Source organism: Sporosarcina sp. SG10008 (assembly GCF_044569405.1).
GTDB classification, from domain to species: domain Bacteria; phylum Bacillota; class Bacilli; order Bacillales_A; family Planococcaceae; genus Sporosarcina; species Sporosarcina psychrophila.
Genome location: NZ_CP172607.1, coordinates 1,831,615 through 1,888,668, shown reverse-complemented (window position 1 = coordinate 1,888,668; position 57,054 = coordinate 1,831,615). Strand labels below are relative to the sequence as shown.

Annotated in this window: 65 protein-coding genes, 3 pseudogenes and 1 riboswitch (1 of these 69 only partly in view); of the genes and pseudogenes, 48 read left to right on the top strand and 20 right to left on the bottom strand. The window is 38.1% G+C overall.

Annotation, left to right across the window (positions count from 1 at the left end; translation table 11 throughout):
• On the bottom strand, positions 1–1,315 hold the 5' portion of the coding sequence (locus ACGLYD_RS09125; RefSeq protein WP_067209744.1) for an MATE family efflux transporter. 32 nt of this gene lie to the left of the window's left edge; the window shows 1,315 of its 1,347 coding nt (coding positions 1–1,315); its start codon is at positions 1,313–1,315; its stop codon lies beyond the left edge, outside the window.
• Between the two features lie 118 nt (positions 1,316–1,433).
• Between ACGLYD_RS09125 and ACGLYD_RS09120 the strand changes: the two genes are divergently transcribed.
• From ACGLYD_RS09120 to ACGLYD_RS09095, 6 genes are all read left to right on the top strand, one after another.
• Positions 1,434–2,510: an undecaprenyldiphospho-muramoylpentapeptide beta-N-acetylglucosaminyltransferase gene (locus ACGLYD_RS09120; protein ID WP_187044959.1), complete on the top strand. Its 1,077-nt coding sequence runs from the start codon at positions 1,434–1,436 to the stop codon at positions 2,508–2,510.
• 201 nt (positions 2,511–2,711) lie between these two features.
• A complete protein-coding gene (locus ACGLYD_RS09115; RefSeq protein WP_399632537.1) occupies positions 2,712–5,522 on the top strand; it encodes a 2-oxoglutarate dehydrogenase E1 component in 2,811 nt (936 codons plus the stop codon).
• 83 nt (positions 5,523–5,605) lie between these two features.
• On the top strand, positions 5,606–6,826 hold the full coding sequence (gene odhB, locus ACGLYD_RS09110; RefSeq protein WP_067209736.1) for a 2-oxoglutarate dehydrogenase complex dihydrolipoyllysine-residue succinyltransferase: 1,221 nt from the start codon (positions 5,606–5,608) through the stop codon (positions 6,824–6,826).
• A gap of 107 nt (positions 6,827–6,933) precedes the next feature.
• On the top strand, positions 6,934–7,131 hold the full coding sequence (locus ACGLYD_RS09105; RefSeq protein ID WP_186670502.1) for a DUF6501 family protein: 198 nt from the start codon (positions 6,934–6,936) through the stop codon (positions 7,129–7,131).
• A gap of 325 nt (positions 7,132–7,456) precedes the next feature.
• The gene (locus ACGLYD_RS09100; protein ID WP_342538392.1) at positions 7,457–8,320 is read left to right on the top strand and encodes an AAA family ATPase; all 864 of its coding nucleotides are present in this window, start codon (positions 7,457–7,459) and stop codon (positions 8,318–8,320) included.
• A gap of 10 nt (positions 8,321–8,330) precedes the next feature.
• Positions 8,331–10,238 carry a hypothetical protein gene (locus tag ACGLYD_RS09095; protein WP_399632532.1) on the top strand — a complete coding sequence of 636 codons (1,908 nt, stop codon included), beginning with the start codon at positions 8,331–8,333 and terminating at the stop codon, positions 10,236–10,238.
• Between the two features lie 51 nt (positions 10,239–10,289).
• Here ACGLYD_RS09095 and ACGLYD_RS09090 read toward each other — a convergent pair whose 3' ends face one another.
• Both ACGLYD_RS09090 and ACGLYD_RS09085 read right to left on the bottom strand, forming a co-directional pair.
• On the bottom strand, positions 10,290–11,474 hold the full coding sequence (locus tag ACGLYD_RS09090) for a toxic anion resistance protein (RefSeq protein WP_067209725.1): 1,185 nt from the start codon (positions 11,472–11,474) through the stop codon (positions 10,290–10,292).
• Positions 11,461–12,123: a 5-bromo-4-chloroindolyl phosphate hydrolysis family protein gene (locus ACGLYD_RS09085; protein ID WP_067209722.1), complete on the bottom strand. Its 663-nt coding sequence runs from the start codon at positions 12,121–12,123 to the stop codon at positions 11,461–11,463. Before ACGLYD_RS09085 ends, ACGLYD_RS09090 begins: the two co-directional genes overlap by 14 nt.
• A 201-nt stretch (positions 12,124–12,324) precedes the next feature.
• Between ACGLYD_RS09085 and ACGLYD_RS09080 the strand changes: the two genes are divergently transcribed.
• Positions 12,325–12,621, top strand: a complete 297-nt coding sequence (locus ACGLYD_RS09080) for a DUF1033 family protein (RefSeq protein WP_067209719.1) — start codon at positions 12,325–12,327, stop codon at positions 12,619–12,621.
• A gap of 130 nt (positions 12,622–12,751) precedes the next feature.
• Here the strand turns inward: ACGLYD_RS09080 and ACGLYD_RS09075 are convergent, their stop codons facing one another.
• From ACGLYD_RS09075 to ACGLYD_RS09065, 3 genes are all read right to left on the bottom strand, one after another.
• Positions 12,752–13,420: a hypothetical protein gene (locus ACGLYD_RS09075; protein WP_338656517.1), complete on the bottom strand. Its 669-nt coding sequence runs from the start codon at positions 13,418–13,420 to the stop codon at positions 12,752–12,754.
• A 132-nt stretch (positions 13,421–13,552) separates the two neighbouring features.
• On the bottom strand, positions 13,553–15,169 hold the full coding sequence (locus ACGLYD_RS09070; protein ID WP_187044951.1) for an ABC-F family ATP-binding cassette domain-containing protein: 1,617 nt from the start codon (positions 15,167–15,169) through the stop codon (positions 13,553–13,555).
• A gap of 1,316 nt (positions 15,170–16,485) precedes the next feature.
• A complete protein-coding gene (locus tag ACGLYD_RS09065) occupies positions 16,486–16,656 on the bottom strand; it encodes a hypothetical protein (protein ID WP_338656519.1) in 171 nt (56 codons plus the stop codon).
• 553 nt (positions 16,657–17,209) lie between these two features.
• Here ACGLYD_RS09065 and ACGLYD_RS09060 point away from each other — a divergent pair.
• From ACGLYD_RS09060 to ACGLYD_RS09025, 8 genes and pseudogenes are all read left to right on the top strand, one after another.
• Positions 17,210–17,692 (top strand): annotated as a pseudogene (locus ACGLYD_RS09060) (DinB family protein).
• 218 nt (positions 17,693–17,910) lie between these two features.
• The gene (locus tag ACGLYD_RS09055) at positions 17,911–18,351 is read left to right on the top strand and encodes an NUDIX hydrolase (protein ID WP_187044901.1); all 441 of its coding nucleotides are present in this window, start codon (positions 17,911–17,913) and stop codon (positions 18,349–18,351) included.
• Positions 18,352–18,554: 203 nt separating this feature from the next.
• The gene (locus ACGLYD_RS09050) at positions 18,555–18,776 is read left to right on the top strand and encodes a transcriptional regulator (protein ID WP_399632526.1); all 222 of its coding nucleotides are present in this window, start codon (positions 18,555–18,557) and stop codon (positions 18,774–18,776) included.
• Positions 18,776–19,150, top strand: a complete 375-nt coding sequence (locus tag ACGLYD_RS09045) for a hypothetical protein (RefSeq protein ID WP_067209682.1) — start codon at positions 18,776–18,778, stop codon at positions 19,148–19,150. Before ACGLYD_RS09050 ends, ACGLYD_RS09045 begins: the two co-directional genes overlap by 1 nt.
• A gap of 5 nt (positions 19,151–19,155) precedes the next feature.
• Positions 19,156–19,419 (top strand): YolD-like family protein, encoded by a 264-nt coding sequence (locus ACGLYD_RS09040; protein ID WP_067209680.1) that lies wholly within the window; start codon positions 19,156–19,158, stop codon positions 19,417–19,419.
• Position 19,420: 1 nt separating this feature from the next.
• A complete protein-coding gene (locus ACGLYD_RS09035; protein WP_342538297.1) occupies positions 19,421–19,600 on the top strand; it encodes a YolD-like family protein in 180 nt (59 codons plus the stop codon).
• 274 nt (positions 19,601–19,874) lie between these two features.
• The gene (locus ACGLYD_RS09030) at positions 19,875–20,231 is read left to right on the top strand and encodes a hypothetical protein (RefSeq protein ID WP_338656527.1); all 357 of its coding nucleotides are present in this window, start codon (positions 19,875–19,877) and stop codon (positions 20,229–20,231) included.
• An 814-nt stretch (positions 20,232–21,045) separates the two neighbouring features.
• Positions 21,046–21,204: pseudogene (locus ACGLYD_RS09025) on the top strand (RusA family crossover junction endodeoxyribonuclease); the annotation flags it as partial.
• 292 nt (positions 21,205–21,496) lie between these two features.
• On the opposite strand, the gene ACGLYD_RS09020 reads toward ACGLYD_RS09025, so the two are convergent.
• Positions 21,497–21,985 carry a GNAT family N-acetyltransferase gene (locus ACGLYD_RS09020; RefSeq protein ID WP_338656530.1) on the bottom strand — a complete coding sequence of 163 codons (489 nt, stop codon included), beginning with the start codon at positions 21,983–21,985 and terminating at the stop codon, positions 21,497–21,499.
• Positions 21,986–22,085: 100 nt separating this feature from the next.
• Here ACGLYD_RS09020 and ACGLYD_RS09015 point away from each other — a divergent pair, with 100 nt between their 5' ends.
• From ACGLYD_RS09015 to ACGLYD_RS09005, 3 genes are all read left to right on the top strand, one after another.
• Positions 22,086–22,445, top strand: a complete 360-nt coding sequence (locus ACGLYD_RS09015) for a hypothetical protein (RefSeq protein ID WP_338656532.1) — start codon at positions 22,086–22,088, stop codon at positions 22,443–22,445.
• A 640-nt stretch (positions 22,446–23,085) separates the two neighbouring features.
• Positions 23,086–23,217 (top strand): DUF6877 family protein, encoded by a 132-nt coding sequence (locus tag ACGLYD_RS09010; protein ID WP_338656534.1) that lies wholly within the window; start codon positions 23,086–23,088, stop codon positions 23,215–23,217.
• Positions 23,218–23,254: 37 nt separating this feature from the next.
• Positions 23,255–23,404, top strand: a complete 150-nt coding sequence (locus ACGLYD_RS09005; RefSeq protein ID WP_342538295.1) for a hypothetical protein — start codon at positions 23,255–23,257, stop codon at positions 23,402–23,404.
• Positions 23,405–23,552: 148 nt separating this feature from the next.
• On the opposite strand, the gene ACGLYD_RS09000 is transcribed toward ACGLYD_RS09005, so the two are convergent.
• Positions 23,553–23,729, bottom strand: a complete 177-nt coding sequence (locus tag ACGLYD_RS09000) for a hypothetical protein (protein ID WP_156476032.1) — start codon at positions 23,727–23,729, stop codon at positions 23,553–23,555.
• Between the two features lie 163 nt (positions 23,730–23,892).
• Between ACGLYD_RS09000 and ACGLYD_RS08995 the strand changes: the two genes are divergently transcribed.
• From ACGLYD_RS08995 to ACGLYD_RS08945, 11 genes are all read left to right on the top strand, one after another.
• Complete coding sequence (locus ACGLYD_RS08995; RefSeq protein ID WP_399632520.1) at positions 23,893–24,108, top strand: IDEAL domain-containing protein; 216 nt, start codon at positions 23,893–23,895, stop codon at positions 24,106–24,108.
• A gap of 42 nt (positions 24,109–24,150) precedes the next feature.
• Entirely contained in the window at positions 24,151–24,456 is a 306-nt protein-coding gene (locus tag ACGLYD_RS08990; protein WP_342538293.1) for a hypothetical protein, read from the top strand.
• Positions 24,453–24,746, top strand: coding sequence for a hypothetical protein (locus ACGLYD_RS08985; RefSeq protein ID WP_354313149.1), 294 nt, complete (start codon positions 24,453–24,455; stop codon positions 24,744–24,746). Before ACGLYD_RS08990 ends, ACGLYD_RS08985 begins: the two co-directional genes overlap by 4 nt.
• Before the next feature lie 67 nt (positions 24,747–24,813).
• Entirely contained in the window at positions 24,814–24,978 is a 165-nt protein-coding gene (locus ACGLYD_RS08980; protein WP_342538291.1) for a DUF3954 domain-containing protein, read from the top strand.
• An 11-nt stretch (positions 24,979–24,989) separates the two neighbouring features.
• Positions 24,990–25,220, top strand: coding sequence for a hypothetical protein (locus ACGLYD_RS08975; protein ID WP_399632518.1), 231 nt, complete (start codon positions 24,990–24,992; stop codon positions 25,218–25,220).
• Positions 25,221–25,720: 500 nt separating this feature from the next.
• Entirely contained in the window at positions 25,721–26,656 is a 936-nt protein-coding gene (locus ACGLYD_RS08970) for an alpha/beta hydrolase (protein WP_342538289.1), read from the top strand.
• Between the two features lie 219 nt (positions 26,657–26,875).
• Entirely contained in the window at positions 26,876–27,199 is a 324-nt protein-coding gene (locus ACGLYD_RS08965) for a hypothetical protein (protein ID WP_354313147.1), read from the top strand.
• Between the two features lie 553 nt (positions 27,200–27,752).
• A complete protein-coding gene (locus ACGLYD_RS08960; RefSeq protein WP_399632516.1) occupies positions 27,753–28,577 on the top strand; it encodes a hypothetical protein in 825 nt (274 codons plus the stop codon).
• A gap of 11 nt (positions 28,578–28,588) precedes the next feature.
• Positions 28,589–29,065, top strand: coding sequence for a hypothetical protein (locus ACGLYD_RS08955; protein ID WP_342538286.1), 477 nt, complete (start codon positions 28,589–28,591; stop codon positions 29,063–29,065).
• A gap of 468 nt (positions 29,066–29,533) precedes the next feature.
• The gene (locus ACGLYD_RS08950) at positions 29,534–29,779 is read left to right on the top strand and encodes a hypothetical protein (RefSeq protein ID WP_342538285.1); all 246 of its coding nucleotides are present in this window, start codon (positions 29,534–29,536) and stop codon (positions 29,777–29,779) included.
• 361 nt (positions 29,780–30,140) lie between these two features.
• Positions 30,141–30,263, top strand: coding sequence for a hypothetical protein (locus tag ACGLYD_RS08945; protein ID WP_342538284.1), 123 nt, complete (start codon positions 30,141–30,143; stop codon positions 30,261–30,263).
• Positions 30,264–30,516: 253 nt separating this feature from the next.
• Here the strand turns inward: ACGLYD_RS08945 and ACGLYD_RS08940 are convergent.
• A pseudogene (locus ACGLYD_RS08940) lies at positions 30,517–31,449 on the bottom strand (beta-propeller fold lactonase family protein); the annotation flags it as partial.
• A gap of 1,090 nt (positions 31,450–32,539) precedes the next feature.
• On the opposite strand from ACGLYD_RS08940, the gene ACGLYD_RS08935 reads away from it, so the two are divergent.
• The 8 genes from ACGLYD_RS08935 to ACGLYD_RS08900 all read left to right on the top strand — a co-directional run bounded on the left by ACGLYD_RS08935 (position 32,540) and on the right by ACGLYD_RS08900 (position 38,976).
• On the top strand, positions 32,540–33,214 hold the full coding sequence (locus ACGLYD_RS08935) for a response regulator transcription factor (RefSeq protein ID WP_342538283.1): 675 nt from the start codon (positions 32,540–32,542) through the stop codon (positions 33,212–33,214).
• Positions 33,211–34,581 carry a sensor histidine kinase gene (locus ACGLYD_RS08930; protein ID WP_399632513.1) on the top strand — a complete coding sequence of 457 codons (1,371 nt, stop codon included), beginning with the start codon at positions 33,211–33,213 and terminating at the stop codon, positions 34,579–34,581. Before ACGLYD_RS08935 ends, ACGLYD_RS08930 begins: the two co-directional genes overlap by 4 nt.
• Positions 34,582–34,790: 209 nt before the next feature.
• The gene (locus ACGLYD_RS08925) at positions 34,791–35,804 is read left to right on the top strand and encodes an alpha/beta fold hydrolase (RefSeq protein ID WP_399632510.1); all 1,014 of its coding nucleotides are present in this window, start codon (positions 34,791–34,793) and stop codon (positions 35,802–35,804) included.
• A gap of 309 nt (positions 35,805–36,113) precedes the next feature.
• Positions 36,114–36,980, top strand: a complete 867-nt coding sequence (locus ACGLYD_RS08920) for a GNAT family N-acetyltransferase (protein ID WP_399632507.1) — start codon at positions 36,114–36,116, stop codon at positions 36,978–36,980.
• A 449-nt stretch (positions 36,981–37,429) separates the two neighbouring features.
• Entirely contained in the window at positions 37,430–37,696 is a 267-nt protein-coding gene (locus ACGLYD_RS08915; RefSeq protein ID WP_399633168.1) for a holin, read from the top strand.
• An 89-nt stretch (positions 37,697–37,785) separates the two neighbouring features.
• Positions 37,786–38,274, top strand: a complete 489-nt coding sequence (locus tag ACGLYD_RS08910; RefSeq protein ID WP_338656543.1) for a glucosaminidase domain-containing protein — start codon at positions 37,786–37,788, stop codon at positions 38,272–38,274.
• Positions 38,275–38,386: 112 nt separating this feature from the next.
• Positions 38,387–38,722 (top strand): N-acetylmuramoyl-L-alanine amidase, encoded by a 336-nt coding sequence (locus tag ACGLYD_RS08905; protein ID WP_067209666.1) that lies wholly within the window; start codon positions 38,387–38,389, stop codon positions 38,720–38,722.
• Positions 38,723–38,778: 56 nt separating this feature from the next.
• A complete protein-coding gene (locus ACGLYD_RS08900; RefSeq protein WP_399632504.1) occupies positions 38,779–38,976 on the top strand; it encodes a hypothetical protein in 198 nt (65 codons plus the stop codon).
• 223 nt (positions 38,977–39,199) lie between these two features.
• On the opposite strand, the gene ACGLYD_RS08895 is transcribed toward ACGLYD_RS08900, so the two are convergent.
• Entirely contained in the window at positions 39,200–39,958 is a 759-nt protein-coding gene (locus tag ACGLYD_RS08895) for an NAD-dependent epimerase/dehydratase family protein (RefSeq protein ID WP_399633165.1), read from the bottom strand.
• 145 nt (positions 39,959–40,103) lie between these two features.
• Here ACGLYD_RS08895 and ACGLYD_RS08890 point away from each other — a divergent pair, with 145 nt between their 5' ends.
• Complete coding sequence (locus tag ACGLYD_RS08890) at positions 40,104–40,979, top strand: LysR family transcriptional regulator (protein ID WP_338656547.1); 876 nt, start codon at positions 40,104–40,106, stop codon at positions 40,977–40,979.
• 564 nt (positions 40,980–41,543) lie between these two features.
• On the opposite strand, the gene ACGLYD_RS08885 is transcribed toward ACGLYD_RS08890, so the two are convergent.
• Positions 41,544–42,161, bottom strand: coding sequence for a YitT family protein (locus ACGLYD_RS08885; protein WP_399633163.1), 618 nt, complete (start codon positions 42,159–42,161; stop codon positions 41,544–41,546).
• A gap of 118 nt (positions 42,162–42,279) precedes the next feature.
• On the opposite strand from ACGLYD_RS08885, the gene ACGLYD_RS08880 reads away from it, so the two are divergent.
• From ACGLYD_RS08880 to ACGLYD_RS08870, 3 genes are read left to right on the top strand one after another with little or no spacing between them, the layout of a single operon-like run.
• On the top strand, positions 42,280–42,732 hold the full coding sequence (locus tag ACGLYD_RS08880; RefSeq protein WP_399632500.1) for a MarR family winged helix-turn-helix transcriptional regulator: 453 nt from the start codon (positions 42,280–42,282) through the stop codon (positions 42,730–42,732).
• 25 nt (positions 42,733–42,757) lie between these two features.
• On the top strand, positions 42,758–43,276 hold the full coding sequence (locus tag ACGLYD_RS08875; RefSeq protein ID WP_399632497.1) for a GNAT family N-acetyltransferase: 519 nt from the start codon (positions 42,758–42,760) through the stop codon (positions 43,274–43,276).
• 22 nt (positions 43,277–43,298) lie between these two features.
• Positions 43,299–43,910, top strand: coding sequence for an FMN-binding negative transcriptional regulator (locus tag ACGLYD_RS08870; protein ID WP_399632496.1), 612 nt, complete (start codon positions 43,299–43,301; stop codon positions 43,908–43,910).
• Between the two features lie 302 nt (positions 43,911–44,212).
• On the opposite strand, the gene ACGLYD_RS08865 is transcribed toward ACGLYD_RS08870, so the two are convergent.
• Both ACGLYD_RS08865 and ACGLYD_RS08860 read right to left on the bottom strand, forming a co-directional pair.
• Complete coding sequence (locus tag ACGLYD_RS08865; protein ID WP_399632493.1) at positions 44,213–44,797, bottom strand: hypothetical protein; 585 nt, start codon at positions 44,795–44,797, stop codon at positions 44,213–44,215.
• Positions 44,766–45,434 (bottom strand): toxin C-terminal domain-containing protein, encoded by a 669-nt coding sequence (locus ACGLYD_RS08860; protein ID WP_399632492.1) that lies wholly within the window; start codon positions 45,432–45,434, stop codon positions 44,766–44,768. Before ACGLYD_RS08860 ends, ACGLYD_RS08865 begins: the two co-directional genes overlap by 32 nt.
• 871 nt (positions 45,435–46,305) lie before the next feature.
• Here ACGLYD_RS08860 and ACGLYD_RS08855 point away from each other — a divergent pair.
• Complete coding sequence (locus ACGLYD_RS08855; RefSeq protein ID WP_399632489.1) at positions 46,306–47,190, top strand: GNAT family N-acetyltransferase; 885 nt, start codon at positions 46,306–46,308, stop codon at positions 47,188–47,190.
• 731 nt (positions 47,191–47,921) lie between these two features.
• On the top strand, positions 47,922–48,311 hold the full coding sequence (locus ACGLYD_RS08850) for a DUF4440 domain-containing protein (protein WP_067209643.1): 390 nt from the start codon (positions 47,922–47,924) through the stop codon (positions 48,309–48,311).
• 609 nt (positions 48,312–48,920) lie between these two features.
• Here the strand turns inward: ACGLYD_RS08850 and ACGLYD_RS08845 are convergent.
• On the bottom strand, positions 48,921–49,556 hold the full coding sequence (locus tag ACGLYD_RS08845; protein ID WP_338656558.1) for an FMN-dependent NADH-azoreductase: 636 nt from the start codon (positions 49,554–49,556) through the stop codon (positions 48,921–48,923).
• Positions 49,557–49,720: 164 nt separating this feature from the next.
• Positions 49,721–50,164 (bottom strand): carboxymuconolactone decarboxylase family protein, encoded by a 444-nt coding sequence (locus ACGLYD_RS08840; protein ID WP_067209638.1) that lies wholly within the window; start codon positions 50,162–50,164, stop codon positions 49,721–49,723.
• Between the two features lie 211 nt (positions 50,165–50,375).
• On the opposite strand from ACGLYD_RS08840, the gene ACGLYD_RS08835 reads away from it, so the two are divergent.
• From ACGLYD_RS08835 to ACGLYD_RS08825, 3 genes are all read left to right on the top strand, one after another.
• A complete protein-coding gene (locus ACGLYD_RS08835) occupies positions 50,376–50,879 on the top strand; it encodes an Rrf2 family transcriptional regulator (protein WP_067209635.1) in 504 nt (167 codons plus the stop codon).
• 661 nt (positions 50,880–51,540) lie between these two features.
• Positions 51,541–51,699, top strand: a complete 159-nt coding sequence (locus ACGLYD_RS08830; protein ID WP_156476034.1) for a hypothetical protein — start codon at positions 51,541–51,543, stop codon at positions 51,697–51,699.
• Positions 51,692–51,898 (top strand): hypothetical protein, encoded by a 207-nt coding sequence (locus ACGLYD_RS08825; RefSeq protein ID WP_067209632.1) that lies wholly within the window; start codon positions 51,692–51,694, stop codon positions 51,896–51,898. Before ACGLYD_RS08830 ends, ACGLYD_RS08825 begins: the two co-directional genes overlap by 8 nt.
• Before the next feature lie 169 nt (positions 51,899–52,067).
• Here the strand turns inward: ACGLYD_RS08825 and ACGLYD_RS08820 are convergent, their stop codons facing one another.
• From ACGLYD_RS08820 to ACGLYD_RS08810, 3 genes are all read right to left on the bottom strand, one after another.
• Positions 52,068–52,547: a BclA C-terminal domain-containing protein gene (locus ACGLYD_RS08820; protein ID WP_338656566.1), complete on the bottom strand. Its 480-nt coding sequence runs from the start codon at positions 52,545–52,547 to the stop codon at positions 52,068–52,070.
• 913 nt (positions 52,548–53,460) lie between these two features.
• On the bottom strand, positions 53,461–53,829 hold the full coding sequence (locus ACGLYD_RS08815; RefSeq protein WP_354313137.1) for a response regulator: 369 nt from the start codon (positions 53,827–53,829) through the stop codon (positions 53,461–53,463).
• Between the two features lie 30 nt (positions 53,830–53,859).
• Positions 53,860–53,945, bottom strand: a riboswitch (cyclic di-GMP riboswitch).
• Positions 53,946–54,158: 213 nt separating this feature from the next.
• Entirely contained in the window at positions 54,159–54,557 is a 399-nt protein-coding gene (locus tag ACGLYD_RS08810; protein WP_340742155.1) for a hypothetical protein, read from the bottom strand.
• Positions 54,558–54,853: 296 nt separating this feature from the next.
• Here ACGLYD_RS08810 and ACGLYD_RS08805 point away from each other — a divergent pair, with 296 nt between their 5' ends.
• Together ACGLYD_RS08805 and ACGLYD_RS08800 are read left to right on the top strand one after the other, a co-directional pair.
• The gene (locus ACGLYD_RS08805) at positions 54,854–55,084 is read left to right on the top strand and encodes a hypothetical protein (RefSeq protein ID WP_342538271.1); all 231 of its coding nucleotides are present in this window, start codon (positions 54,854–54,856) and stop codon (positions 55,082–55,084) included.
• A 376-nt stretch (positions 55,085–55,460) separates the two neighbouring features.
• Positions 55,461–55,616 carry a DUF6877 family protein gene (locus ACGLYD_RS08800; RefSeq protein WP_399632481.1) on the top strand — a complete coding sequence of 52 codons (156 nt, stop codon included), beginning with the start codon at positions 55,461–55,463 and terminating at the stop codon, positions 55,614–55,616.
• A 130-nt stretch (positions 55,617–55,746) separates the two neighbouring features.
• On the opposite strand, the gene ytzI is transcribed toward ACGLYD_RS08800, so the two are convergent.
• Together ytzI and ACGLYD_RS08790 are read right to left on the bottom strand one after the other, a co-directional pair.
• On the bottom strand, positions 55,747–55,899 hold the full coding sequence (gene ytzI / locus ACGLYD_RS08795; protein WP_338656573.1) for a YtzI protein: 153 nt from the start codon (positions 55,897–55,899) through the stop codon (positions 55,747–55,749).
• 192 nt (positions 55,900–56,091) lie between these two features.
• On the bottom strand, positions 56,092–56,952 hold the full coding sequence (locus ACGLYD_RS08790; RefSeq protein WP_399632479.1) for a manganese catalase family protein: 861 nt from the start codon (positions 56,950–56,952) through the stop codon (positions 56,092–56,094).
• Positions 56,953–57,054: the final 102 nt, after the last annotated feature.

The window sequence follows — 57,054 nt, the reverse complement described above, 5'->3', positions numbered from 1 at the left end:
ACCGTACAGTCAGTGTAATCGCGCCAACTGTCAATCCGGCAATAAGGCCAACCCAGTAGCCATATGGTCCGAGTTCAGTAAACGTTGCCATCATATAACCAATGGGTAAACCAAGGACCCAATAGGAGACAATCGCCATGACGAATGTCATATTGACGTCCTTATAGCCTCGTAAGGCGCCTTGGACCGGAGCCTGAATTGCATCAGATAATTGGAACAGTGCAGCGTAGATGAAGAACTGAGTTGCCAATCCGATAATCTGTCCGTCTGTTGTATAAAGCGAAGCAATTGGCGCCCTGAAAACGAGAAGAATAGCAATTGACACAAAGCTAAACGCAACGGCAAGCCCGACACCAAGATAACTGTACTGTTTAGCATCGCGCATCTGTCCTGCACCGACGGCCTGACCGACAAGTATTGTCGCCCCCATCGAAATGCTTAGCGGCAACATATACAACAACGAAGTGAAGTTAAGCGCAATCTGGTGTGCGGAAATTACAGCCGTTGAATAGTTACTCATCATCAGTGTGACGGCGGAAAAGATACTTGTCTCTACAAAAATTGAAATCCCGATTGGCACACCAATGAATAAAATCACTTTCCATTTTTTAAATGAAATCTTTTCCCATCCTTTGAAAAGTGCGTATTCCTTAAAGGGCTTATGCTTCCACGCGACAGAACAAGCAATGAAGAATACGAGCCAATACGTTATACCGGATGCATATCCGGCCCCAGCTCCGCCAAGTTCAGGAAAGCCCCAATTCCCGTAAATAAGCAAATAGTTTATGAAGATGTTAATAGGGGCAGATAATAAAATGATGAACATCGAAACGCGTGTCGCTCCAAGCGCATCAAAAAATGAGCGTAGCACTGTGTAGGCAAAGAGGGGAAATAGGCCGAAACTCATTCCTGTCAAATAGTCCGCTGCTACAATGCGTACTTCAGCCTCGAGCGGCATTGCTTCTAGTATAGGTGCAACTGCGAATAGAATAATGGCAAAGACGATTGCAGCCAGTGCGACCGATACGTAAAGGCCTTGTTGAACGGAAGGTCGGACTTCCGCGTGGAGGCGTGCTCCGATGTATTGAGCGATGATCGGTGTAAGCCCCATTAAAATTCCAGCAAGCCCAGTATAAACTGGTACCCAGAAAGAAGATCCAATAGTAACTCCGGCAAGATGGTATGTATCATATCGCCCTGTCATAAGAATATCGAAGAACGTCATCATATACAGAGCGACTTGTGTAACGAGGATTGGCAAGACGATTGTTGCCAATCTGAACGGCTTTTTCTTCAGTGGAACTGCAGTTTCCAAATAAATCACCCTTTATTCTTCAATTAAACATCATTATATCATGACTCCTTTGCTATAATGGCAATGAGGTAAAGTTAAGTTACAATATATTTCTTAATATAGAAGAGGTGAATGGCCCATGAAACGGCCGGTTATATTATTGACAGGGGGCGGCACGGCGGGACACGTGTCCGTGAATGAAGCGCTTATCCCTGTGTTTAGCGAAAAAGGGTATGAAATTCATTACATTGGGTCGCATCGAGGGATTGAAAAAGAACTGATTGGCGATGGTTATCCTGAAGTTGTCTATCATCCCATTCAAAGTGGTAAACTGCGGCGCTATTTCTCTATGAAAAACTTTACAGATCCGTTCCGTGTTGGTGCGGGGGTTCTACAAGCGTTAGCGGTTATTAGGAAAGTTAAACCAGAAATAATTTTCTCCAAAGGCGGTTTTGTATCAGTGCCTGTCGTCTTGGCGGCGAAAATGGCGAAAGTACCTGTTGTCATTCACGAATCTGACGTAACGCCAGGACTTGCGAACAAAATGGCTTTACCTTTTTCAAATCATATTTTTACAGTGTTCGAACAAACACTAAATTATGTACCCGCTGGCAAAGCGACTTGCTCCGGTGCAATCATCAGACCCGAGTTGTTCAATGGCACCCGGGAAGAAGGCTTGCGCATTGCCGGCCTGTCAGGTGAGAAACCAGTCCAAATTATAATGGGCGGAAGTCAGGGTTCTTCAATACTCAACGATGCTGTTCGAAAAGATTTACCTGCCATTTTGCATGATTTCGATATTATTCATCTTTGCGGGAAAGGAAATCTAGATGAAACGCTTGAAGGTACACCCGGCTATACACAATTTGAATACGTAACAGAGGGGTTACCACATTTACTAGCGGCGTCTGATTTTGCGGTTTCTAGAGCAGGGTCAAATGCAATCTTTGAATTACTGGCATTACGTAAACCGATGCTGCTTATTCCACTTTCTGCTGCAAAAAGCAGAGGGGATCAGATTTTGAATGCCAATCATTTTAAATCGCTCGGACTCGCACATGTATTGAAAGAGGAAGATGTGGAGCTACGCCCACTATCCGAAGAATTCGCATCTTTTGTAGATGAGAAAGACAGTTTGATCGGGAATATGAAGAAAGTAGCAACACCCAAAATACCGGAAGAAATGGTTGAAATGATCCTGTCACACCGAAAATAGCTGGAAGAGACTATTCTCAGTTTTTCGGTGGGTTAATGAATGGTTGCAAGTAATGAGAATCCAGTGTATTCTTGTTGACGGTAATAAAGTTAAAGAGTTAACGCTAAACCCTTTAAGTTAAAGTGTTTGCGTGTTAAAATTAACGAGGATAAAAAAATATAAACACAATATGCCTTTTGGCAAATGTGGAGGTCATTTTACATGTCGAACAATGCTGACGCTCATCGTTCCCCCTATGCTGCTTTTTCGGGTCCGAACCTTGGGTATATAATGGAAATGTACGAACTGTTCAAAACGTCACCTGAATCTATAGATGCTGAACTTGCCGAGATGTTCAGCCGTTTTGGTGCGCCTACAATGAGCAACACAGAGCAAGACAAAGCGGTCGGGGCAGTAGCTCCTGGCGATTTCGGTAAAGTATTCTCCGCCTATCAGTTGCAAACAGCCATCCGTACATACGGACATCTTGCAGCAGATATCTATCCGCTTAGCGATCGTCCAAAAGATTCAACACGTCTTGAACTTTCCACTTATGGACTTACAGAAAGTGATTTACAAGCAATGCCAGCATCTCTTTTCTTTAAAAATGTTCCTGCAAGTGTAGAAGATGGGCTTGAAGCAGTGAATTATTTGAAGTCATTATATACAGGTAAAATCGCCTATGAGTTCGATCATGTTATTGACGAAGAAGAAAGAAACTGGATTCAATCTAAAATCGAAAACGGGAATGTTTCCGCTACACTATCTGTAGATGAGAAAAAAGCACTTCTCGAACGATTGACGAAAATTGAAGGGTTTGAAAAATTCATCCACCGGACTTTCGTCGGAGCGAAACGGTTCTCTATTGAAGGTCTTGATACATTAGTTGTCTTCCTTGACGAACTTGTTCGTCTTTCTGAAGAACAAAAAATGAAAAAAGTATTGATTGGGATGGCCCACCGTGGTCGCCTAAACGTACTTACACATATTTTAAATAAACCTTACGAAACAATGTTTGCACAATTTGCGGGTGTTCCTGAAGAACCATTCCTTCCAACAGATGGTTCACTTGAAACTACACGCGGTTGGTTCGGCGATGTGAAATACCATATGGGTGCCTTATACAAGGGGCAATCGGGCATGCAGCGTTTCCTTGCGTATAACCCATCCCATTTGGAAGTCGTCAATCCTGTTGTTACAGGACAAACAAGGGCTGCACAGGAAAATACGGATAACCCGGGTATTCCTGTACTAGAAACAGATGCTGCTTACGCAGTACTTATCCACGGGGATGCAGCATTCCCAGGACAAGGAATTGTGCCAGAATCATTCAACTATAGCCGTGTTCGTGGATTCAAAACAGGCGGTTCTATTCATGTCATCGCGAATAACATGATTGGATTCACAACTGAATATTACGATTCTAGATCAACACATTATTCTTCAGACCCTGCAAAAGGCTATGAAGTTCCAGTATTACACGTCAATGCGGATAGCCCTGAATCAGTTATCGCAGCTGCATCATTCGCATTCGAATACCGTCAAAAGTTCAGCAAGGATATTCTGATTGATCTTCTTGGCTATCGTCGTTATGGACACAATGAAATGGATGAACCTCTTGTGACGAATCCGGTTATGTACCATTCAATCCATGAACATCCAACAGTTCGTGCACTGTACGGATCTGAACTTGCATCTGAGAACATCTTGACAGAAGAAGATGTAACGAAACTGGACGCTTCAGTTTTTGCAACGATGCAAGCAGCATACGACAAAGTAAAAGAACATACTTCAGAAAAAACATTGATTTCAAACGCTACGCCTGAAGAAGTACTTGCAGGGTATCCAAGAGACCTTGAAACTGGCACGGACGAAGCTAATCTTCGCCGCATCAATGAAGAGTTACTCATATATCCTGAAAACTTCAATGTATTTGGGAAGCTTGGAAAAATCCTGAAACGTCGTGAAGATCCGTTCAACGGAAAAGGGAAAATCGATTGGGCACATGCCGAAACACTAGCATTCGGTGCAATCCTTCAAGACGGTAATCCAATCCGTATGACAGGTCAGGACGTCCAACGTGGTACATTTGCGCACCGCCACGTAGTCCTTCACGATGAAAAAACAGGTGACGAACTTGTACCACTTCACCATATTAGCGGTTCAAAAGCATCATTCGTCGCATATAACAGCCCATTGACAGAAGCTGCAATTGTCGGTTATGAATTTGGCTATAACTTAGAAGACCAAAAAGTATTATCAATTTGGGAAGCGCAATATGGAGACTTTTCGAATATGGCACAAGTAATGTTCGATCAGTTCGTCTCTTCAAGTTATTCTAAATGGGGTCAGCAATCCGGACTCGTCTTGCTATTACCGCATGCGTATGAAGGGCAAGGACCTGAACACTCAAGCGCAAGACTTGAACGTTATCTGCAACTTTGTGCGGAAAATAACTGGACGGTCGCTAACCTTTCTAGCGCGGCGAACTATTTCCATATACTTCGCAGACAAGCAAAAATGCTTGGTGATAAATCGATGCGTCCACTTGTTATTGTGTCACCCAAATCGCTTCTTCGTCACCCGCTTGTCGGTGCTGATGTCAACGATTTGACAGAAGGCCACTTCCAAACGGTGCTTGAACAACCTGGAACAGGCAAGAATACTGATAAAGTTGAGAAAATCCTATTTGCAAGTGGTAAAGTGGCGATTGATCTTGCTGAACGTGTGAAAGATGGCAAAGGCTTCGATCATCTGCATATCGTCCGTGTGGAACAGCTCTACCCGTTCCCAGCTGATAAAATTAGTGATATCATTTCTCGTTATCCAAACGCCGAAGAACTTGTTTGGGTACAAGAAGAACCGAAAAATATGGGGTCATGGCATTTTGCAAATTCTTATATCCGCGAAGTTGCGGATGGTAAGAAAGTATCCTATGTTGGACGAATTCATCGTTCAAGCCCATCAGAAGGTGACGGCGAATCTCACAAGATCGAACAAAACCGCATCCTAGATGAGGCATTGAAGAAGTAAGCCTTATTTAGTTTAATTTAATCAACATATGAAATATTGATTGTTAACACCGTACTAACGGTAGACTCGAGGAGGAATTTATTGTGGCAGAGATCATAGTACCAGAACTTGCAGAATCGATTACAGAAGGAACGGTTGCACAGTGGTTGAAACAACCAGGTGAAAGCGTTGAGAAAGGTGAATTCATCGTTGAACTTGAAACAGACAAAGTAAACGTTGAAATCATTTCAGAAGAAGCAGGAATTGTTCAAGAACATCTGGCAGCAGAAGGCGATACAGTCCAAGTCGGCCAAGTTATCGCAATCGTTGGTTCTGGTTCAGGCGCGCCTGCTGCAGCTCCATCTGCACCAGCAGTGGAAGCAGTTCAAAAAGTGGAAGCAGCACCAGTTGCTCCAGCAGTTACTGAAGATGCAAGCGGATCAGACCGTACAATCGCAAGCCCAGCAGCACGTAAACTAGCTCGTGAAAAAGGCATCGACCTTGCAGCGGTATCACCAGTTGACCCAATGGGACGCGTTCGTGTTCAAGATGTTGAAGCACACGGTACTGCACCTAAAGCACAACCAGCAGCTGCCGCACCAAAAGCAGCAGCAGTAGTAGAGGACGGACGTGTAACTCGCGAGAAAATGACACGTCGTCGCCAAACAATTGCAAAACGACTTCTTGAAGTTAAACAATCAACAGCAATGCTTACAACATTCAATGAAATCGACATGACAAACGTTATGGCACTACGTTCACGTAAGAAAGACCAATTCTTCGAGCAAAACGATGTTCGTCTAGGATTTATGTCATTCTTCACGAAAGCAGTTGTTGCTGCACTTAAGAAATATCCTTATGTTAACGCAGAAATCGATGGCGATGAAATCATTCTTAAAAACTTCTACGATATTGGGGTCGCTATATCAACAGATGGCGGACTAGTTGTACCAAACGTAGTTGATGCTGATCGTAAAAACTTCGCAGAAATCGAAGGAACTATCGTAGAACTTGCGAAAAAAGCACGCGACAACAAATTGACAATCGCAGATATGACAGGCGGTTCATTCACAATTACAAACGGTGGTGTTTTCGGATCACTTATGTCAACACCAATTATGAATGGTGCTCAAGTAGGAATCCTTGGCATGCATACAATCCAAAAGCGTCCAGTAGCTATTGGTGACAATGTTGAAATCCGTCCAATGATGTATGTTGCTCTTTCTTATGACCACCGTGTTATCGATGGTAAAGATTCAGTTGGCTTCTTGAAAATGGTAAAAGAATTGATTGAAAATCCGGAAGATCTACTTCTAGGTTCTTAATAAGAAAAGCGCTCGAAATCTAGACAAAAAATAGTTAGGTAATCGGCCCGTTATTGTTAGCGGGTCGATTTTTCCTTATACACTCCATAGAAAAGGCGTGATTAACAATGACATTCAAAGATTGGATGACTGCACCTGCAATCCGTACTGTCGTCTGTAAGCATGCAGACGCTGAAAAGTATGTAGTGAACAATGTTCTGACACCAGGTAAAGAGTATGAAGTGAAAAACGAAACAGATGAATTCATTTTCATTCTCGATAATTCCGGTAAAGTCGGAGGCTATTATAAAACGTATTTTGAATAAACAAAGGCACAGTGCGCCGTTATAAAGGTACGCAGCCATTGCCACGTCCTGTGGCAATAGGCTGCGTGACCTTACATCCTGTAGGGGGCCCGCGACAGACATGACGGGGACCGGCCGACGCGGCGTTTTTTGCCCGGGAAGGATGCAGTTCAATCCTTCCCAGCTGGGCTGAATTATGATCCGGCATTTTGCGCCCGGAGTCTAGACGTGAAATCTCCATGTTAGAATTTATTCACAATACAAGATTTTACTGTTTTCTAGACGTGAACTTAAAGCCCGCTACCCACTTGTTGGTGTGCGGGCTTTTTTATAAGGAGGTAAGGTTATGAACTCGCTAGTAGAAAAAGAACAGCAGCTTCGTTCAACGAAAACGCATGATACCGCAGCAGTACGATTAATACAAGAAGGTGGTTACGTTTCCCCAAGTCCCTATTTATTGGATGACGTCCTTATCAGTATTGTATTGAAAAAACCAGTGTTATTGAAAGGGCCTTCTGGTTCTGGAAAAACGAAGTTAGCCCAAACAATTTCACATTATTTCAATCAGCCAATGCAAAGCATAAACTGTTCGGTTGATTTGGATGCTGAAGCATTGCTTGGTTTCAAAACGATAATTAGCAAAGACGGAGAGACTATTATTGAATTTGTAGAAGGTCCCGTAGTACAAGCTATGAAAAAAGGACATATTTTATATATTGATGAAATCAACATGGCCAGACCTGAAACGTTACCCATCCTTCATAGTGTTTTGGACCATCGTCGTATGCTGACAAATCCGTTTACAGGTGAAGTCATTTATGCGCATGAAGACTTTACGGTCATTTCAGCCATAAACGAAGGATACGTTGGAACATCTCCAATGAATGAAGCATTGAAAAACCGTTTTGTATCGTTCACAGTCCCGTACCTGACTGGAGAACAATTAGAATTAGTTATGAAGGATACGTATCCATTTGCCTCAAAACAGCTTGTTGAGACATTCCTTCATATCAGTATCGATTTGAAGAAACAGGTAATGAACGGATTATTATCCGATGAGGCAGCATCCGTGAGAAGTCTGCTAGACGCTATGGCACTTGCAGAACATATCCCTGTGAAACGTGCAGTCCAGTATGCCATCGCTGAAAAGCTAGATGATACAATTGAACGTAGACTTGTCATGGAATTAGTCGATACTTGGGTGAAATGAGGCGATTGCTATGGTGAAGATGAATCGATTCATTCAATTTAATGATGAAACGGTCGATGCCAAGACGCTTTTATTGTATGAACGATTAGGGCGCGCATTAGCAGATGCACCATTCATTGAATTAACGGAACGAAAGCTTCTTGAATTCCGACCTCAAGAAGGTATTATCTCGATGAGTGTTTTTTGGCGTCACCGAACAGACGAAGTGATCCACGCTGGCCGTCTGTCTGATATCTATTTGTTAACATCAGGTTATTGGAAGCATTTTAGTGTTAAGTCATGGATTAAATTTAGCCGGTCAATTAGCTTATATCCACTCCGGAAATTCACATCTGAATTATTATTGATGCTGGAAGAGTTTCGTTTAATTGATGTAATTACGAAGGAAAGACCTGGAACCGCAAGTGCATTCGAAGTTAGAAGGGAAGCCTACGTTTACCTCCACCGCAATGCACAGTCTTCGAATATGCAGAAAAATCAACTTGCGGATGCGATGATGAATCAGTTATTCATATCTCTCCATGAAGGCTTATTTGCAGAAACGTCCATCGACTGGGATGCTCATTCCATCGACTATGATCTCATTCAATCCGTTCTGCAACACGCATACGATTCAAAAAGTACAGAGGACAATACATTTATTGCGGATAGAATTACAGGGATTGTAGAAAGGTCAATTGACAAGGATCTTGTCAAACAGTATTATTCAGCGGGGGATTCCATTACAGAAGAAAATACTGTATTTCATTATCATAAAGGGATGTCTGACGCCGAAGAAGGCGAGGAAGGTCCAAAAGAGACAATCGAAGAAGTTTTTAGATCCTGGCATCGTGAAAGCGAGAGTGAATCAGGCGTCCACCTTGAATTTGAACTTGAACACGGACGCTCTGGGAAGAGTGATGCCAACGATGCAACGCCAGGCCATGAAGATGCTGAGGTCGAAGAGACGGGCTCAGGTGATTCAGAGGGGAATGACAGCGATCGTTGGACGGATGACACCAGTGATAAGACAGACAAACGCGATCGAAAGATGAAAGCGGGTAAGATGTTTGGAAAAGAGCATGTGAACGTCGTGTATGAGGAACAACGGATAGAAGTCATAGACGAGGTTGAAAATCGTCAACTATTGACCGTTTGGCGAGAAGAGCAAAAGCCGTATGTTCGTTCCTTCGTCGAGGAGATGAAGAAACGAATCGATTTGAAACAGGATTCAAAACGTGAGCGCCTTATGAAGGGACGACTGTCTACGAAATTAACGACGATGGTTGTGGATGAACGACCGAAACCATTTTATAGGAAGAGTGCACCATCTGTTAATCTAGATGCGGTATTCGGTCTACTAGTTGATGGTTCAGCTTCGATGCTCGACAAATTAGACGAAACAAAACAGGCTGTACTATTGTTTCATGATGTACTCCGTCAACTTGGTGTATTTCATGAAATTTCGTCCTATTATGAGGATGCAAATAACGCTACAAAAGAAGTGCAACCGAATGTATTTGAGCTTATGCATACGTTTACAGATCGCAATAAGGATAACGGTTTATCGATATTGTCGTTTGATGCTAATGAAGACAACCGTGACGGATTCGCGATTAGATGGATGGCCGATCAGCTTGCGATGAGGCAGGAGAAGCACAAGTTTTTGCTAGTCTTCTCAGACGGGGAGCCATCGGCATTTGGTTATGATCGGAACGGTATCCTAGATACAGCAGAAGCGGTAATGGAAACTGAAAAAAAAGGTATTTCCATCATTCATCTATTCCTTTCAACTGAAGAACCGACTGTTGACCAAAAAGCACTTTTTTCAATGATGTTTGGCAATAAAACCGCATCATCCAACTCGGTCGATAGTTTCACAGATCAGACATTGCGGATACTTAGAAAATTACTCGCGATTGTAATAAGAAATACGTGAACCGCGAGTAAACTCCTAGATAATATACAAGGTGAAAACACAAAACCGCCCTTAGAGAGGACGGTTTTGTGTTTTTTCATGAACAGCAAGAAGGCGCTGTTTCAGCTCATCTTCCATTCGTCCGATTTCTATTTCAGCAGCTTTACGTTTTGCACGACCATCTGCTTGGATAATAAGTGTCTCTTCAATAGTTTGAATCAAGTTTTCTTGCGTCTTTTTCAGCGTATCAATTTCGATGATGCCGCGTTCATTCTCTTTAGCTGTTTCAATTGAATTGATTTTCAGCATTTCCGAGTTTTTCAACAGCAAGTCATTTGTCGTTTTCGTAACAAGTTTTTGAGACTCTACAGCTTTCATTTGTCGGTTTAACGTTAAGGCAATTGCTATCTGATTTTTCCATAGGGGAATGGATGTCATAATGGATGACTGGATTTTTTCTGCAAGTGTTTGGTTTGTCTGTTGAATCATCCTGATTTGAGGTGCACTCTGAATGGTGATTTGTCGTGATAACTGCAAATCGTAAAGGCGTTTTTCCAACCTGTCAAGGAATTGTGCCATGTCATTCACTTCCTGGAATGCCATTTGATCATTCGATAGCTCAGCTTTTTTGCGCATTTCAGGGATGATTTCATTGGCGAGTTCATCCTGTTTTAATTCAGCCGCGGCTATGTAGATATTTAACGCTTGGAAATAGGTTTTATTTTGATCATACAAATTATCAAGCATTCTAACATCCTCTAAAAGGCCACGTTTCGAATGCTCAAGTTGAACACCAATCCTGTCGATTTGAGTACTAAGTTTCTGATATTTCGTCATCATTTCTTGAACAGATCGCGTTGCTTTATTAAACAATCTGCTTAGACCTGACTTCTTCTTGTCTGATAAATCGTCAGGGTCTATTTCAGAAAGTTTACCCATCAAATCTTTCAATACATCTCCAACAGGTCCAATATCTTTGCCTTGAACATGATCGAGCATTTGAGTGGAGAACCTTGAAAGCTCGCTTTGAGCATTTGCGCCGTACGTAATAATTGCTTCATAGTTACCGACAGGAATTTGTTGTGCAAGGACTTTTGCCTTCTCCCTCTCTTCAGGAGATAGACGGTCAATCAGTTTAACGCTTGTTTCAGCCTCTTTCTTTTCTGTTTGCATTTCCTTAGGAAGAAGGGGTTCTTGAAAATCAAAAGGACTATCAAGTAAATCATCAATTGTTTTTATAGGATTATTTTCGGTCATTATGTGGATCTCCTTTCATTTCAAGAAGCGGCTTTTTATTATTCATGGATACATCAACAAAGTCAATTTCCATTTGGAGCTGGTCGATATCAGACGCTAAAACGCTTCGTAGGTCTTGCTCCAATTGCTTGTTAACATCCCCAAGCGTTTCACGCGTATTTTGTAATGCGATGCGAAGTTCTTTATCTTTCAATGGTTGGTTGACAAGCAACGCATATTTCGAAGTCAATTCGACTGCGGAATCAAGATGGGCATAGAAAAATTTCTCTACGTCGTAAAACTTTTTAGGGTTTGATCGGACGAGGCCAAGAATCCTTCTAGATAGGCTATTCATTTCATGAAGTTGCCTAAATGCCTGGATTGACCTAACTTGTCCATAAAGACCATTCAGTCGTTTGATTTTCATTTTCGCACCAGTAATCTGACCTTTTATATGACTGTATTCAGAACGGGACATCCCGAGTTTTTTTAAGTTGGATGAAAGTTGAATCTGCTTCAGGGTAAACGTTCCGCCAAAGTAGATCGCTACCAAAAGGCCAGTAGCCGCAAAAATATTCATACCTGCACCCATAACAAAGAAGAGCCAGGATCCAAAACTGATTGGTGCTGTTATAAAATGTCTTATAAAAAATTGTTTAACTTCTTTCATGATATATTCATACCTCCTTTGACCCTATACTGTATACGTTTCAAAACGAATAAAGTTTCATGTCAGTAGTTCAATTATACCCGATAAATGCAATCTACACCTACCATTTGAATTCAAAAGGGAAGCAATTAATTGGACATCAGGAGGGAGTTTGTTAAAATGAAGGACATTCAACTAAGAGTTACATAGGAGGTTTAGGAAATGTATGAAGTGATTTATATGAAAGCAGATTATGAGCCATGGTGGATGTTTGAGGAGTGGGAAGAAACAATCCGTTCACGCCATTCATTCGATGATAGAGTACTTGCTGAGGTACACTTTAAAAAATTGACTAGTGAATTACGAGAAAAGCATAAACGTGAGGCTATGAAAAAAGACTGTTTTTTTGCCTTTTGGTCTGAAGACGAAATAAATTTCTGTGAAGGCTGTGATGAAGATCTCCAACTGTATCATGGTGTTATCTTAATGAAGGACGGGATGCCCAATGCTTTCTGCTAAAAAAACATTGGAAATAAATACGGATTCGCATCTTCCAAAAGGTAATCGTTAGTTTCGGTACCTTTTGGAAGATGTGAATTTATTCTGCGATGTAAAGAAGCGTCCTAACGAGGGACGCTTCTTTACATCGCTATTTGTCGACTGTCTTCAACGTGGAGGTAACAACGAATTCACCGTCATCCGTCTGCATGATAGATTCCCGTTTGACTTCACCAAACCCTTCAACGAAATACTTACGGTTGACGAAGTCATCCGTCTTCATTTCGATGACGAAAGCATGATCAAACTTCTTATACGGTGTATCGACAGTTGTATCTATTTCAACAATCGTCCACGTATCAAATGTTGTTCCTTTTTTTATGGGTTTTTTAAGATAAACACCAGTTGGATCCATTGCATCCAGTTCTGCCAGGGTGGGGAAGTCTTTGACTAATTCGACAGTCTGTTCGTCTAAGATGCTTATTTTGTCAGGTTCGATTTTATAAATATGGCGAACCAGGGAGCCGCCATTATTCTCATGGACGACAACATAATTTTCAAATGGTCGTGCGACTTCAACATCAAGTTCTGCAAATTCATTTCCTTCACCTAGATAATGCGCCTTTGAACCATCCGGTAGAAAAAGATCAGTTAAAGAAATTTCACCATCGCTCTCACTTTCGCTTTCTTTGACGATACCTTCACCAATTGTGCCATTGGTTGACCCCGAATTATCAAGGGCAGTCGGTTGTTTTTTCGAACACCCTGAAAAGACAAGGACCGCTACTAACAGAAAAATGAAAAGATTTATTTTCCTCATGAAAACACTCCTTTCTATTGGTTATACCCATTTCGACGGATATCATACGCAAGTGTAGGAATTGCAATCGGAAATCCAACATCATTTAGCAATAAAAAGAGCCGTTTCCCAATCAAGGGAAACGGCTTAAAATTATTTCTTTTTATTTTGTTTTTCTTGTTGTTCTTTCCACTCTAGGTACTCATCATAGTTCATCAATTTATCGAAGATTGTACCATCATCATGGATTTCAATGATTCTGTTCGCAACCGTCTGGATGAATTGTTGGTCATGTGATGTGAAGATCATTGCACCTTTGAATGCAATCAGTCCGTTGTTAAGCGCTTGAATTGATTCAAGATCCAAGTGGTTCATCGGTTCATCCAGAAGAAGAACGTTCGAACTTGTCAGCATCATTTTTGAAAGCATACAGCGAACTTTTTCCCCACCGGATAAAACGGATGGTTTCTTGTTCACTTCATCACCTGAAAACAGCATACGGCCAAGGAATCCGCGTAGGAATGTCTCGGTTTGGTCGTCAGGTGAATATTGACGTAACCATTCAACAAGTGAACTTTCCGAACCTTGGAAGTATTTACTGTTATCGATAGGAAGGTATGCATGTGTTGTCGTAACTCCCCATTTGATAGCTCCTGAATCAGGCTCAGACTCTCCGGCAAGCAGTTGAAGGAGCGCTGTTTTTGCAAGAGGATCTCCAAGAAGAATGACTTTGTCTTCTTTGTCAATTGTAAATGAAGCATCTTTAAGCATTACTCTGCCATCCTGTGTTTTGTTAACTTCTTGGATACTTAGAACATCATTTCCAATTTCACGGCCCATTTGGAAGTTGACGAAAGGATAACGTCTTGAAGATGGTTTAATATCATCCAATTCGATTTTTTCCAACGTTTTCTTACGTGAAGTAGCTTGTTTAGATTTCGAAGCATTGGCACTAAAGCGGGCAACGAATGCTTGAAGCTCTTTAATTTTTTCTTCTTTTTTCTTGTTTTGGTCTTGTGACATTCTTAGTGCAAGTTGGCTTGACTCGTACCAGAAATCATAGTTACCCGGATAAATCTGGATTTTAGAAAAGTCGACATCCGCAATTTGCGTACAAACTTTGTTTAAGAAGTGACGGTCATGGGAAACAACAATAAGCGTGTTTTCGAAGTTCATAAGGAATTCTTCGAGCCATTGGATTGCTTTCAGATCAAGTGAGTTTGTAGGCTCATCCAGAAGAAGAACGTCAGGCTTACCAAACAAAGCTTGTGCAAGAAGCACTTTCACTTTATCAGAACCGTTTAGTTCAGACATCTTCAATTGGTGATATTCATCTGCGAGACCAAGTCCTTGTAAAAGGATTGCTGCTTCAGATTCAGCTTCCCAACCGTTCAAGTCGCCAAATTCACCTTCAAGTTCAGCTGCGCGCATGCCGTCCTCATCTGAGAATTCCTCTTTTGCATAGATGGCGTTTTTCTCCATCATAATGTCATATAAACGTTTGTGGCCCATAATGACTGTATCAAGTACGACACTTTCCTCGTATTCGAAATGGTTCTGTTTCAAAATAGCAAGACGTTCGTCTTTGTTCATAATTACATTTCCAGATTGTGGTTCTAGTTCACCTGACAAAATTTTAAGGAATGTCGATTTTCCCGCACCGTTTGCACCAATTAGACCATAACAATGGCCCGGATTAAACTGTATATTCACATCTTCAAATAGCTTGCGGTCGCCGAATTGAAGACTTACATTACTGACTGCTATCATTCAAAATCCTCCTAAATTCACAATGCTCCCATTATAGCACGAAATAATTCATAGTAGCAACAATGCTTATGCCTCAAGGCTTATGAGGGGTTAAAATAAAAACAACCTCCAAATATTCCACCAATTTAAAAAGTGAATGCATCACTGGAGGATTTCGCTAATTTGACTTCGAGGTTTTTTGATGAGTGGGTATATAAACTTAAAATCATCAAAGAAGTATTTCTTAGTCGTTCTGTAATAGTTTGTAGTGGAATGCCTTTACTCAACATAATTTTTTCTTGGGGATGTCTTAAACTGTGTGAGAAATAGATTTCATTCTTGATTCTTAAGGTTGAGTTTAATTGGATTTGAAACAGATCTTTCGCTGATGGGAGTTTTGAGTCTTTCTGAGGTAAGTACATAATCAGTTTCCAAACTTCTTTCCAAAAAAATGCGCAAAGTCTTATTCCGCCAAAATCTGTATATCTTCAATTGATTTAGCAGAAGATCGTCGACAAAGTTTGTTAATTTGCTATTTGGTTTATGAACTCCATGGTAGTACGGGTTCGCTTGATTGTGATGGTCTTTTTTTCGAAATCTATTTTATTCCATTGAAATCCAGCACAACAGGTCTTTATCAGCTTTAGTAGGTTAAAGTGAATATGGAGTTTACACCAAATCAACTGTAGGGCGTTTAGAATCGACGGGAAATGACGTTGTACTACATCTTAGCAGTCTAGTGAAACTTTGAAAGTGAGTGGTCATAGTGGATAACGACTGATAATGGAAACAGGAAATTATTAAATTACAGAATGAAATTAAAAAATTACGCAATGAGTTCGCGACTTACAAAGTGGATCAAATTAGAGAACTTTTCTCTGGAAAAGGACTAACTTATGAAAATATTACAGAAGGCGATATTTGTGTGTTGGTTATCCTTACTCAACAAACACGTTAAGCAAGCTAATAAAGCTGGCACAATGTCTATAAACACCATGAGAGTGAGCCAAAAGATTAACAGTAAATACAACGGTAACGGAATGCTGCTTATTTTTGAATAGTGATTACTTCACTCAATGAGAAGCGATCAGCTTGAATCCAGATGGCTTTATAGGTTTTGCAGGTTGGGCAGATGATGGTGCCATTAACAAATGCATTTGCGGAATGGGTAGAATCAATAGCTAGTTAATTCGTACTCCTAACAAAAAGACCACTGATTAAAAATAATCAGCAGTCTTTATCACAGTCACCTTGTGATATAGCGACAGTATTGGCGAATCACCCGGTCAATAAACATCCAAGATTAACGCTAAGTAACTAAGCACTTTTTAAGCTACTTATTGTAACTTTTCAGAAACAGTCCAATGTTTGGAAGGAATTACGTTTTGATTCAGTTGCTGCATTAACAAATCTGCTGTGTAAAAATCAGCAAAGGTTTTGTCTGACTGGGTACTGGAGTCCTTTAAGAACTCTGTTTCACCATCATTGTTTCGTATGATTACAAACATGAGTCACCTCCAATTTATGGCATGAACAATGACTTGTTCTAAAAGAATTGTCTCATCAAATAATATTTTAGTATACATTATCGGAGAATTGTTACCATTTTGTTACCGAATTGTAATCAATTATCCATTTATTTGCAGGTGAGTAATACCGTAAAGAGAGAAGGAGAATTACTGATACTCACCTCGAACATAAAAACGAAGGAAATTTCCGAATCACAGTATAAATGGAGATATCCGCTTTATATATCGACGGCAATAGAGAAGAACTAAAAGAAACTTTACCAGATGCTTAATATTAAACTCAAAGATGCGGATGTATTGGGGTTAGCGGTTAAATATACTGTGACTGTAAATAAGTAAGAGTGTGATATAATTAAAGTATGAAGGACATCTAATACGCCTAGAAAAAGCGGCCTATCCATTATGGACGGGTCGCCTTTTATTTGACCAAAAGAGGGTTTCCTATTAATAGAATAGAATAATAAAATTAAAGAATTAAGGAACAGGATTTTGTTCTTAATGATAAATCATTTTATAGCAGGAGGGTGGAAATATGTTTCATTCCAAAGATGTTTTGTTTGACCAATTGTTAGCAAATGCTAATGATCCTAGCTGGTATGTGCCATTTTCGGATTCTGTGGAAAACTTGTCCGAGGTACAAGCATTCTGAAAGCCAAATGAAGATAGTAATAGCATTGCTGAAATTGTTTGGCATCTTTTATATTGGAATCAAACATGGCAAACGAGGTACCAAAAGTCTAATGTCAATGCTGTTCCAGCCATAGAAAATAATAATGAAATCTTTGTAATTCCTGAGGGTTACGCATTTATCGAATTGAAAAAACAACTTTTAGAGGTACTGTTGCATTGGCAAGAATTATTAACTGAAGATAAAGGTGAAAGTAAAGTTAATGGTTTTTCTGAACCTGTGAAGTGGTGGGGGATACTCGCAAATATTACAACCCATAACGCATATCATATTGGTCAAATCATTTATATTCGTAAGTTGCAAAAAAGCTGGGGAATAGATGAATAATTAAGTAAGTCCAAAATAGCGGTCCTCCACAGATTAGATTGTGGATGGGCCGCTTTTTTTATTTGTCGAAGTAAAGAGGTATTCATATGAATATAGACGAATAAAGAAACAGAACATTGTGCTTATTCAACTAACGAAACAGGTTAGTTGAACAAGCACCTAAGCAATGTCTTGAATTATAGAAATACACTTAAGGGTTATTTTAAAGGGGAGATATTGTGTTTATAGTTAATGTAGAGGGTGCAATTTACAAAAATAAAAAATGGTTGTTAATAAGACGAAGCGAGAAAGAAGAACACGCTGGAGGTTCATTGTCTCTTGTTGGGGGAAAGGTAGAAAAAGAAGGTACCTCATCAGACATTTTAGAAAAGACACTAATAAGAGAAATTGCTGAAGAAGTGGGTATAGAGGTTTCGAATCTTCGATATGTAAATAGCTCATCATTCGTTACTGATTCAGGAATAAATGTGGTTGACATTGTTTTTCTTTGTGACCACGAATCAGGCGAAGCATTTGCTAAGAGTCCTGATGAAGTTGACGACGTTATTTGGATGACTACCCAGCAAATTCTGAATAACTCTAATTTACCTATTTATTTAAAGGGAAATATTAAACTTGCTGAAAAACTGGTAAACAATAATACAGTAGTTATTTCGTAGTAAGTAAATTTTGAGAGACTCACTTGTTCAACTAACAGATGTTTAGTTGAACAAGCGGAGATCGTCTATTGACGGTCTTTTTTATTTGCCCAAATATCTAAGATGTATCGTATCAAAGGTTAATTGGTAATATTTATAATTTCCGTTATCCAGTTGCAATAAGAACTATTGTTCTATATACTAACGGAAAAGGGGGAACGAGTGTGCGTAACCAATTAGTGAGGTCGATGGAATACAGTGAACACCTAGATATGATGTACTTGGCTGCGGACGGTTCAATTAGCAAAAGAAGAATCAACGTACTGCAGTTTGGTGAGGTATCATTCCGTGCATACTGTTTTCTGCGTAAATTCAAACGTATTTTTACAATTGATAACGTTTTAGCACTTGTTCCCATCGCACATAAAGAAAGAATGGTGATCTAATGCCGTTAATCCCAACCGAAGCATTACCGTATTTCGAGAACATGATTTATTTGCCAATGATAATAAGTATCTTGGAAAGAGACCGAGAAGTGATTGAAATAAGCTCATTCAAATTGAAAGGGCCTTATATCAATATCATTGAAAATACATTAAAGAATGTACGAGCAGAATTGAAAGAAACAAATAATTATGCACGAAGCAAAAATATGAAGTTGATTAAAAAGGGGAAAGATGGTTCGTTCACTGAGTATGCATTTATCCATAACGGCTATGAAGACAAAAGACGCTACATGAACATACGACTGCGTAACAGGACGGAAGAATTGATAAATGTGTACTTCGCTAAGTCAGAAAGCCCAAATCTGAAAGGATGATGAAATTGACAGCAATTCCAAAACCACCAAAATCAAAGGTTGTGGCAAGTCCAAAACTAACAGAGACTGATTTTCTTGAGATAGGCGAGAGAATCGGGGAATCAAAAGAATTCGACGTAGAGGTTGAAATCACAATTTATGCCCAAAAGCGGTTCGAGTCAGTTACAGGGATGGTTACAGAAATCGATGGCCAACAAGGCAAATTGTCGCTACAAGTGGGCTACGAAAACATAAAAATCAACATGAATAATATAGTGAGCGTGAAATGAGATGCTAGAAAACATTCGGGATAGAGGAAACGTTAAATGGACTGCGATGATGCTATCAGAGCACGTCGCAGAGTTGCATAGATGGCAAAATGAAGATAACTACGAAGGTCGTCCTGAGCTTGATGATTATGATTTACAAGCTATCCAGTACGAAATAGAAGTTGCTCAAAAAAGGGAATGACAAGTACACATAAGGTTGTGGGATAAAGGGAAAGTCGTGTTTTACATGGGGACCATTAGAGAAGTAAATGTCGAGTCGATGTGGATTACGGTTGATAGTCCTTTTGGGAGGGACCGTATGCCGGTGGAGGATATTATATGTGTCCAATGCGCAGAGTAATGCATAAAATCCCTAACCTGTCTTGGATGGGGACTTTTACTTGTTGTTAATTGTCTAAATATTATAAAAGTACTTAATTCCCATCTGTCGAATAGTGACAATAGGAGGGGTGTATATGATAAAAGATAATGAAATTGTAATCCCGGAAGAACTGAAAGCGAATATGATAATCCTTAGTACCGTAATGAGTCCGACGAAAGAAGATATCGGCATTTTGATTATGGGCGAAAATATGGAACCTAAACAATATACGAATGGGCTATCAGTAATAAGGCTATATCTATTGAACAAAAGAAACTTCAAATACTATATAGAAATGGAGCTAGAGGCATTTGCTTTTAATGACCTTGAATCCGCATACGAATTTTTAACGAATCTACCGAATATGTCTGCATTAGAATTAATACTCATGATGAATAATCCGGATTTCAATTTTGATGACGGTGTAAATAGTAATCGCGTTTTGCATTAAAACTGAGGAATAGAAGAGAACATAAAACAGCCACCAACTCTATTGAGAAGGTGGCTGTTGTCATGTTATGAGTTGTGTGCCTGTCCGCTTTTAATGTGTCCCCTAAATGTCCCCCAACCACACGAATTCAAAAGATTTCCTACGACTTGCCTTTAATGGCGTGATATAGCCGATTAGTTAACTGGATACTGATACTATCATGTTTGTATGTTTGTAGAACGTATGTACGAAACGACTGATTAGTCTAGCACGAAATAATTCATAGTAGCAACAATGCTTATGCCTCAAGGCTTATGAGGTGGTTAAATAAAAACGACCTCAAAATATTCCACCAATTTAAAAAGTGAATGCATTACTGTAGGATTTCGCTAATTTGACTTCGAGGTTTTATTTATGAGTGGTTATATATACTTAAAATCATCAAAGAAGTATTTCTTAGTCGTTCTGCCATAGTCTGTAGTGGAATACCTTTCCTCAACCCAATTATTGCATTGGGATGTCTAAAACTGTGTGAGAAATAGATTTCATTCCTGATTCTTGGGGTTGCGTTTAATTGGATTTGAAATAGCTTTTTCACTAACGGGAGTTCCGAATCTTTCTGATGTCAGTACGTAATCTGTTTTCATCCATCGTTTCCCATAAGTGAGCATGATCTTTTTACACCATAATCTATACATCTTCAATAGATTTAAAAGGGAATCGTCGACAAAAATTGTTCGATTGCTATTTTTCGTTTTGCTTTACGTACTCCGTGGTAATCACGGCCTAAGGCGCTTCAAACGAAGCCGAAGCAGGTTCTTATCAAGTCGGGTGATTGCGACCGACGACGAAACCGGATGTCGACAATTATGTGAAGGCAATCAAGGACGGCCTTACAAAAGTCATTTGGCAGGATGACAGTCAAGTGGTGAATCTGACGGTTCAGAATTATTACAGTTTGTCACCAAAAGTTGTTGTTTGTATCAAATACTGACTTGAAATGAGGGAGGGCAATGAACGGTGTTTGGCGATTGTTGTTTCGGTGTGAGGACGGTTATAAGGTTTGGACATATGAGCCTCTGCTGCAGCGGGAATTGTACGACAAGAGGCAAGAAGGTTGGAAGTTGTGGAAGGGAAATGGGGGGGATGACAGTTATTCCATTTTGGGAAGGAGTCGTACTCGTAGTTATGGGTGTGGGCGGTTGAGTAAGTGAAAGTAGACACACTATGTGAAGCAAAAGAAATAAAAAAAGAACGGTTTATTAGTTACCGTTCTTTAATAAAGCTTAGACTTTGAATGTTTGGATTATACAAGGTTCATCATCAATTAATTGATTTTTTTCTTCATAATCAATTTTAAAATCTTTATATACTTTTCTCCAAAAGGATACAGCGGGAAGGTTATTAACAAGTTCAATAACAAAGTATTTTCCTTTTTTATTTTCAAATAACTCTTCTACTGCCTGTATTCCAAAACCCTTACCTTTGTACTTATTTAGAATAAAGATGTCATTAATGCCGAAATCATTTTCTTTTTTTAAAAATGGCCTTTCCAAAAGAAGAATAAATCCTATAATGTTGCCATCAAATTTGATGAAGTAAGGAGAAATGCCATCATTTGTCCAAAATGAGTTTAGATCCTCGTAATTAAAAAATCCATTTTCATCAATAGTAATGTTAGCTGTGAACTTGGACAGATCATGAAGATAAAAGGAATATAAGTTGCGTAAAATTATTTTTTCATTTTCAAAAATTTCCTGAAGAGAAACAGACATATAAAAACCTCCTTAGCATTTCTTTCAACTATATCTTAAATGTAATTAATTTAGAAATATTCTACTATAAAGCACAATACAACCAAAAGGAGCTGAGAAAATGACTTCAGAACAAGCTAGAGAACTTTTCTCCGAAAAAGGACTAACTTATGAAAATATTACAGAAAGCGATATTGGTGTTTTGTTCACCTTCCTTAACAAGCACGTTAAGGAAGCCAATAAGGCAGGCATAATGTCCACAAACACTATGAGAATGAGTCGAAAAATAAAAAGCAAGTACAATACAACCGGAAATGTAAAGGAATGTTATTTATTCTTGAATAGTCATTACTTCACTCAACGAGAAGCAATCAGCTTTAATTCAGACGGCTTTATAGGATTTGCAGGTTGGGCGGACAGTGGTAACAAACCACCTTTAATGAGTGCGTTTGTGAAATGGGTAGATACGATAGCAAGTTAGTACACAGCGTGTCACAGAATGCGCAAATAAAAAAGTCGATTAAATTTAATCAGCTTTCTGTTTCTTGATTTTTATTATTTGATATAAATCATGTAAAATCGTTGCCGACAATACTAGGATTACAAATACTCTAGAAAATGTGGTATTTAAGTCGTTGGATAATAATACTGCCATTAATACAAGCAAGAAGATAATATTTAGAACTTTGTTAGTTATTTCTGATTTAAACATGGTAGAACACCAACTTTCAATAATTAAGCATATCCAGAATACGCATTTAAAATCAATAAGTTTCAAATATTTTAATAATAAATGAGTCATAATTCGACAATGACAAGCAACAATAGTGCATTTCAGTAATTATTTTTTTAACTCTAATATGCTATCAAGATAATTGAATATACAATCAGCGTAAAAGAAAGACAGGTAATAAAAGTGTTTATTGAAGTATTATCATCCCCTTTTTTAATCTTTTTAGCTATTGCAACGCAGTTGGAAATGAAAACGAAACATAAAATTGGTGAGAAAAAGACTCCTACGTTTTCGAAAATAATTAGCACGCGGATCATCCTTTCTTAAGATATTTCATTGTCTCATGAAAGTATTTTGATTAATAGTGAATTAAAGGAAGTGAACCCAAGTGACCGCATATCAAGAAATAATCAAGCTTTTACCCCAGTTACTGTTCGAGGTACTGAAAGATATTGAACGACGTACTGGTGACTGGATGTGGAGCGGTGGCAATGAGGATGATCCTTATATTCATCAGTAGTTGCGATATGCGAAGAGATTTGTGAAGGAGTGACGACATGGTGCAGCAACTTACTATTTTTGATGCGGTGCCAACAATAGCGTTTGAGCTTGGGGACATGGTTGAAGTCGTCGTCAATGTGGAGGAGAAAGATGTTGAGGATTATTCCTTTCTCAAATTGTATGGGGGAAGAAGGGAAGAATTGTGAGGTTTTTACCTAAACGGCAGTATGAGGTTTTGTTTGCGAAGTCTAATCAGGTTAGGATATTTCGGCATGGTGAATTGAAGAGGAGTGAATGAAATGACAGTAAGGACGTTCACTGTCGTGTATCGTCCCATTCGTAAGTATACAATCATTACTCTATGTCGGTTTTTTCTCTATTCATTTCTTTTATACGATCATCAATCGGATCAATCGTATGTATCGTATGTTTAAATCGCTTACTTTGATGGAGGACGATAAAAATAAAAATGAACTGTAAAATCAAGGTAGCAATACAAATGCAAATCCACATCCAAGTCGTTGCTGTCATTTGATAGTCTCCTTTCTTGCTGTAAGTTTACTACAAAAATATAGGTTAGTCAGTTACGGGTTGGTGACAGTTAGGCAGGATGAATTGAAGAGGAGTGAGTAGGGATGAACAATGATCATGAACGTGAAAAAATTAAAAGATTGATGGAGGGCTTTCTCTCGCTGTGTATACGAATGCTTTAGGGGAAATGGGGAAAATCAACTCTCGGAAACTTATGGCTGAGATGTCGGAAGGATCCAAGATGTCCCGTGAATATTTGGAACATCACCCGAGCATTGAAACGGATGTCACGGACAAGGACATGCTGTTGCTGCAGATTGATATGGCGCTTGATGATGGGGATATGGAGTTGTTTATGAGGCTTACTAATGAATTGTAAAGGGATGGAGGTGCTGTTGTAAACGGGACGAATGAGGAACGATTGGAGCGGATCAAAATTTTAGCAGGTACGAGCGAACATTTTGATGATTTGCAATCGCTAATCGAACAAGCAGAACGGGCGCAAGAGTTGGGAGCTCGAAATCAAACCCTTTCAGAAGAATCAAGAGGGAACTTTCAAGCGACCTTGGATTATCGACGTGAAAACATGCGATTGCGTGAAGCGTTGGAGTTTTATGGAGACAACAAAAACTACGAAATTAATGTTGTTGATCAGTGGGGACCAGAAATTAAGGTCATGATGGATGGCGGAGCAAAGGCTGCTGAGTTATTGGAGGGATTGAAATGAGCTTAGAAGAAAAACGCAAGATCCAACACATCGCTGAAAAGGTTAAATTCCTCAGAACGTCTGAAGGAATGAATCTGAAAGACTTGGCAGCAGGGGGGAGACTGTATCGTGAACGCATTATGAATTTAGAAATTGGTGTCGAAAGGGCAGATTTGCAAGACGTCATTCGGTATTGTGACTACTTTGGATTGGATTATGAAGGGTTTTTGTTTGATGCTTTTCCGAAGTTTAAAGCGGATTATGTAGCGGATGCGGAGAAGATGATGAGGACGATTGGGTATAAGATTTGAGCAAATAAAAAAGACAGGATTCCTCCCGTCCTTGACAAGGAAAGTATAGCACACGAGGAGGGGTCCTGTGAGTAAAACAGCAGAAGTAATTTTATCAGAAAACGCGGTGTACAGGGTGATAGACGGTGAAATCAAGAAGGTGGATAAGCCGGGTGTTGGGTTTAGGAAACAGGTTATTACATGGCAAGATGACAAGCCTTTATTTTATGAGGTTAGTTATACGAAGAGGTAGGAGGGATTTGTATGGAGGATGTAGGAAACACTATGATTTACCGTGATGGATTTTTGATGATAATCATTAATCAACACGTTATCGACATTAATCAATTGAAATTGCGTGAAGGTGATGAGGGCATCGAGATGCTGTCACTTAATGAAATATCTGACCAGATAAATAGAGATGAAGTAATTTATGCATGGGCAGAGTTGGGTCTGAGCGGAAAGATTTATCAGCACGGAAATTGTGTACAGTGATCTTATCCCATGTAATGGCGTAGATTGAAACGCTACCATAAAGCACAATCTACTTGTTTCCTAGTCGCAAAGGAGATAGCCATATTTCAACTACACAGGCTTACCCATCAACACAAAGGCAGGATGATTGTTGCTTAGACGTTCAATACTCAAGTTCCCTATTAAAACAGTATACGTCAAGAAGAAAATGGGGAAATGATACAATAAATATAGTTCAGGGGCAACACCAAAATATGTATTTGCAATTCAATAGACTGGATCTGGTGTGGAAGGTGGCGAGTTTTTGTACCGAAAGTAAAGCGGCAAGTACAGGAAAGCCGTGCCTGCGGAAAGCATCCACCTGTAACGGAATATACAGTCAAGTACACATTTTGATGAAGAGTCACAAATCGAAAACTGAATTGTTCGTTATTTAAAGCGGCGAGGCGATTACAATTAGTGGAACAAATATAAAGATGTTATCTTGAATCTCAAAAATGATAGTAAGGTAGGAGAAGGAAATGAAAACTCAACTGTCAAACTATATAAAAATTGGCACTTCAAAACAATTTATTTCTATTTTTGGTGAAGATAACAATCTGCCTCTTTTAGTGTATTTGCATGGTGGTCCAGGTGATGCTGCTTTACCACTGATTTATAAATATAACTCAGAACTTGGAAAAACGTTTAATATTGTAGTCTGGGAACAAAGAGGGGCTGGGAAATCTTACTATACTTTTTCGAAAGAGGAACAAATATCTATTGAAACTTATATTGAAGACCTATACAGTTTAATTCATTATTTGTTAGAAACGTATAAAAAAGAAAAAGTTTATATTTTAGGGCACTCTTGGGGAAGTGTCCTAGGCTTAATTTTCATTAAAAAATATCCTCAGCTAGTACACAGTTATTTTGGATGCGGTCAAGTAGTTAACATGAAAAAAGGGTTGAAGTGTCAATATGATTTTGTTCTGAAAGAAAGTCAAGAACGAAATAAAAAAAAGATTATTCAGCGATTGGAAAATATTGACCTTTCATTGACTCAAAAAGATTGGTTAAACGATTTATTATTTGTTACTAAATTAGTGGTTCAATACAGACATTCTTTATATGGAAAAAGCAATTATAACCAACTGGTAAGGGATTTCATTTTTTCATCAAAGTACACATTTAAAGATTTAATCAATCGTGAAAAAGGGAGTCTACAATCAATACAATATTTGTGGCAAGAGCTCATGGAAATTGATTTTAGTAAATACAAGAGTTTCGATGTCCCTATTACATTTTTTGAGGGGCGTCATGATAGGCATGTTTCTTCCGCATTAGTAGAGGATTACTATCACACAATAAAAACGACAAAAAAACTCATTTGGTTCGAAAATTCAAGTCATTTTCCACAATGGGAAGAGTCAGTTAAGTTTAATCAGGCTTTGATAAGTATCAAAAAGCAGAATTAGTTTTACAGGCTATTGATTTCTGTAACGCTTGTAATTTACCACGCTTTAAATGGCAGTATATCAACTGTTATCACATCTGGTTGGTGTAAAAACGGGACTATGAAAGGGTATGCATAACTAAATAAGTCTACTGGAACAACCGGGGACACCGATTGATTACAGCATTGCGCTGTGTCATTTGTTGTCCTCTTTTTTTATTTCAAAAAGGAGGAAAAGACGATGGAAATCAATCAAGAGCGATTGGATAAGATAAAGGCAGAACTTGCAGAACGCCACCAGATGCCAATAGAGGAAGTTTCAAGAATGATTGACGGTGTGATAGTCGGGGTTCCGGGGATTTCAGAATGGCTTAAACCATTTGTAGAGGGGCTATCTCAATTATGGAACTCGATGAAAGAAATCATTCTAGAAAACCATGAGAAAGCATTATGGAATACAGAAAGCGAAGCGATGCACGGTTGGAATCTAGATTGGGATACGCGTAAACGCAGTCAAGTCTTGTCGAATAAACCGAAATTCATGGTCCGCAAAATTTTTCGTTGAAGGAGTGGGGAAATGAGATCGTTGCAAACGGAACTGGTTGAAAAAGGCTACCTGATGCTCGTACAGGCGAAGTAGATAAGAAGTGTACTAAGGCTAAAGACAGGTCATCAGAACAGCTGTCTGATAGGGAATGGGCTGAATTGATGGGTACTAATCGACAGACCTATAAACGGGTGAACGGGGCTATTCGTAAACGATAAATAGGGGGCGGGCATATGACAGAAAAGCAAATTGAACAGCTGTTGAAGGATTATCACTGGATTATTAATTCGTAAAAATTATGCGTGAAGGATTGAATGATGTTGGTGGTAACTGTACAGCTCAGTATGGATTAGAGGCAGCTATGCCGAAAGCGGCTGGGGGTCATAGTGATTTTCAAGATTCCCTCATATTGTGTTTGACATATATTACAGTTTCCAATATCTCCGTGTTTGTATACTGTAAAACATTCAAGGTAGATGGTGTTCGACTTACCGCTGATAATTAACCACGAAATAGCAGTATTGGGCAGTAATAACTAATGAACAGTTCTATCGAAGGGGAGGAAAAGACAATGAAATTAATGAAAAAAGTTATCACTCTAGCACTAGTTTTTAGTATGTTCTTTTTTGGTGTATTTCAAAATCACAATATGGCATCAGCACAGACTAATCTTGAAAGTGTAGAAGTCACTTCAGAATTAAAAAGTTATTTACAAACTGAGAAAATCGATTTTGCTGAAACTCCTAATCAACGAATTTTTTCGACTATCTACGATGATATCGAATATGTATTGACCTATTTTATAACCGATGACACTTATGAAGCGAAAGCGTACGACGTCAATACTAGAGAAGAATTAGACATTCAAGAATTAAAAGAAGCACAAATTAGAGAAGGGAAAGTACTCCCGGCTCCGGATGGAATTGAGAGTGGTATTGTAACCCAGAGGTTTGCTCTTCCATTAATTCCTGTTTCGGGATGGGTTTTAGAACATTTAATAGCAATGGCACTTGCGGCAAGCTTAGTAACTGTTATAGTTGTTTCAAAAGATAAAATAAAAGCTGAGCTAGAAGAGCGATTAAAACGTAAGAATCCTACTATAATTTATAGGGGAGGTTCTTCGACAGCAACTAATCATACGCTAAGAACTACAGATAAGAATGGATTATCTTATTACAAAACAATGCCTAAAGGTAAATTTACAGTTACAACAAAGGAAGCAGTTGACAGTACAAAGGTACTTAAGGCTGTTCTTGATGGTGGAAATCATGTTTCTGTCAAGCCCGTAAAAGCTTCTGATATGCAGGGATGGATAAATTCTAGGGCGAATGCAGATAAGAAGCCACATAAATTTACTCGACTACTGCAAGCAATTTCAATATCATCAAACAACTAGGGATGGTAATTATGAGAGACTATATTAATATAGAAGACGAAGAAATCAATTATTATGTATATAACTTGAATTGGCAACTTCCAAAGGAAATTCAAGAAGAGGCTATTGAGATACTATCTAAAATTCCACCTGAGAAAGTTGACATGATAATCCCGAAATATGGCAAGTCGTGTTGGGAAAACGGAGTGTACATTTTGAAAGAAATGGGTTATCCGAGAAATAGAAAAGCTTTGCCGAAACTAGCAAGCCTATTACAAGATAGAAATTGGCCAGGAGCATTAGATACTATCGAGCTCTTTAGGATTTTAGGGAAGACAATAAGTGTTCCGTATATAGAAAAGGAATGTGACGAAGCCATCAAATGTAACGACGCTGATTGGCTTGAACATCTTTATTTTTCCTGTGAAAGTCTTTGCATTGTCAAAGAAGATTTTCATAATCCTATGACATATCTGCAAATGAAGAATACGGCTGAGGATTTGTATTGACCAGAAAAAGTGAATAGTTTTACTGCAATAAGATAACTCTGGTATTGTTCGAGGTCGCAGAAAAACTCACTTTTTTAAAAAATGACTTTCTAAAAAAGGTGACTTTAAATTCGAATTCAACTGAGCCCCGAATAGTGGACACTTTAAAAAAAGTGATCCATTCGGGGTTTTTTAGTTTAAAAACCCGTTATACTAGAAAAAATGGCTTGGAACGGGAGAATTTTAAATAAGTAGAATACTTTTCGGCGAACATCAAATGAGACAACTAGATTCAAACCCAAATGTCACATCCGTATCAGATCGCGCCATTCAATATAACGCTAAATTTAAAATCCGTGCCATTCAAGAAAATTTGTGTACATTAGGTAGGTTTTTTTGCTTGCTAGGAAGACAATTGCAAAAATAATCGTTTGTATATGTAGCTAAAACAAGTATGTTTCAAAGATAAGTAAAAGAAAGGATGAGAATATGAAGGAATTATCATTTTTTGATTGGAAAATACGTTTACAAGATAATTTGATGACAGTCACTGATACTTCAACGAAAAAAATGGTTATCATGGAAGGTGCCCTAGAACTAAATGCAATGATTTGGATTGATGAGGAAAACGAGATGCAAATTAAACCAACTTGGGATTGTGTTATTTCGATCAATGCGAAAGATATGATATTAACCATTCGGCACTCTGAAAACGTTTTTAATAATAGAGATTAAGAAATCTGAGGCGGTCATTATTCCATTACGGAGTTGTCGCCTTTTATTGTTTTAAATAGATGATCATGTAGTTGAGGTGACAAATAGAGTTTAAAGGATAGTAGAAGGGCTTGCTCCCTCCTCGAATAATGGCTTAGAGAGGTGGGAGTGCAACATAAAAATCACGATTGGTGATTTATTGGTTTATCGCAGTATGCTAAAAAGAAAGTGTTATTTAGTCGGAATTATAGACGAAGAGTTTTACGTTATTTACGGGTCCCGTTACAGGAAGGTGGTTTGTGGGGAAGCGCTGCATGATCATATAAAGTGGGATGCATTGGAAAATTAGGTAAAAGCCGATCGAAATGAAGGTTCTAAAGCGATGAGTACAAACTGGTGGAATCTGTTAGATTATAAATTCGAGATTTTCCAAATGGAGATTTTCGCTTTGTATAACGACGGCAATAATGAAGAACTAAAAGAAATATTACCAGATAAATATTAAACTCACAGATGCAGATGTATTGGGGTTAGCTGTTAAATATACTGTTGCGGTAAATAAGTGAAATATAGCAAAAGGCGACTAATCTTAATTTGAGCGGTCACCTTTTTTGTTGATTTTAATTCGATATTCTGAATAGTACTTACGCTATATATTTATAATTAGTGAAACTTGTTCCTAAAGAGCCTCAAGGGCCTCAAGGGCCCCAAGGGCCCTAGATTATGAAATCAACTCGTTGATATAAAATGTTTATCTTTTATTTGCAGATTGTCCCGGTTTTAATACCAGTTGGTCCGCTAAATCCTGGGATTGTTGCGATCACCATATTTGTTGCTATATTTATGACAGACACAGTATTGTCGGTTTGATTTGTAACATAAGCGAGTGTTCCATCCGGCAATATGGTTACTTGGTCAGGGGATTCTTCTACAGGGATTGTAGCAATTACCATATTTGTTGCTGTATTAATGACAGATACAGTATTACTACCTTTATTTACAATGTAAACAAGTGTTCCATCAGGTGTAATTGCTGTTCCCACAGGTTCTGTTCCCACAGGGATTGTATCAACCACCGTATTTGTTGCTACATTGATTACAAATACTGTGTTACTACCTTGATTTGTAACGTAAGCAAATTGTCCATTCGGTGTGAAAACTATTGATCTAGGGCGAACTCCTACAGGGATTGTAGCAACCACCGTATTTGTTACTGTATTAATGACAGATACTGTATTTGAGTTTTCATTTGCAACGTAAGCAAACGCACCATTCGGAGTAAAAGCTATACCTTGAGGAGCGAGTCCTACTGGAATAGTAGCAGTTACGGTATTTGTTGCTGTATTTATTACTGATACAGTGTTAGATCCGTGATTTGCTACATAAGCAAGTGTTCCATTAGGTGAAATTGCTACACCAAGAGGATTAACGCCTACTGGAATGGTAGCGATTGGAGTGTTTGTTGCAGTACTAAAAACCGTTACATTATTCGAGAAGAAAGCTGTAACATAACCAAATGCTCCATTTGGTGTAATCGCTACTTCTAGAGGAGCGCTTCCTACTGGAATGGTAGCGACTATAGTGTTTGTCGCTGTATCAATCACTGATGCTCTATTATCAGGAGTTTCTAACTGACCAGCGTCTGTAACATATACGAGAAAGCTACAAATTGGTGGTACAGGTAAAAATGGTGGCTTTGTACAACGACAACTACAAAAACAAAAACAAAAACAAAAACAAAAACAAAAACAACAACTACTACAACTACAACAACAGCAAAAACAACGACAACGACAACTTGGATTTGATTTAAACTTGATCGTTTTATAATATTTCTGTTCTTTCCCCACGAGGCACACCCTTTCTATCGTATATTGATACTATATTCAAACAGAGTTATTTTTCTTGTACGTCTAACCTTAACCAAATACTTCTGATGAAATGAGGTTAGAAGGTGTATTTGACACTTACTTTTCTGTGTTAATATAAACTGATTGAGATTGTAAGGGGATGAATGTTATAAATGGTAAATATATCAACACCCGTATTCGGAGCACTTCTTCCAGGCGTAATATGTTATCTTATTTACAAGTTTAGAAAAAAACAAAGCAAATAATATTCAGATTCTTATTTTATTTTGAAATCAAAAAGGCGGCCATTATTCGAAATTATAGACGAAGAGTTTTACGTTATTTACGGGTCCCGTTACAGGAAGACGGCTTGAGGGGAAGCACTGCATGATCGTATAAAAAGGTTCTGATCATATTAAGTGGGATGCATTGTCAAACTCGATAAAAGCTGATCGAAATGAAGGTTCTAAAGCGATGAGTAAAAATTGGTGGAATCTGTTAGATGAAAAATTTTAGATTTCACAAATGGAGATTTCCGCTTTGTATATCGACGGCAATAATGAAGAACTAAAAGAAATATTACCAGATGAATATTAAACTCACAGATGCGGATGTATTGGGGTTAGCAGTTAAATACACTATTGCCGTAAATAAGTAAAAGCGCCCAAGTCGTAGATTCCTAAGCTCTTGGCCACTTCACAAACGTAGATATGTCCGCGTTTATCCCGTCGCCAATCGAACTCTAGAAGAATGGGAAGGGCTGAACAATTACATATAAAGTTCGGCATTCCGGTAATCGAATAAGCAAACGAGGGCGCGTTTAATGATATTCCTGTCCTTAATTATAGGAAGAATGGGAGTATATCAATTTGATCTATAGTATAATGATTACTTCAATAATGCGATGGAAAACAGGGGAAAGAGGGAACTGATGCCTACTATACTGGTTGCTGACGACGATGCGAACATTCGTGAACTCGTCTGTTTATTTCTACGCAACGACGGATTCGCAATAGCCGAAGCCGCAGACGGCAAGGAAGCACTGGCCGTCTACACCTCAACGCATGTCGATCTTGTCGTGCTCGACATTATGATGCCAAATATGGATGGTTGGACGTTATGCAAGGAACTCAGAAGAGCCAATCCTGATCTTCCTTTACTTATTCTGACTGCGAGAGGAGAAACATGGGAAAAAGTGAAAGGTTTCGAACTTGGGACGGACGATTACTTAACGAAACCATTCGATCCGTTAGAGTTGACGGTTCGTGTTAGGGCACTACTCAAACGATACAAGATTGGCTCCACTCAGACAATCCATTTCGGGAACGTCATTCTTAATCGACAGACCTATAAGGTGATGAGAGGGACGGAGTCGCTTACGTTGCCGCTAAAGGAATTCGAATTGCTGTATAAGCTAGCTGGAACACCCGGACAAGTCTATACGCGCGAGCAGTTGATCGATCAGATTTGGGGTATCGATTACGCTGGAGATGATCGAACGATAGACGTACATATTAAACGACTGCGTGAACGGTTCGCGTCGACACCCAATTTTCGGATCGAAACGGTGCGTGGGCTTGGGTATCGGCTTGAGGTTTATGAATGATCAGATCTTTATATATACGTGTTGTCCTGACATTTCTAATTTCCGTCATCGGAGGCACGATTATTTCTTTTTTTGTGTCAACTTGGATATTCGAAGATAAATTGAACGAAAACGCTCAAATTAACTTACGTAACTTTGGCCATGATATCGTCCAGCTTTACAAGACTCTTCCGTTACGTGAAGCGGACTCGTTCGTAAGTGAAATGAAGCAGCTCGATTCTTATTATATTCGAATTTACGAAGCTACGGGTCAGTTCCAGTCTTATGGAAAACTTCACGGACACAAACCTGCACCTGTGACGATGGAGCAACTAAAGAAAGTATTAGATGGAGGCGTTGTTCAGGACACTCCGAATGGTATTGCTACGGTCCTCTTAGGGGTGCCGTTGAAAACGGAAATGGGAACGAAAGCGATGTTTTTGGAAACGCTCGCCCCCCCTTCTGCTTCTTTTGTCACAAAGTGGGCATTGATCTTTGCAACCTGTTCGTTGATTGCAGGAAGCGTGTTCATTCTAGTTGCCTCTTTATTCCTGGTAAGACCGATCAAAAAGCTGACAAAAGCGACCAAGCGTATAGCATCTGGAGATTTCAACGTCAAGCTGAATATTAAGCAAACGAGTGAGCTTGGTACGTTGGCTCGCAGCTTCGAAGAAATGATGCACGATCTGCAGCAACTTGAGCAGATGCGAAGGGAATTCGTAACGAACGTCTCGCACGAGGTTCAGTCTCCGCTCACTTCGATATCCGGTTATGCTGTAGCGCTTAAGCAAGTTGACCTCTCAGATCACGAACGAAGTCGTTATCTAGATATTATCATCGCTGAAGCGAAAAGAATGTCCAAGATGAGCGATAGCCTGCTCAAGCTGAGTTTGCTTGAATCACAGTCGCAGCAACTGCAGCTCGTCACGCTCAGTCTCGATGAACAAATTCGACGGGTAATCGTGGCGCTCCAGCCGCAATGGTCTGCTCGCATCATTCATTTTGAGCTTGATCTACAGACCGTTAAAGTAATGGGTGATCATAACCAGTTGAATCAGGTATGGACGAACATCCTTGGCAATAGCATCAAATTTTCCGAGGATGGCGGGGTAATTAACGTCAGTACCAAACAAGACATCAAAAACGTGACAGTTCAAATAACCGACACGGGCATCGGTATTCCTCTCGAAGACCAGAAGCGTATATTCGAGCGGTTTTTCAAGGCCGATCGTTCGCACAGTCGAAAGTATGACGGTAGCGGTATGGGACTTGCAATCGTAAAACAGGTCGTAGCTCTTCATCAAGGTGACATCCGAGTGGAAAGTGAACTTGGTAAAGGAACTACCTTCATTGTCACGTTGCCACTCACTACACCAACCGATAGTTAGATACACCAAATATCCATCGGATTGTCTAAACCGATATTCTCTAAACTACGGCTCACATGCAAGCAATCTTGTATGTGAGCCGTAGTTTTTTTGCTTGTTCATATTCAGTTCATATTGTCGTCATGGGGAGTACATATTCATTAGTTAAGATTTCATTAGCAGCACATGAAGAAAGCTAAACAAACAGATCAGGACAGGAGAGAATGACAGTGACACAACAAGAGGAAAAGAAAATGCGGAATGGAACGAAAATAAAGAAAGTACGAAACATTTTGCTTAAAATAGTAGGAGCAATCGTTATAGCCATTGTTCTTTTTCTAGGTATTGTTTATATCGCTAATGGGATGAGTAGTCATTCGGAGAAAAAACGAATAGTGCCCTACGGTCAGCAGGTATCTGTAGACGAGAAAAATATGAATGTGTTAATTCAAGGCGAGGGCGAAGAAACGATTGTTCTCCTGCCTGGTTATGGAACAGCTACACCAGGGCTTGATTTTAAGCTTCTTATCGATGAATTATCTCTATTTTACAAAGTTGTTGCGGTAGAGCCTTTCGGTTATGGATTAAGTGATGAAACTGAAAAAGAGCGAACCACGGAGAATTTGGTAAGTGAAGTTCATGAAGCTCTACAGCAGCTTAATATTAATAGATACATACTCATGGGCCACTCCATTACAGGCATCTATGGAATTGATTATGTGAACAAATATCCAAACGAGGTGACTGCATTTGTCGGAATCGATAGCAGTGTTGCAACACAACCGGGAATGGATATTAAATTCCCATTAAAAACGTTTGCATTCCTCAAAAAATCAGGTCTCTTAAGATTGGCCATGAAAATAAGCGCTGACCCCTATGCTGGACTGGCATTTGATGAAAAAACCGTAGAGCAAATGAAAATGATTTCGAATAAAAACATGTATAATGAGACTACCTTGAATGAGATGGACAATATTTCGTCTAATTTTAAAGGGGCTCAAGGTTTAGCCTTCCCTAAAGTTCTTCCACTTCTTCTCTTTGTACAAGCGAATAATGAAGGTGTAGCAGGATGGATACCCCTGCATGAAGGGCAGGTCAAAGACTCGTTAAATGGAAAAGTAGTAACCATGGATGGTTCACATTATTTGCACCATACCAAATTCAAAGAAATTGCTGAAAACGTTAGAGTATTTATGAAAGAAGTAAAGTTGTTAGAAGGAGGCGCACCGATGCCTGAAGGTTAGATTAGCTATGGGAATAGTCAGATCCTTATGCGTTATTATAATAAACGAGAAGAAGTAAATGCAGTGCTCCTAGAGATATCTCCAGTCAATGAAGATTGCTTAACTTCATTTTAAAAGTAGCCTTATTGTTAAAGCTTTTTTATGGTTAAATAGGTTTTGGCAGCGGGATAGCTAAAGTGTTAGTTGAAGGAGCTAAACAAGGCTTTAGATCTGAATAAATTTGTAGGCTAGACAAATTATCAAGGGGAATATTAAGAAAGTATTTATCATAAGGTGTTTCTTATTTTATTAAAAAAGTGAGGGTAAGCCATGAACATTTCGTATAAATTGATGTCTTCATTAAGTTTTAAAGAAGCGCATATCCTATTTAATCGTGGATTTGAAGGTTATTTAGTGCCGATGAATTTAACTTTTGATACATTCGTAAGTCGTTTTGGTAATGATGGATTATCTGCGGCATTATCCATCGTTGCATATGATGGAACAGATCCAATCGGCTTTGTGCTCCAAGGAATTAGAGAAGTGGATGGTCAAAAGATTTCTTGGAATGGTGGAACAGGTATTAATCGAGAATACAGGGGGAGGAAATTGGGTTATTCCTTGATGGAGGAAGCGGAAAAAATCATAAAGGAACTTAATGTTTCTATAGCAACTTTAGAGGCGCTTTCTGAAAATAAGGCTGCTATATCTTTATATGAAAAGTGTGGTTACAAAGTAGAGGACGATTTACTCTTTTTACGTGCAAATGAAATTTTAGATAGTAAGTTACCGGATCTAGACGATTATGAAATAATAAGAATTCCGGCTACCCAATCTATTGGATCAGATTTATTTTCAACTATCGTCCCTTGGCAAACGGATGCTAGTAACACGTCAAAACTAGGTGGAGAAGCTGTGATGATATCAAAGAATGGAGAGGTGCAGGCAGCTTGTCTAATTCGGAAAAAACGTGTGTTTGGCAATGAAACGGAAAGCATTACTTTATTTCAGGTGAAGGAAAATGGGAATGAAGATGCTCTAAACAAACTCCTTGCTTACGCATTAGAATATGACCAATCTATCAATCGTACAACTTATAACTTCTTAAAAGGAAATGGTCGTGTAGTTTCATCTTTACTGGCAAGTGGTTTTGAAAATACTCCAGTATCACAAGTTTTTATGACGAAAAGTTTCTGAAATATCCGGTCGATCACCCGAAAGAGCTTATGGACTGGTTGCTTTTTAGTTTTGCGGTCACATATAAAAAACAAGTAACTGTATGCATTAAGTGATTAACAAGAACGTCCATATCTGGCGTTCTTTTTCTTTATCCAAAATTAAGGAGTGATTGAATGGATATCGGAAGGCATGCCTATTTTACAAAATCATGAACAGCGTATAACTATTCTTGAGACAACAGTTTCCGGGCTATCTCACAAAATGGATAGCGTGAAAACCGCAGTGGAAACAGAGGGAGCCGAACAAAAAGCATAATTCAATAGACTAATCGACCATCATCTCGACACAAATAAAATTAAGTTGTCACAGTTTTGAAAAAAGGCACTTAATTTATCGGTAGCATCCGGAACTATTGGTGTCATCATTTATGCTGCTACACAGTTTTTTAATTAAAAGGAGGAAAAATAATTACAGACGTATTAATTTCCGCAACAATTCTAGCACCAATCATTTTGGCGGCGCTCCAACTGATTAAAATAACTGCACCAATAAAAAAGAATTTCGTTCCGCTCATCGCATTCGTGGTGGGCATTTTTATTGGATTTGCAGCATCTCTGTTTACGGATTTGGATTTAGTCTTGCGATTGTGGGTAGGAGGACTAGCGGGATTATCAGCAACTGGACTATTTGAGTTGGGGAATAAAAATGAAGGCTACACAAAGGATGAGGGCTAATGTCATTCATTGACACCGTCACACCATATGCAATAAAACACGGGAGGGCTCATGGAGTCCTTCCTTCTTTAATTATCGCCTAGGGCATTTTGGAATCAGCATTCGGGACATCTGAATTGGCCAAGAACGCAAACAACCATTTTGGAATAAAAAAAGGCAGTGACTGGACTGGTCCCGTTTACGAAAAACGAACCGACGAGACGCCATATCGTGTAACCGCAGAATTCAGGAAGTATCCAGCCCTAGATGGATGTGTTATTGATTTATGCGGTAAATACGTTAACGGAACTGGATGGGAGTCTCACAACCGATACGCAGCAGTTTTAAATCAAACAGATTATATGAAGGCAACAGCTGCAGTTAAAGACGCCGGTTATGCAACAGATGTTAACTACCCTGAAAAGCTTAATAAATTGATTGAGCGATATGAGCTAACTAAATACGACAAGGAGGATGGTAACTTGGTCAAAATCGCACTAGACTCCGGACATGGTATCAATACTGCGGGCAAACTAACACCTGATGGTGAACGTGAATGGTCATTTAATAACAAAGTGTTATTGGCATGTTCAGTCTGACTGAATAAATACCAGGACGTTCAGATCCTCAGACTGGATGGCCCGACTGGAAACACAGATGTATCCCTTGCGACGCGTACCAATAAGGCAAATGCTTGGGGAGCAGATGCGCTTGTATCTTATTCATCACAATGCTTTTGATGGTAAGTGGGGCAGTCACGGAGGTGTTGAACCACTTGTTCAAGAGACTACCGTAAGTAAAGCATCGAAAGAAATCGCGGCAATTATTCAGCCACGCATTGTACAAGCAATGGGCCTACGTAATAGAGGAGTAAAAACCGACAACCTTCACATGTTGAGAGAATCAAGCATGCCCGCTATCTTAACGGAAGGTGGCTTCATGGACTCGACAACAGACATCGGCGCATTAAGAAGTGATGCGAAACTGAAAGCCCAAGGTGAGGCTATCGCGGATGGTCTAGCTGTGTACTTCAGTACTTCAAGTTGAAACTAAAAATAACGGCGACACCCACGCCTACACCACTAAAAGAGGAGGATGAGGAATTGAAATTTTCAAGCCCGGCATTAAAATTTGAAACAGAAACATCTCTAGCGAGTAAAGCGCATCGTCAAATCATCGTAGCTGCAGCTGTGGAGGCGGGGGCTCATGCATCGTGGGCTGACAAGTTAGCGAATGGCACGCTAACAGACGCGGATGTATTGGGGGTAGCGGTTAAATATACTGTTGCGGTAAATAAGTAAGAACAAAGTAAAAAGCGGCTCCTCTACAGATTGGATTGTGGAAGAGTCGCTATATTTTTTCTTTTCTAGAGTCAATACCAAGAATTCACTAAAATTTGATTCAAACCCAAAAAGGTTTAAATGGATTTTTGACACAATATGTCGTGGTATTTCAAGATGTTTTCGCGGGGTATGACCTTTTTGGGGGACAATCAAAATTTAACCTTTTCCTTATTTGGACTTTCTATTTATCAAATAACTTAACCCCGCTTAGTTTAAATGCATCCGCACTTGGGTTGTACCCAACTAATTTTTTCGTTTCTTCAATATCAAGCCGTTTAAACCTATTGTCCGAAATGCCGTGTAAAATCGAAAAGGGTGGTAAGTTCTTTGCAGTCATTGACTTCAAAAGAAGGTCAATAAAATCTTCAGGGCTTAGGTAAGCACTCATATCTCGGGCTGAGAGAGGTTTTCCATTTGGGTTATAATCATCATACGCTCCAATGCGGATAGCAATGCTTTGCAAATCTTCTGCATAAGCAAAATATGAAGCAACCGCCTCTACAAAACACTTACTGACTCCGTACATATTATTAGGTCTAATAGGTGAATTAGTATTCACTTGGTAATCCAGTGGATAGCCTTCGATTGTTTGGGCACTAGAAGCAACTATCACTTTGGATACGTTATTATCTTTAGAGGCCCTAAAAATATTATATGTCCCCTTTATATTATTTTCTAATAATGAGCCATAAAAATCAGCTTCTGGTGAAGGATCACCAGCTAAGTGTATAACTAAATCCATCCCTTTGATAGCCTCTTGACAAGCTGCTAAATCAGAGACATTTAAATAAATTATCTCATGACTCGCATCTTTGAAAACCTCTAAAGCAGATAAGTTAATATCTGCTAATCTTAACTGGTAGTTTCTCTGTCTACCTAAAATGTTTACGACATCTTGACCAATCCTACCTGCCGCACCTGTTATTAATATTCTTTGCATCATATCTCATCCTCTCACCACTAAATTATCTATCAAAACAATTTGTAAAATAAAGCATGAACTTAGTATAAGTAGAGGGTTGTAATTAATAAAGCGAAAAATTATAATGAACCTCATGAATAAAATTCATGAGGAGGTAGCGTTAATGAGCTTAGTTAAGTATGAAATTTTTAACAAGGTAGCAGAGCTAAATAGTTTTACCAAAACTGCAGAAGCTTTGGGAGTTACTCAATCTGCTGTTAGCCATGCTATAACCAGTTTGGAAAAAGAGTTTTCTCTCCCTTTATTTATTCGTAATCACTCAACAATTACGTTGACAAAAAATGCGGAAGGTCTATTAATTGTTATTCGAAAAATTCTATATTACAACAACATGTTGAGACAAGAAGTGGACGCCATCAATGGTCTAAACAAAGGAACAGTAAGGGTGGGAGTTTTTACTAGTATCTCAACAAATTGGATTCCAAGTATTGTTAAAGAAATGGAAGATGATTATCCTAATATAGAAATAGAACTATTGGAAGGCAACTATACAGAGATTAAGCAATGGTTACAAAGTGGGAAATTAGATTGTGGGTTTATTAATAATGAAACATATTTAGAGTCGTTTGAAATCGCGCAATTGAAGAGAGACCGCCTCTTATGTGTTGTATCAGACCAATCTCCATTAAGTAAGGAAAGAAAAATATCTATTCAACAAATCGAAAGTGTCCCTTTTATTATGCCAATTTATCAATGCTATCATGATATACAAAAAATCTTTGAGGAGAACAAAGTAACTCCTAATATTAGATTCGAAAATATGAATGAGAATTCGGTATTTTCGATGGTAGAGAATAATCTGGGGATTAGTATTATGCCAGAAATGATTATCCCGAAATCTATCGATTCTATAAAGGCTATTCCACTTGAAATAGATAGCTATCGAACGATTGGATTAGCAGTAAGAAAACCGCCCTCACCAGCAACTAAAAAATTTTCTGAAGTTACTAGAAGATGGGTACTATCTAAATATACTTAAAATACAAATTACAATATCACCTATAATTAATTCTTGTTCAGTAGTACTAATAATTTGAGTGAAATGTTATTCTAGAATGTGGTTTGATTATGAATTAAGTGGAAAGTTGTTAACCAACCAGTGAGGCAATTTATATCTATTTCTCTAACCTGTTGTTTTTGAACAAACGAAAACAATTTTTGAAACAAAGGAGATCGTCTATTGGCGGTCTTTTTTGATTGTCCAGTTATCTGAGGAAAGGTTAATTAAGACTAAAGAAAAAGCGGAACCTCCACAGACTTAATTGTGGTAGGCCGCTTTTTTTATTTGCCAAGACACAGTCATCTATTCTTGGTTTACATACATAATTCACTTATCCCTACAAAAGTAAACGTGGAAAGATAAAATTGATTATTGAGAGCAAAGGGTGACTACTCATTTAATTAAGCGGATGCCTTTATTGTTTGTCGAATAAGAGGTATTCATATGAATATGGACGAATAAAAAACAATGCTCTGTTCTTATTGAATTAACGGAGCAGTTTAGTTCAACAAGAAAAATAAAAACCATTCTATAGTGAATGGTTTAATCTTTATCATAATTTAGTGATGTATTGGATTGTGTTAATATGTGGTCTAATACTTTTCTAGTAAATCTCATAAAGTAATTAAGTATTTGCCCCCCTAAACAAACAGTTAATAAAGTACCAACGCCAATTGGTCCATTAAAAATCAGTGCCATTATCAAGAATAAGAGGTAAATGAATGTTCTCGAAAAAAATATAGTTGTGCTGGTTAATTCTTGTATGATTAATGTTAATCGATCAACTGGAATCGGTGCGAAATTTGTGTGTAAATATGTTGCAGTTCCTATTCCAATCACAACTAAGCCTATTCCAAAGCAAACAATTTTGCTGTACCATAGTTCAGGCGTTATCAAATTGTGTAATAAAAAAAGCCACATATCAATACCAATACCCGTTATAAATGCCGTTAACAACCCCAAAAATTCTGGCCTTTTTCTTTTTAAAAAAGAATTAAAACATATCAATATTAAAGCTGTTATTACTTCCCAACTTCCCACAGTAAGCCCCACATTTACAGACAGCCCTACCAATAGTGCATCAAAAGGTGAAGTTCCAAGGTCTGATTGTATAGTGAAAGAAATACCTAGAGTTAATATTATAATACATAAAAAACATATTTCACTTCACTCGACCCCTTTATTATTTATTGTTGCAAATGCAACAATAATAAGGTAAACTTAATGTATGTTATTTTTATCCCAAAAGCAATGAAAATATGTTCTAAGGAGTAAAGTTATGAAGGGAATTCTTCGTGAAATTGGAATGATAGCAAGGGCATTAGACTCTATTAGTAATATAGAGTTTAAAGAATATGACCTTACAAAAGGGCAGTATTTGTACCTTGTACGAATATGTGAAAATCCAGGAATCATTCAAGAAAAGTTAGCTGAGATGATAAAAGTAGATAGAACTACAGCAGCTCGTGCTATAAAAAAACTTGAAATGAATGGCTTTATTGAAAAGAGGGAAGATGCACATAACAAAAAAAATAAACAACTGATTCCAACAGAGAAGGGGGAAAATGTTTATCCTTTCATAAAAAGAGAAAATGATTATTCCAATATCATGGCATTAGAAGGACTTTCCGAGAAAGAAGCAGAAACCACTTTCAATCTTCTTCAAAGAATAAGAAAAAATGTAGAAAAAGACTGGGTATTTGTAAAAAAAGGAAACAAGAGAAATTATTGATTATATAAAGGAGTGATATATTCAAATGGTTATAAATATAAAAAAGTGTACCCTTGAAGATTCACGTGAACTTCGAGAAATTAGTCATGAAACGTATAATGAGACATTTAAGCATCATAATTCAGCCGGAAATATGAATGTCTATTTGGAAAGGGCATTTAACTTAATGCAATTAACAAAAGAATTATCCAATCCTTCTTCGCAATTCTATTTTGTTTATTTTAATAATGAAGTCGCTGGATATTTGAAGGTTAACACTGATAATGCTCAGTCTGAAGAAATGGGCGATGAATTACTTGAAATTGAGAGGATTTATATTAGGAACAAGTTTCAAAAACAGGGACTTGGTAAGTGCCTCCTAAATAAAGCGATGGAAATTGCGATGGAATGTAAGAAAAATAAAATTTGGCTAGGCGTATGGGAAAAAAATGAAAATGCGATTGCCTTTTATAAGAAAAAGGGGTTTGTTCAAACTGGAGCCCACTCTTTTTATATGGGTGAGGATGAACAATTGGACTTTATAATGACCAAAACACTCATATAACCATTTTGAAAGGTGGATCACTTTGTATATTCCAAAATGTTTTAAAGTTGAAAATGTTGATGGAATATTGGATTTTGTTCAAAAAAACTCTTTTGGTACGATTGTCACAACGAAAAAAGGTAAACCAATTGCCACTCATTTGCCTTTAGGCTTAAATAAAAAAGGGGATGATTACTATATTACTGGACATATGGCTTATGGGAACCCTCAATGGAGAACATTCGAAACCTGTAAAGATGTATTGATTATGTTCCAAGGACCACACGCTTATATCTCTTCCTCTTGGTATAATCAGGAAAATGTCCCGACGTGGAACTATCAAGCTGTCCATGTATATGGTAAAGCAATCATTTTAGAGAATGATGAGTTAATAGAAGATTTAACAAAAATGCTGGAAAAATATGAAGGAAATCGTGAAAACCCTGTTTTATGGGATAAACTTTCTACTCATCTTTTAGAAAAGGAACTGAAAGGGATAGTTGGATTTAAGATTAAGATGGGAGAAATTCAGGCTGCATATAAATTAAGTCAGAACCGAAATGAATCGGATTATATTAACATCATTAGTAAATTACAAAATGAAGGGAATTCAAATTCGGAGCAAATGGCGGAGCTGATGAAAAATAGAATGTAAAATCACATATAAGCACACTTATATTCAACCCTCAGACGCAAGAGTTTAAGAACGGGGCATAGCTGCCATTTTGGCAGTTTCTCTCCAGGTTGTGAGAGGTTGTACTTAAACTAACGGGTGCTGGTTTAGTTCAACAACAGGAGATCGTCAATTGACGGTCTTTTTTATTTGCCCAGTTGTCTGTGAAAAAGTTTAATAAGTACAAAGTAAAAGCGACCATCCACAGATTGTGTGGATGGTCGCTTTTTTTGTTCGGTTCTAAGTGGTAGTTTTATAAAGTTTTTTCACTCTAACTTCTGAAATTAGTCTAAAGGTTCATCGTAAAAAGTATCGAAAATACCTTTATACTTCATTTTTAAATTTTCAATATTCTTAGGGTCTTTAGAAAGTAGATTGATTACGTCTCCACTCCCTCCGATATGGATCAGATACTTACTTGTGACAATAATAAACAAAGCTTTGGTGGCGCGATTATTTTTGTAGAGAAGTGCGTCTGTTGTATATAATATCGTTTCATTTACTGAAACATCTTTTATTAAAGCAATTTTGCCAAACCCCTCATGAAGATCAAATTCTTCACTAGTGAATTTGTATTCCTTCCAATTTGTTAACCGTAAGCGCTTTGATAAGTTATTAGTGATATATTTATTTCTTGTATTATATTCTAGAGAAATGAATAAATCGACAGTTGGTTCATTCGTTGTAAGGTAATCGATAAACATTTGAATCCCTTTTACTCGAATTTCTCTAAAATAATCCGTTGAAAATCTAACACGGTTTTCCATCGGTGAATCAAAATACATTGAAGAACCCCACGGCTCGGTTAATGTAACTCCAGACTTTGCCTTAATGGATTTATTTGCCAATACGGTTGAGGTCCTTATCATATGTACCACTCCTAGTAGTTTCATTACAGATTTTTTTGGGTGAAGAGCCGCCCTTCCAAGCTCCACCAATATGACCATCTATATCACAAGAAATATAATCAGGTCCCTTTTTGGTCTTTTTATCCTTGCTGAAAATCGCAACTTTACCACATCGTTCACTTACTTTAGTATACCCTAGTTTGTCTGCGGCTGTTTTTGCCTCTGCATCTGTCTTGTATACAGGTTCGGCTTTAGCGGGGAAAATTAGATCCATTACTTTCTTCGCCATCGCTGATCCGGCTTCCCATATTACATTATTAATAATAATAGCACCTGATACAAGCACGGTAACCGTTCCGATACCTGCGAGCTGATATTCCCCTGCCACTGTGCTTCCACGAAGAGATAGTGTATTTAAGTCTTCTTCTAGAGGTTCTTCTCCAAGAACCTCTCCTTGGGATAGTTCTAACTCTTTAATTATTTCAAGTAATTTCTGCTCAGACTCATCAATGCTGTTAGGGAAAACCCCTTCAAGTTGATTAAAATCGCTAGAAATTGGTAAATCTCTTTCTTCTGCACCGGCCAAAGGAACTGAGATAGTAGTAGTGAATAAAGCGAATAGACATAATAAAGCAAGAACCCTCTGCATCTTCTTCATAAATAATTATCTCCAAATTAATATATTTACTTTAATTAACGCAAATTCCATTACTACACAAAATACCCGGAAAACACAATGCATTAAGCAAGGCGTTACAGTAGAAGGAATGGTAGCTCTCATAAATATTTAAGAAGATAGGTAGGAAAGACTTGTTCTTGGCAGTTGAAAGTGAATGAATAATATTACAATACATCCAGAATGTTCTATTGCGACACGAACGTTCATTCGATATGCTGAATCAAAAGGAGAGAACGAGTGTGCGTGATAAATTAATTAAGTCTGCAGAGTTCAACAAATAAAGATATACAAATTGCCAAAAAAAGTTATACTGTTTTACCTATTTGGTAGCGTTTAGCCAAAGGGGTGTTTTTATGTCGAAGAGAAGAAGGTGAGAAACGAATAATTTATATAAATAAAACTACTTCAGTATAAGTCGTTCTTTATAGAGCATTGATACTAAAAAATCATGAAACAAAAATAAGACAGAAATCTAACAATGTGTTACTATAGATTCATTCTTAAAAACAGATGGGAGATTAGACTTTTATGCTAAAACTTATTATCGCAATTTAAATTCCAATGAATTTAATAGGAGGGCTATTCTATAATTTATTTATAGATTTATTTGTGATGTCCTTTTGCGATAACTAAGAGAAGCAATATAATGTCTAATTCATATAAGCAGATATATTTAATCCGACTAAAGGCAAACACTTGATTTAGGCCGGTTAATTTTATTTTTTGCGTATAAGAAGACTTTATGAGTTTATTCTCATAAAGTCTTTTTTTCTGTTTTTAGGAGGTGATAATTCCCATATACACATGTAATGCACCAAGGTGAATGAAACAAAAATCGGAGGGAATTTAAATGGGGAAATATGAATTAGTAAGTGATTATCGTAATAATGAAAGCTTGAAGGAGAATTTTAATACCTTAGCTATGAAAACATTCGAATTAGATTTTCGAGGCTGGTACAAAAAAGGGTACTGGGATGAAAAATATATACCATATTCATTTGTCGATGAAGGTAAGGTTATCGCAAATGCTTCAATTAATAAAATGTCAATAGTTATTAATGGTAAAATGTGTGAAGGGATTCAGATTGGTACAGTAATGACAGATGAAGATTATCGCAATCAAGGTTTGGCTAAGCAATTAATGCAGCATATTATGAAAGAATACGAAAATACTTGTGATTTCATGTATCTTTTTGCGAATGATACTGTATTAGATTTTTACCCGAAGTTTGGATTTACACGTCTAAATGAAAGTGAATTTAGCTTAGACCTAGCAAAAAGTTCAATTCAAATGAATAAGGATGCGAAAGTAAAGCGGCTTACTATTGAAATTGACCTTGCATTACTTGAAAAATTTGCGGAAAATCGCCATGTAAACTCAACGATTTTAGATGTTGAGAATAATGAAAGTTTATTAATGTTTTATTTCACATTAGCATTCCGTGAAGCCATTTTCTATGTGGAGAATTTAGAAACGATTGTGCTAATGGAGGAAGAGGAAGACACACTGCATATTTTCGATATCATTTCGTTAAAAGTGCCAAATATAGAGGCTGTATTAGCAAGCATTGTAAAGGAAACAACGAAAAAAGTGGTATTTTATTTCACACCTGATTTTACAATCGAAGGCATGACAGCAACCATTATGCCAAATGATGATGATGCTTTATTCGTCTTAACGAAAAAGTCATTGCTGAAGGGTAACTTTATGTTCCCGTTAACATCACATTGTTAATTGGAGTGAAATACCTATACAGGAGTTAGTATTGATACAGCTTGCACTTTAGGATTTTGTGCCACACATGGTGCTATGGCGGGAATCAAAACGGAGGATTATAGAAGGAATCGATTTACGGACCATGGTTGTCATACTTGATAACATCGAGAGGATTCCGGTGTCGGATATCATCGGGGCGCAATGTGAAGGGTTAATTGTAATAGAAGGAACAGCCACCAACTCAGTTGAGAAGGTGGCTGTTATTTGTTATGAGTCGTACGCCTGCCCGCGTTATTTAAAGTTTCCCCAAACGTCCCCCAGCATAGTCCTCCAGTTACACGATTTCATAAGAACTCTTACGTTTCACATTAAGCGGCATGATGTGGCGCTTCAATTAATCAAATGTTGCTGTTGTCGCATTTTCACTCCTTTAAAATTCACATACGGAACGCCCAATTAGTAGAAATAGATATATTTTCTATACACGTAAGTCGATAAAATAAATATTCCATTTTGTCATTGATTTTTATTCAAGCATCTCTCACGAGGTGCTTTTTTATTTGCTTGCAATGCGAAAATTCAAAAGGAGAAGTATTTCTACATGGACCGTCGCTTTTCAATTGTCGAATAAAAGAGGTATTCGTATTAATGGAGACGAATCAAGTACAATGCTCTATTCTTCTTCAACTAACAGGATATTAGAGATTAATTGGGAAATTTAAAATTATAAAGATAAGGAGTGGTGTATTTTGGAACACGAATTAAAGGAGTTTATCAAGAAGTGTGATAAAGCAATAAAACAGGAAGATTTTGACACTCTGAAGAATTACTATACTGATGATGCGATTCTGGTAGTAAAACCAGATATGATTGCACGAGGAAAAGAGGAAATTAAGCAAGCGTTCATTAAAATTGCGAAATATTTCAATAACAGTCTTGTCCCAGTACAGGGAGAAATGATTATTTTAGAAGCTGGAGATACTGCATTAGTTATTTCTCAAACGCTACTTGAGGCTGATAAAAATGAAACGAAATATTCTATGGATAGAAGGTCAACCTATGTGTTTAAGAAAAATTCACAAGGCGAATGGCTTTGTGCAATCGACAACTCATATGGTACAGACTTAATCAATAAGTAGACTTTTGTTAAATAAGACCATAGCAAAAGCGGCTCCTCCACAGATTAGATTGTGGAAGGCCGTTTTTTTATTTGTCCAAATATCATTTGGTATAATTTATTAATTTCTGATATTCAGTTGTGATAGGAACGATTGTTCTGAATGCTAATGAAAAATGGGAAACGAGTGTGCATAATCAATTAGTTAGGTCAGTGGAATATCGTGAACACCTAGATATGATGTACATGGCTACCGACGACATCACCGACATGGAAACCAGACTCATAAGTCTTCTTTACAAAATTAGATAATAAACCGAAGTTGCATGCCCCAGCTAAAACAAATAAAATGTATTTCACGATGCTTTTTTGAGTTCTAACTGGCCCCTCAGAACGATAGATACGACTTTCCTGTTTTGATAGAGGTGTATCGCTAAACCACGAAGACTTAATATAAAGTCACCATTCAAATCCCGCATGAGTCCAAAACTCGTAGTTTTAGGATCATGGTAATCTGCAAATGAGAAACTCAAGTTACTGTTTAACCAACCAAATACAGCATGGTGCTGAGATGATACTGGAAATATTTGATTCATTGTCACACCCGATTCAGTTATTTAGTTCACGAACTTTAGAAGCTTTTGGCTAGTTCGATCGCTTGTTGAATAGCTTTTTCTTTAATCGTAAGTGCTTGATCTGGTGCAGCGCTCATACCCTCGATATAAATAATATCAATTGAAGGTATACCTATGAATTTAGATACAGCTGTCAAGTATCGGTGGCTGAATTCGAACCCTGCCACTGGTCCCTCGGAGAGCACGCTGCCGGAAGCTTGAATATGAAGCAGTTTTTTGTCAGATGCTAAGCCAATAAAGCCTTCTGGCGTATATTTAACTGTTTTTCCTGGTACACATATGGCGTCAATATAAGTTTTCAATACAGGTGGGAATAAGAAATTCCAAACTGGATTGACGACGACGATTTTATCTGCAGCGAGAAATTGATCAACCAGTTCACCCAAACGAACTATTTTAGCCTGAGAACCCGCGCTCAATTGATCAAAAGAACTGCCGCTTCTCAATTGGCCCCAACCACTTAACACTTCGGTGTCTAGTTGCGGGATATCTATTTTATATAGATCTAGATGAATAACTTCATCGTTTGGGTTTGCTCCATGGTAAGCTTGGATAAACTCGTGGCCTACAGACAAACTATTGGATTCACTCTTATCTAGTGGGTGTGCGGTTACGTATAAGACGGTTGACATGATTGATTTCTCCTCGAGGTTAACTAGGACCTGAATTTAATTGATTAGCGATGCTCATTAAGGTAAGCCATGAAGACCGGCCTCGGTCTTCAATGGACATACAATTGTAAGAGCTATCCTAAAGTTATTCTTATTAAATTTCACTATTCTCAGTAAGCTTCTCTTTACTCCTTTTCAGGGAACATCCCCGTGGAGATGGCGATTCGATTCCATGCATTAATGGTATTAATCGCCATAATGATTGCCACATATTCTGCCTCATCCACATGTGCCCGAACTCTTTCATACAAATCCTGCGACACACCTTGCTCTGAAATACGGGTTACAGCTTCCGTAAGCTCAAGCACCACTCTTTCTTTGTCGGAATAAAAGGGTACTTCACGCCACGCGTTAAGTAAATAAATCCGCTGCTCCGTCTCGCCCATTTTCCTTGAATCCCGTGTATGCATGTCCATACAATAAGCACACCCGTTAATTTGTGATGCTCTGATCTTAATGAATTCATATAGCTTAGCATCCAATCCACTTGTCTTAATAAACCCTTCCAGTTTCATCATTGCCTGCAAAGCACCTGGGCTTGCACTGATATGATTTAATCTAACCTTCATAGTAATCTCCTCCGTGAATCTAAATTTGTCCTTGCCTCTACAACCTATCGTCGATAACATTAATCGACGATAGGTTATGACCACAATATAACTCTTTCGTTTATGGCTGTCAACAAAAAAAAATAGCTGAAAATTTCCATATTTGACAAGGGTTTTAAATCCACCTAAGATGGTTAGTAGCAATCTTTATATGTAGAAAGCAGGTGTTTGCATGCAGTATAGTATTGGTGTTGAATATGGATTGCATTGCTTGGTATATTTAATTGATATTCCTCCTAATGATACAATTGGGATTAAAGAACTTTCCGCTTTTCAAGGCGTTTCAGAGACCTATCTTTCGAAGATTTTTAGTAAATTAACAAAAGCGGGTATCGTAAGTTCTGTTCCAGGTGTAAAAGGAGGCTATAAACTGGCCAAGTCTCCTGCGGAAATTTCTTTTTGGGATGTAATTGAAGCTGTTGAAGGTGCTTCCCCCATTTTTCAATGTAAAAATATTAAAAATAATAGCTACCTATGCCGGGATGAAGACTATGCAGCATGCGCTCTAGCTTCTCCCTGTGTGATTAACTTAGTTATGCTCGAAGCAGAAGATAGTATGCGCAATATTCTTCGTAACAAGTCACTTACTTGGTTGAATGAAGAGCTTGATCGCGTATTAACCCCACAATCGCGCAAAGATACTCGTGAATATTTTGCTAATAGCAACAATGTTTAATGGTGAATTTAAATGGGGAAGTTTCTGGTTCACTTATTATGGGGAAGTCGGGAGCAAATTCAATGTGAAATCGTTTGGATACAACACGCTGAATGGGTAGGATTGAAAAACTATCTTCATCCTGAATTATTCATACTTGACCAATCAAACAACCGGTTAATCCAAATCCATTGTTTTCGAACCCCTTTAAAGTCTTTACTGTTTTTCTTCTTTCAAAAATTTCAGTTTCCATTTAGCGGCTTGTAAAAAAGGGATTTTGAACAGACTTATCCCAAGATGCCCTAAATCTTTTTTAGTATATTTAATAGATGTTTAAGTTTCTAATTAAATAATTTTTATGTAAACTCAGGCTTTAATAAAAAGAATCTATTTTGATTAAATTTTTCAATATGGATTCTTTTAAATTACAGAAAAATGCAGGTTTACATGACGCTGTTGACCGAAATTTACTTCTAAGTGACACAAAATCCAAGATTTAGAAGACAAATAGTAAACAATTACTTGACAACAGAAACGATGAATGATTTATTGATCTAACTGGAACTGAAAAGTTGTGGGGTGATCCAGAACAAACAGTCAAGGATATACAAGCGGAAATACTGGAAACTTTAAATTTTCCGTCCACGACTGGCATGGAAATAGAAGTTGCGCAAAAAAGGGAATGCAAAGTACACGTAAAGTTGTGGAAGGGAAAGTCATTTTTTACATGGTTGTCATAAAAGAAATAAATGTTGAGGCGATGTGGATTACGGTCGATAGTCCATTCGGTAGGGGCCGTATGCCGGTGGAGGACATAATCGGAGTGGAATGTGTTGAATAATAAACAGGGTAAAGGCGACCTCTCGACGAAAGAAGGTCGCCTTTTCAATCTGGTATCTGGGATAATACCGGATAGGAATTTATTGAATATTGCATTCGTTTGTAATGCAGCGAACATGTTGAAGTTTGTCGGTGCGCAAATTAGAATCGTTTGTTTATTTATGGAGGCATCGACTTGTTTAATTGAACCGGTAAATTAAAACGACCAATCCGAATAGGGAAAGGTCGATTTGTTTTTGAGTTTCTTCTATGGATAGTAATTACTTCCGACTTTTCACCTCTATTTTTAGAAGTTTTGCATCAGGTGATTGTTGAAGCCTGTATTAAAATCCAGTGAAACCAAGATGTTTTATACCGAATAATTTCTACCTAAGCATTGGGATTCAACATCTTAATGACAATAGAAGCATTTACATTAGCTTGTGTACCACCTATCACAGACGCAAGACCAACTGCTGCAGCAGAAGAATGATTTCGAAGGGTAAGAACATCGTTGGCTACTATGGCAATAATAGCCTGCCCGTTGTTTTGCTGAGTGCCAGCACCTGAACCATAGACTGTTCCGGGAACCAGCGATCCATTTAAAAACAGTGCAAATTGGTTAGGTTCCGTACCTGATACAGAGAAAGTAACCTCGTAGTCTCCCGGAACGTTAATCATAATTTGAGAGGTTCCAAGGGTATGCACAATTCCAGGTGTCATTAATCCATTTGAATCAAACAAAACATCAGCTTCTATAGGTACCGTTTGAGGAGTTAGATTGTAAATATACCCGTATTCGCATAACCCGCATGTGGCTCCGATAGTACTAGTGGAGCCAGCCTGCCCGATAGCCCTGATTGGCCCCATGAACACTCTTGGTACTCTACATATATTTTTGCAAGAACATGGACTGATGTGACATTTACTACATTTACGATTAGAGAAGTGGTTATTAAAATTCATTCTTTCACCTCCATCTGTAGTATCCTATTCTTGCAAAAGAGGAAATGAAGGGCAAACACCTTGTTGATTACTAAAAAAGAAATAGACAAGAGATTGATCCTGGTGAAACTGAAGAAATGTGTGATAAAGTCAACCACTTGTTTGAAAAGCTGGGAAATGAAAAGTGAGTAAAAAAACAGCCACCAACTCGATTGAGAAGGTGGCTGTTATTATGTTAAAAGTCGTGCGCCTGTCCGCATTTAATGTGTCCCCCTGAATGTCCCCCAACCACACGAATTCAAAAGATTTCCTACGACTTTACTTTAACGGCGTGGCATAGTCGATTAGTACCTGGATGCTGAAACTATCATATTATCACACTTGCAGAACGTACGTACGAAACGGCTGATTAGTCTAGCACGAAATAATTCATAGTAGCAACAATGCTTATGCCTCAAGGCTTATAAGGGGTTTAAATGAAAACAATATCCAAATATTCCACCAATTTGAAAAGTGAATGTGTCACTGTAGGCTTTCGCTAATTTGACTTCGAGGTTTTTAAATGAGTGGCCATCCCGTTACAAGGTTGTGGTGTACGAGCCATTGTTGCAGCGGGAGTTGTATGAGAAAAGGCAAGAGGCTTGGAAGTTATGGCGACAGTAATGACCTCGTTTGAAGGATGGACATTCATTATTTTGACTTTGTTAATCGCGTTAGGATTTTATTAAATTGGTTGGATGCATGGGCGGGGGAAGTGATGGAGTAAACACGAATTGTACATTTAAGATGAAAAAAAGACCGTAATTTCTTGGTCTTTTATGTTAGTGTACTATGTTTTTCAATAGATTTTATTTAATTGGGTAATAAGTCCATCAAAAAAAGGCTTCACGATAAAATCTGCGGCTCCATTTTCTAAAGCCTCAATTATTAAATCTTGAGTCCCTAAGGCTGAGCACATAACAACACGAGCATTGGGGTTTATTTTCTTAATTTCTTTTAGCGTAGCGATACCGTTCATATTTGGTAAAGTGATATCCAATAAAACGATATGCGGGAAGTGTGATTTATAAAGAGGCACAGCATCTTCTCCACTCCCAGCTTCAGCTACGACATAATAACCGTTACTTACGATAATCTTTCTTAATAGATTTCTCATGAATTTTGAATCATCTACGAGCATTACTGATTTATTGAAAATGATCCTCATCCTTTTTAACAAGTGATAGAAAGCAATACACTTGGTAACCGGCTACCATTACAAATAGTTGTATTAGGCCCTTGGCTTTGCGTCCTTACCTTTCGATAAGTTTGCCTATATACAAACTAACATACTTTGATAGAACAATCTTATGAAAGAGTCTAATACAAAGGAGTAGTAGGCAAATAGGTGGGTTATTAACATGTGCTGTCCGAAAAGAAAAGACCACTGATTAAAAATAATCAGCAGTCTTTATCACAGTCATCTTGAGATTTATGCCCGGAAATTTCGAACAACCATTGTTAATCCACGTTTTTCAAAATTATTGTCGCTTTCTCTTACCTATCAAAGCTACCTAAAATCATAAAATCTACAAGAATTCCACTCACTGGATTTTCTGAACCTAATACATTAATTCCTAGTACTACTATACTACTATTATTTGTGACATTAGCAGAGACGAATTTTGCAGCAACATTCTTTTCTCGCATTTGTACTCTCGGTCTTGCATTTATCGAAGGATTTGTAGAATATACGCTTGATACAGCATAGTCAATAGTTGTTAATAATGGAATACCATTAGATAATCCGTTTTCTGTGAAATAAAGTGTGGCTATACCATTTGCGTCAGATGTAGCTTGCCCATAAACAATCCGCTTTACTTTTTTTGGATTGGACTCTCCTGCCTTAAACACTTGAAGAGCTGTTGGTGCCATTAAAACAAACTCAACGCTCATAGCTATTCTCCCTCTGTAATACTTTGATATCTATTACAAACAACAACATTGATTAAATGTATGACTGGCTATACCTTAATATTCTTTATGCTTTTTATTAGCTTATTACATTCAATGTTCCTTGAGGATTCTTGCTTTTTTGCAAAGTGAAAATGCAGTGAAAGCCATCAAAATGTAGTACGCAGTTCGACCAAAATATGTAGCAGATGTGATGGAAACTTATTAAACTATTTTATTGCGAATGTAATAAAAACGAGCATTAAGGCTTGGTAGCGGTGAACGTGGAGGAAAACGACTTGAAGACAACTCCTTATAAAAAGGCAACAGAAATGTATATCGAAGTCATTGTAGCGGAAAGTGTGGATGAAATTCTAAACGAGGCCGAACCGAATCTACGGACTAAAGAATATGCATTTATGAAATTCATGAATGCGCCTAATACGCAGGATCACACAGATAGGGATTTATTACAGGAATTTGAAAGCACCACAAATGGCTTTTTGCAGGCTGACAGTTCGTTACTTTAACGCACAGTACGAGGAAATGGGAGACCCATTATATGCAGTAAATTAAGAAGAGGACTAGATATTATCATAACGAAATCAATTTCTTCCCCCAGGCACCTAAGCGATATAGAAGCAGAACCTGGAAAAAAACCACTGACTTTTAGTTTAAAGATAATGTGACTGTTTACAGTACGCCTATTAGCTTAAGCAGTAAAACTATTACAAGAATCGAAATAATAACACTTAGAATGTATCTCAAGGATATCCCTCCTTTAGAATGATTGTACCATGGTTACTGTAACTAAAAGTGTTTTTTTTAGGAGTTTATTTCAAATTTACAAGCTAGTGCAATAAGTGGGAACGCATAGTCTGACCAAAAAGCGAAGTAGATAACTGAATGATCTCATACGAAGAAATAATCAAACTTTTAACCCGGTTACTGTTAGAGGTGCTGAAAGATATTGAACGACGCACCAGGGATTGGATGTGGAGTGCTAGCGATAGGACGATCCGTATATTCGTCAGCACCAAACATTCTGTGAGGGAGTGTTAACCGTGGTGCAGCAACTTACTATTTTTGATGCGCTGTCAAAATGATAGAAAGGACTTTTACTGTCATATGCCGGTCCGCTCTATATGTATAAATTAATTTTCATAGAAATAATTCATTAATCTATATCGATTCACTCTCTATTCATTTCTTCTATATGATCATCAATCGGATCAATCGTATGTTTATATCGATAACTTTTATGGACGACGAAATAGATGAAAATGAGTTCTAAAACAAAGATAATAATACAAATCCATATCCAAATCCATGTTGTAACTGTCATTTGATAGTCTCCATTCTGACTTTATCTAATGTAAGTTTACTACGAAATCTGCTTAATTATAGGTTAGTCAGTTATGGATCGGTGACAGTTTGGAAACAATCCTATAAATCTGAGTTCTGTGAGGTTCTATTTAATGAGGTTAGTTACACGAAGAGATAAAAAAACAGTCCCTTATATAGGGACTGAACGAATTTAGTTATTCATGTCTTGAATACCTGGACTATGTTCATTTGGCATGTCAGGCAGTAAAGGAACCGGGAATCCAGCTGGTGGAGGAGTAACTTTAAGTTCGCCCTTATTTCTACTAGGGGACTGTCCCTGGTAAATTTCCCCAATTCTAGTTGGGTCTAATCTGAAATTGAACTGGGCATTGTGATACCCTAACTCCACAAATTTTCTGCATTCAGGATATTTATTTATATCGTAATTCGGGACAGGGAACAGCTTACCCCAATCAACGCCGAGCGTTTCCAATGCTTTTGCAAAAGCATTCTGATGTGCGTTATCTCTCACGATTAGGAAAGCTAATGTCTCTCGAAATGTTTTGTTAGAACTCATTTCGTAAATTCGAGTTTTTTGCAAGACACCGGTTGATTCTAACACCAGGTTATCGAGCATATCACTAATCAAATTGCCATGGCTATAAACCCAAGAACCGTTCCAAGGATTCCCAGTAGCATCTACAGGGAGAGAGGCTTGAGCACCAATAATGTAGTGATGAGGATTTGCGTGTCTAACGGCATCATCGAGAGGTGCTTGATCGACGCCAGCATTACCTGGTACAGCAGATTCACCTGAATCATTTAACAATTGATTGATTGTATTCTGGACAAGTTCAACATGAGCGATTTCTTCCAAAAACACACCACGAAGTAAGTCGCGATATTGTGTTTCCTTACCTCTGAAATTGGAGCTTTGGAAAAAGTACTGCATCATGGTACGCATTTCTCCAAAATGCCCACCTAGAATTTCTTGCATTACTTTTGCAGCTTCAGGGTCGGGTTTATCGGGAGGAGTGACGGGATTGATCAATTCTTCTTTGTAGTAATACACATTTAGCACCTCATTTATATATTTTTACTAACGTAGTATCAAGCAAAATGAAAATTTTATTCACAATCAAAATAATCGTCTATCGGAAAAAATGAGGACACT

Excerpts from the sequence above, each read along its gene's own strand:
- ACGLYD_RS09070 (WP_187044951.1), bottom strand. The coding sequence starts at position 15,169 with ATGATAGCAGTCAGTAATGTAAGTCTTCAATTCGGCGACCGCAAGCTA.
- ACGLYD_RS09095 (WP_399632532.1), top strand. The coding sequence starts at position 8,331 with ATGGTGAAGATGAATCGATTCATTCAATTTAATGATGAAACGGTCGAT.
- ACGLYD_RS09005 (WP_342538295.1), top strand. The coding sequence starts at position 23,255 with ATGGTGCAGCAACTTACTATTTTTGATGCGGTGCCAACAATAGCGTTT.
- ACGLYD_RS08935 (WP_342538283.1), top strand. The coding sequence starts at position 32,540 with ATGCCTACTATACTGGTTGCTGACGACGATGCGAACATTCGTGAACTC.
- ACGLYD_RS09035 (WP_342538297.1), top strand. The coding sequence starts at position 19,421 with ATGCTAGAAAACATTCGGGATAGAGGAAACGTTAAATGGACTGCGATG.
- ACGLYD_RS08815 (WP_354313137.1), bottom strand. The coding sequence starts at position 53,829 with ATGAGGATCATTTTCAATAAATCAGTAATGCTCGTAGATGATTCAAAA.
- ACGLYD_RS09120 (WP_187044959.1), top strand. The coding sequence starts at position 1,434 with ATGAAACGGCCGGTTATATTATTGACAGGGGGCGGCACGGCGGGACAC.
- ACGLYD_RS09045 (WP_067209682.1), top strand. The coding sequence starts at position 18,776 with ATGCCGTTAATCCCAACCGAAGCATTACCGTATTTCGAGAACATGATT.
- ACGLYD_RS08890 (WP_338656547.1), top strand. The coding sequence starts at position 40,104 with ATGAGCTTAGTTAAGTATGAAATTTTTAACAAGGTAGCAGAGCTAAAT.
- ACGLYD_RS09000 (WP_156476032.1), bottom strand. The coding sequence starts at position 23,729 with ATGACAGCAACGACTTGGATGTGGATTTGCATTTGTATTGCTACCTTG.
- ACGLYD_RS08970 (WP_342538289.1), top strand. The coding sequence starts at position 25,721 with ATGAAAACTCAACTGTCAAACTATATAAAAATTGGCACTTCAAAACAA.
- ACGLYD_RS08860 (WP_399632492.1), bottom strand. The coding sequence starts at position 45,434 with ATGAAGAAGATGCAGAGGGTTCTTGCTTTATTATGTCTATTCGCTTTA.
- ACGLYD_RS08955 (WP_342538286.1), top strand. The coding sequence starts at position 28,589 with ATGAGAGACTATATTAATATAGAAGACGAAGAAATCAATTATTATGTA.
- ACGLYD_RS09015 (WP_338656532.1), top strand. The coding sequence starts at position 22,086 with ATGACTTCAGAACAAGCTAGAGAACTTTTCTCCGAAAAAGGACTAACT.
- ACGLYD_RS08830 (WP_156476034.1), top strand. The coding sequence starts at position 51,541 with ATGCAAAGTACACGTAAAGTTGTGGAAGGGAAAGTCATTTTTTACATG.
- ACGLYD_RS09115 (WP_399632537.1), top strand. The coding sequence starts at position 2,712 with ATGTCGAACAATGCTGACGCTCATCGTTCCCCCTATGCTGCTTTTTCG.
- ACGLYD_RS09100 (WP_342538392.1), top strand. The coding sequence starts at position 7,457 with ATGAACTCGCTAGTAGAAAAAGAACAGCAGCTTCGTTCAACGAAAACG.
- ACGLYD_RS08975 (WP_399632518.1), top strand. The coding sequence starts at position 24,990 with ATGGAGGATGTAGGAAACACTATGATTTACCGTGATGGATTTTTGATG.
- ACGLYD_RS08835 (WP_067209635.1), top strand. The coding sequence starts at position 50,376 with ATGCAGTATAGTATTGGTGTTGAATATGGATTGCATTGCTTGGTATAT.
- ACGLYD_RS09075 (WP_338656517.1), bottom strand. The coding sequence starts at position 13,420 with ATGAGGAAAATAAATCTTTTCATTTTTCTGTTAGTAGCGGTCCTTGTC.
- ACGLYD_RS08865 (WP_399632493.1), bottom strand. The coding sequence starts at position 44,797 with ATGATAAGGACCTCAACCGTATTGGCAAATAAATCCATTAAGGCAAAG.
- ACGLYD_RS08920 (WP_399632507.1), top strand. The coding sequence starts at position 36,114 with ATGAACATTTCGTATAAATTGATGTCTTCATTAAGTTTTAAAGAAGCG.
- ACGLYD_RS08810 (WP_340742155.1), bottom strand. The coding sequence starts at position 54,557 with ATGAGCGTTGAGTTTGTTTTAATGGCACCAACAGCTCTTCAAGTGTTT.
- ACGLYD_RS09090 (WP_067209725.1), bottom strand. The coding sequence starts at position 11,474 with ATGACCGAAAATAATCCTATAAAAACAATTGATGATTTACTTGATAGT.
- ytzI (WP_338656573.1), bottom strand. The coding sequence starts at position 55,899 with ATGACAGTTACAACATGGATTTGGATATGGATTTGTATTATTATCTTT.
- ACGLYD_RS09065 (WP_338656519.1), bottom strand. The coding sequence starts at position 16,656 with ATGTTTGTAATCATACGAAACAATGATGGTGAAACAGAGTTCTTAAAG.
- ACGLYD_RS08845 (WP_338656558.1), bottom strand. The coding sequence starts at position 49,556 with ATGTCAACCGTCTTATACGTAACCGCACACCCACTAGATAAGAGTGAA.
- ACGLYD_RS08820 (WP_338656566.1), bottom strand. The coding sequence starts at position 52,547 with ATGGGGCCAATCAGGGCTATCGGGCAGGCTGGCTCCACTAGTACTATC.
- ACGLYD_RS08965 (WP_354313147.1), top strand. The coding sequence starts at position 26,876 with ATGGAAATCAATCAAGAGCGATTGGATAAGATAAAGGCAGAACTTGCA.
- ACGLYD_RS09020 (WP_338656530.1), bottom strand. The coding sequence starts at position 21,985 with ATGTCTGTTTCTCTTCAGGAAATTTTTGAAAATGAAAAAATAATTTTA.
- ACGLYD_RS08875 (WP_399632497.1), top strand. The coding sequence starts at position 42,758 with ATGGTTATAAATATAAAAAAGTGTACCCTTGAAGATTCACGTGAACTT.
- ACGLYD_RS08800 (WP_399632481.1), top strand. The coding sequence starts at position 55,461 with ATGATCTCATACGAAGAAATAATCAAACTTTTAACCCGGTTACTGTTA.
- ACGLYD_RS09105 (WP_186670502.1), top strand. The coding sequence starts at position 6,934 with ATGACATTCAAAGATTGGATGACTGCACCTGCAATCCGTACTGTCGTC.
- ACGLYD_RS08880 (WP_399632500.1), top strand. The coding sequence starts at position 42,280 with ATGAAGGGAATTCTTCGTGAAATTGGAATGATAGCAAGGGCATTAGAC.
- ACGLYD_RS08930 (WP_399632513.1), top strand. The coding sequence starts at position 33,211 with ATGATCAGATCTTTATATATACGTGTTGTCCTGACATTTCTAATTTCC.
- ACGLYD_RS08985 (WP_354313149.1), top strand. The coding sequence starts at position 24,453 with ATGAGCTTAGAAGAAAAACGCAAGATCCAACACATCGCTGAAAAGGTT.
- ACGLYD_RS08855 (WP_399632489.1), top strand. The coding sequence starts at position 46,306 with ATGGGGAAATATGAATTAGTAAGTGATTATCGTAATAATGAAAGCTTG.
- ACGLYD_RS08950 (WP_342538285.1), top strand. The coding sequence starts at position 29,534 with ATGAAGGAATTATCATTTTTTGATTGGAAAATACGTTTACAAGATAAT.
- ACGLYD_RS09085 (WP_067209722.1), bottom strand. The coding sequence starts at position 12,123 with ATGAAAGAAGTTAAACAATTTTTTATAAGACATTTTATAACAGCACCA.
- ACGLYD_RS09080 (WP_067209719.1), top strand. The coding sequence starts at position 12,325 with ATGTATGAAGTGATTTATATGAAAGCAGATTATGAGCCATGGTGGATG.
- ACGLYD_RS08945 (WP_342538284.1), top strand. The coding sequence starts at position 30,141 with ATGAGTACAAACTGGTGGAATCTGTTAGATTATAAATTCGAGATTTTC.
- ACGLYD_RS08895 (WP_399633165.1), bottom strand. The coding sequence starts at position 39,958 with ATGCAAAGAATATTAATAACAGGTGCGGCAGGTAGGATTGGTCAAGAT.
- ACGLYD_RS08960 (WP_399632516.1), top strand. The coding sequence starts at position 27,753 with ATGAAATTAATGAAAAAAGTTATCACTCTAGCACTAGTTTTTAGTATG.
- ACGLYD_RS08840 (WP_067209638.1), bottom strand. The coding sequence starts at position 50,164 with ATGAAGGTTAGATTAAATCATATCAGTGCAAGCCCAGGTGCTTTGCAG.
- ACGLYD_RS09030 (WP_338656527.1), top strand. The coding sequence starts at position 19,875 with ATGATAAAAGATAATGAAATTGTAATCCCGGAAGAACTGAAAGCGAAT.